At 74.9% G+C, this 57,671-nt stretch carries 49 protein-coding genes (2 of these 49 only partly in view); 37 read left to right on the plus strand and 12 right to left on the minus strand.

The features are described from left to right. Positions 1-302, plus strand: the final stretch of a protein-coding gene (locus ACFYE3_RS02395) for an NUDIX hydrolase (protein WP_387605185.1). The gene continues 445 nt to the left of window position 1, outside the view; only the last 302 of its 747 coding nucleotides appear in the window; its start codon lies off the left edge, out of view; it ends in the stop codon at positions 300-302. A gap of 110 nt (positions 303-412) precedes the next feature. After that, the gene (locus tag ACFYE3_RS02400) at positions 413-4,123 is read left to right on the plus strand and encodes an nSTAND1 domain-containing NTPase (RefSeq protein WP_387605184.1); all 3,711 of its coding nucleotides are present in this window, start codon (positions 413-415) and stop codon (positions 4,121-4,123) included. 65 nt (positions 4,124-4,188) lie between these two features. Here the strand turns inward: ACFYE3_RS02400 and ACFYE3_RS02405 are convergent, their stop codons facing one another. Next, positions 4,189-5,937, minus strand: a complete 1,749-nt coding sequence (locus ACFYE3_RS02405) for a bifunctional 3'-5' exonuclease/DNA polymerase (RefSeq protein ID WP_387605183.1) — start codon at positions 5,935-5,937, stop codon at positions 4,189-4,191. Between the two features lie 143 nt (positions 5,938-6,080). On the opposite strand from ACFYE3_RS02405, the gene ssd reads away from it, so the two are divergent. The 7 genes from ssd (at position 6,081) to ACFYE3_RS02440 (ending at position 11,326) form a co-directional block, all read left to right on the plus strand. Further along, complete coding sequence (gene ssd, locus ACFYE3_RS02410; protein ID WP_387605182.1) at positions 6,081-7,166, plus strand: septum site-determining protein Ssd; 1,086 nt, start codon at positions 6,081-6,083, stop codon at positions 7,164-7,166. Next, positions 7,163-8,368: a TadA family conjugal transfer-associated ATPase gene (locus ACFYE3_RS02415; RefSeq protein ID WP_387605181.1), complete on the plus strand. Its 1,206-nt coding sequence runs from the start codon at positions 7,163-7,165 to the stop codon at positions 8,366-8,368. Before ssd ends, ACFYE3_RS02415 begins: the two co-directional genes overlap by 4 nt. Continuing rightward, positions 8,365-9,129: a type II secretion system F family protein gene (locus ACFYE3_RS02420; protein ID WP_387605180.1), complete on the plus strand. Its 765-nt coding sequence runs from the start codon at positions 8,365-8,367 to the stop codon at positions 9,127-9,129. Before ACFYE3_RS02415 ends, ACFYE3_RS02420 begins: the two co-directional genes overlap by 4 nt. After that, the gene (locus ACFYE3_RS02425; protein ID WP_387605179.1) at positions 9,126-9,692 is read left to right on the plus strand and encodes a type II secretion system F family protein; all 567 of its coding nucleotides are present in this window, start codon (positions 9,126-9,128) and stop codon (positions 9,690-9,692) included. The genes ACFYE3_RS02420 and ACFYE3_RS02425 overlap by 4 nt, the downstream gene beginning before the upstream one ends. A 239-nt stretch (positions 9,693-9,931) precedes the next feature. Further along, positions 9,932-10,231, plus strand: a complete 300-nt coding sequence (locus ACFYE3_RS02430; protein WP_387605178.1) for a DUF4244 domain-containing protein — start codon at positions 9,932-9,934, stop codon at positions 10,229-10,231. A gap of 359 nt (positions 10,232-10,590) precedes the next feature. After that, positions 10,591-10,908, plus strand: coding sequence for a TadE family type IV pilus minor pilin (locus ACFYE3_RS02435; protein ID WP_387605176.1), 318 nt, complete (start codon positions 10,591-10,593; stop codon positions 10,906-10,908). Between the two features lie 73 nt (positions 10,909-10,981). Next, positions 10,982-11,326, plus strand: coding sequence for an Rv3654c family TadE-like protein (locus ACFYE3_RS02440; protein WP_387605175.1), 345 nt, complete (start codon positions 10,982-10,984; stop codon positions 11,324-11,326). 4 nt (positions 11,327-11,330) lie between these two features. Here ACFYE3_RS02440 and ACFYE3_RS02445 read toward each other — a convergent pair whose 3' ends face one another. Next, on the minus strand, positions 11,331-13,673 hold the full coding sequence (locus ACFYE3_RS02445) for a DEAD/DEAH box helicase (protein WP_387605174.1): 2,343 nt from the start codon (positions 13,671-13,673) through the stop codon (positions 11,331-11,333). A gap of 142 nt (positions 13,674-13,815) precedes the next feature. Further along, complete coding sequence (locus ACFYE3_RS02450) at positions 13,816-15,615, minus strand: glycoside hydrolase family 13 protein (RefSeq protein WP_387605173.1); 1,800 nt, start codon at positions 15,613-15,615, stop codon at positions 13,816-13,818. 265 nt (positions 15,616-15,880) lie between these two features. Between ACFYE3_RS02450 and ACFYE3_RS02455 the strand changes: the two genes are divergently transcribed. The 12 genes from ACFYE3_RS02455 (at position 15,881) to proC (ending at position 30,424) form a co-directional block, all read left to right on the plus strand. Further along, positions 15,881-16,666: a DeoR/GlpR family DNA-binding transcription regulator gene (locus ACFYE3_RS02455; protein ID WP_387605172.1), complete on the plus strand. Its 786-nt coding sequence runs from the start codon at positions 15,881-15,883 to the stop codon at positions 16,664-16,666. Further along, positions 16,663-17,799, plus strand: coding sequence for a galactose-1-phosphate uridylyltransferase (gene galT, locus ACFYE3_RS02460; protein WP_387605171.1), 1,137 nt, complete (start codon positions 16,663-16,665; stop codon positions 17,797-17,799). The genes ACFYE3_RS02455 and galT overlap by 4 nt, the downstream gene beginning before the upstream one ends. Beyond that, on the plus strand, positions 17,796-19,037 hold the full coding sequence (galK, locus tag ACFYE3_RS02465) for a galactokinase (protein WP_387605169.1): 1,242 nt from the start codon (positions 17,796-17,798) through the stop codon (positions 19,035-19,037). The genes galT and galK overlap by 4 nt, the downstream gene beginning before the upstream one ends. A gap of 283 nt (positions 19,038-19,320) precedes the next feature. Further along, positions 19,321-20,724 carry an MFS transporter gene (locus ACFYE3_RS02470; RefSeq protein ID WP_387605168.1) on the plus strand — a complete coding sequence of 468 codons (1,404 nt, stop codon included), beginning with the start codon at positions 19,321-19,323 and terminating at the stop codon, positions 20,722-20,724. A gap of 140 nt (positions 20,725-20,864) precedes the next feature. After that, positions 20,865-21,317, plus strand: coding sequence for a pyridoxamine 5'-phosphate oxidase family protein (locus ACFYE3_RS02475; RefSeq protein WP_387605167.1), 453 nt, complete (start codon positions 20,865-20,867; stop codon positions 21,315-21,317). A 77-nt stretch (positions 21,318-21,394) separates the two neighbouring features. Continuing rightward, positions 21,395-22,363 (plus strand): oxygen-dependent tRNA uridine(34) hydroxylase TrhO, encoded by a 969-nt coding sequence (gene trhO, locus ACFYE3_RS02480; RefSeq protein WP_387605166.1) that lies wholly within the window; start codon positions 21,395-21,397, stop codon positions 22,361-22,363. Then, positions 22,360-24,018 (plus strand): DUF7059 domain-containing protein, encoded by a 1,659-nt coding sequence (locus ACFYE3_RS02485; protein WP_387605165.1) that lies wholly within the window; start codon positions 22,360-22,362, stop codon positions 24,016-24,018. The genes trhO and ACFYE3_RS02485 overlap by 4 nt, the downstream gene beginning before the upstream one ends. A gap of 60 nt (positions 24,019-24,078) precedes the next feature. Further along, entirely contained in the window at positions 24,079-24,516 is a 438-nt protein-coding gene (locus ACFYE3_RS02490; protein ID WP_387605164.1) for a pyridoxamine 5'-phosphate oxidase family protein, read from the plus strand. 209 nt (positions 24,517-24,725) lie between these two features. After that, positions 24,726-27,545 (plus strand): type I DNA topoisomerase, encoded by a 2,820-nt coding sequence (gene topA / locus ACFYE3_RS02495; protein ID WP_387605163.1) that lies wholly within the window; start codon positions 24,726-24,728, stop codon positions 27,543-27,545. Between the two features lie 50 nt (positions 27,546-27,595). Further along, on the plus strand, positions 27,596-28,573 hold the full coding sequence (locus tag ACFYE3_RS02500) for a Ppx/GppA phosphatase family protein (protein ID WP_387605162.1): 978 nt from the start codon (positions 27,596-27,598) through the stop codon (positions 28,571-28,573). Then, positions 28,570-29,436: a sugar phosphate isomerase/epimerase family protein gene (locus ACFYE3_RS02505; protein WP_387605160.1), complete on the plus strand. Its 867-nt coding sequence runs from the start codon at positions 28,570-28,572 to the stop codon at positions 29,434-29,436. Before ACFYE3_RS02500 ends, ACFYE3_RS02505 begins: the two co-directional genes overlap by 4 nt. A 151-nt stretch (positions 29,437-29,587) precedes the next feature. Next, complete coding sequence (gene proC, locus ACFYE3_RS02510; protein ID WP_387605159.1) at positions 29,588-30,424, plus strand: pyrroline-5-carboxylate reductase; 837 nt, start codon at positions 29,588-29,590, stop codon at positions 30,422-30,424. A gap of 23 nt (positions 30,425-30,447) precedes the next feature. On the opposite strand, the gene ACFYE3_RS02515 is transcribed toward proC, so the two are convergent. Further along, positions 30,448-31,116, minus strand: a complete 669-nt coding sequence (locus ACFYE3_RS02515) for a potassium channel family protein (RefSeq protein WP_387605158.1) — start codon at positions 31,114-31,116, stop codon at positions 30,448-30,450. Beyond that, entirely contained in the window at positions 31,109-32,521 is a 1,413-nt protein-coding gene (locus tag ACFYE3_RS02520) for a TrkH family potassium uptake protein (protein WP_387605157.1), read from the minus strand. Before ACFYE3_RS02520 ends, ACFYE3_RS02515 begins: the two co-directional genes overlap by 8 nt. Before the next feature lie 171 nt (positions 32,522-32,692). On the opposite strand from ACFYE3_RS02520, the gene ACFYE3_RS02525 reads away from it, so the two are divergent. The 11 genes from ACFYE3_RS02525 to ccsB all read left to right on the plus strand — a co-directional run bounded on the left by ACFYE3_RS02525 (position 32,693) and on the right by ccsB (position 42,698). Then, on the plus strand, positions 32,693-33,904 hold the full coding sequence (locus tag ACFYE3_RS02525) for an acetoin utilization protein AcuC (RefSeq protein WP_387605155.1): 1,212 nt from the start codon (positions 32,693-32,695) through the stop codon (positions 33,902-33,904). A 113-nt stretch (positions 33,905-34,017) separates the two neighbouring features. Further along, positions 34,018-34,599: an ArsR/SmtB family transcription factor gene (locus ACFYE3_RS02530; RefSeq protein ID WP_387605154.1), complete on the plus strand. Its 582-nt coding sequence runs from the start codon at positions 34,018-34,020 to the stop codon at positions 34,597-34,599. A 35-nt stretch (positions 34,600-34,634) separates the two neighbouring features. Continuing rightward, entirely contained in the window at positions 34,635-35,975 is a 1,341-nt protein-coding gene (gene gdhA, locus ACFYE3_RS02535; protein ID WP_368830516.1) for an NADP-specific glutamate dehydrogenase, read from the plus strand. 114 nt (positions 35,976-36,089) lie between these two features. Next, positions 36,090-36,935 (plus strand): FadR/GntR family transcriptional regulator, encoded by an 846-nt coding sequence (locus tag ACFYE3_RS02540; RefSeq protein WP_387605153.1) that lies wholly within the window; start codon positions 36,090-36,092, stop codon positions 36,933-36,935. Positions 36,936-37,100: 165 nt separating this feature from the next. Then, positions 37,101-37,199: a 30S ribosomal protein bS22 gene (locus ACFYE3_RS02545; RefSeq protein WP_005504750.1), complete on the plus strand. Its 99-nt coding sequence runs from the start codon at positions 37,101-37,103 to the stop codon at positions 37,197-37,199. A gap of 105 nt (positions 37,200-37,304) precedes the next feature. Beyond that, entirely contained in the window at positions 37,305-37,568 is a 264-nt protein-coding gene (locus tag ACFYE3_RS02550; RefSeq protein ID WP_387605151.1) for a glutaredoxin family protein, read from the plus strand. Positions 37,569-37,617: 49 nt separating this feature from the next. Continuing rightward, the gene (locus ACFYE3_RS02555) at positions 37,618-38,289 is read left to right on the plus strand and encodes a histidine phosphatase family protein (RefSeq protein ID WP_368830513.1); all 672 of its coding nucleotides are present in this window, start codon (positions 37,618-37,620) and stop codon (positions 38,287-38,289) included. A gap of 54 nt (positions 38,290-38,343) precedes the next feature. Continuing rightward, complete coding sequence (locus ACFYE3_RS02560) at positions 38,344-38,964, plus strand: TlpA family protein disulfide reductase (RefSeq protein WP_387605150.1); 621 nt, start codon at positions 38,344-38,346, stop codon at positions 38,962-38,964. Next, positions 38,961-39,722, plus strand: a complete 762-nt coding sequence (locus ACFYE3_RS02565; protein WP_387605148.1) for a cytochrome c biogenesis CcdA family protein — start codon at positions 38,961-38,963, stop codon at positions 39,720-39,722. Before ACFYE3_RS02560 ends, ACFYE3_RS02565 begins: the two co-directional genes overlap by 4 nt. A 44-nt stretch (positions 39,723-39,766) precedes the next feature. Then, positions 39,767-41,605, plus strand: a complete 1,839-nt coding sequence (gene resB / locus ACFYE3_RS02570; protein WP_387605147.1) for a cytochrome c biogenesis protein ResB — start codon at positions 39,767-39,769, stop codon at positions 41,603-41,605. 13 nt (positions 41,606-41,618) lie between these two features. Further along, positions 41,619-42,698 carry a c-type cytochrome biogenesis protein CcsB gene (gene ccsB, locus ACFYE3_RS02575; protein WP_387605146.1) on the plus strand — a complete coding sequence of 360 codons (1,080 nt, stop codon included), beginning with the start codon at positions 41,619-41,621 and terminating at the stop codon, positions 42,696-42,698. 232 nt (positions 42,699-42,930) lie between these two features. Here ccsB and ACFYE3_RS02580 read toward each other — a convergent pair whose 3' ends face one another. Then, positions 42,931-43,404: a PLDc N-terminal domain-containing protein gene (locus ACFYE3_RS02580; protein WP_387605145.1), complete on the minus strand. Its 474-nt coding sequence runs from the start codon at positions 43,402-43,404 to the stop codon at positions 42,931-42,933. A gap of 81 nt (positions 43,405-43,485) precedes the next feature. Between ACFYE3_RS02580 and ACFYE3_RS02585 the strand changes: the two genes are divergently transcribed. Beyond that, positions 43,486-43,773 (plus strand): DUF4229 domain-containing protein, encoded by a 288-nt coding sequence (locus ACFYE3_RS02585; protein ID WP_387605144.1) that lies wholly within the window; start codon positions 43,486-43,488, stop codon positions 43,771-43,773. 30 nt (positions 43,774-43,803) lie between these two features. On the opposite strand, the gene ACFYE3_RS02590 is transcribed toward ACFYE3_RS02585, so the two are convergent. From ACFYE3_RS02590 to dhaK, 6 genes are all read right to left on the minus strand, one after another. Then, a complete protein-coding gene (locus ACFYE3_RS02590) occupies positions 43,804-44,685 on the minus strand; it encodes a 1,4-dihydroxy-2-naphthoate polyprenyltransferase (RefSeq protein WP_387605143.1) in 882 nt (293 codons plus the stop codon). Between the two features lie 117 nt (positions 44,686-44,802). Continuing rightward, positions 44,803-45,963: an AMP-binding protein gene (locus ACFYE3_RS02595; RefSeq protein ID WP_387605142.1), complete on the minus strand. Its 1,161-nt coding sequence runs from the start codon at positions 45,961-45,963 to the stop codon at positions 44,803-44,805. A gap of 72 nt (positions 45,964-46,035) precedes the next feature. Further along, the gene (locus ACFYE3_RS02600; protein ID WP_368830504.1) at positions 46,036-47,013 is read right to left on the minus strand and encodes a 1,4-dihydroxy-2-naphthoyl-CoA synthase; all 978 of its coding nucleotides are present in this window, start codon (positions 47,011-47,013) and stop codon (positions 46,036-46,038) included. Further along, a complete protein-coding gene (ptsP, locus tag ACFYE3_RS02605; RefSeq protein WP_387605141.1) occupies positions 47,010-49,619 on the minus strand; it encodes a phosphoenolpyruvate--protein phosphotransferase in 2,610 nt (869 codons plus the stop codon). Before ptsP ends, ACFYE3_RS02600 begins: the two co-directional genes overlap by 4 nt. Continuing rightward, positions 49,616-50,248 (minus strand): dihydroxyacetone kinase subunit DhaL, encoded by a 633-nt coding sequence (gene dhaL / locus ACFYE3_RS02610; RefSeq protein ID WP_387605139.1) that lies wholly within the window; start codon positions 50,246-50,248, stop codon positions 49,616-49,618. The genes ptsP and dhaL overlap by 4 nt, the downstream gene beginning before the upstream one ends. Continuing rightward, positions 50,248-51,249 carry a dihydroxyacetone kinase subunit DhaK gene (gene dhaK, locus ACFYE3_RS02615; RefSeq protein WP_387605138.1) on the minus strand — a complete coding sequence of 334 codons (1,002 nt, stop codon included), beginning with the start codon at positions 51,247-51,249 and terminating at the stop codon, positions 50,248-50,250. Before dhaK ends, dhaL begins: the two co-directional genes overlap by 1 nt. 194 nt (positions 51,250-51,443) lie before the next feature. On the opposite strand from dhaK, the gene ACFYE3_RS02620 reads away from it, so the two are divergent. From ACFYE3_RS02620 to ACFYE3_RS02635, 4 genes are all read left to right on the plus strand, one after another. After that, on the plus strand, positions 51,444-52,250 hold the full coding sequence (locus ACFYE3_RS02620) for an alpha/beta fold hydrolase (protein ID WP_387605137.1): 807 nt from the start codon (positions 51,444-51,446) through the stop codon (positions 52,248-52,250). Positions 52,251-52,356: 106 nt separating this feature from the next. Further along, on the plus strand, positions 52,357-54,942 hold the full coding sequence (hrpB, locus tag ACFYE3_RS02625) for an ATP-dependent helicase HrpB (RefSeq protein WP_387605135.1): 2,586 nt from the start codon (positions 52,357-52,359) through the stop codon (positions 54,940-54,942). A gap of 386 nt (positions 54,943-55,328) precedes the next feature. Further along, positions 55,329-56,291 (plus strand): HpcH/HpaI aldolase/citrate lyase family protein, encoded by a 963-nt coding sequence (locus tag ACFYE3_RS02630; protein WP_387605133.1) that lies wholly within the window; start codon positions 55,329-55,331, stop codon positions 56,289-56,291. A gap of 174 nt (positions 56,292-56,465) precedes the next feature. Continuing rightward, positions 56,466-57,671 carry the 5' portion of a penicillin-binding transpeptidase domain-containing protein gene (locus ACFYE3_RS02635; RefSeq protein WP_387605132.1) on the plus strand. The gene runs 783 nt beyond the window's last position, so only the first 1,206 of its 1,989 coding nucleotides appear in the window; its start codon is at positions 56,466-56,468; its stop codon lies beyond the right edge, outside the window.

Below are 57,671 nucleotides of genomic sequence, written 5' to 3' on the forward strand. Positions count from 1 at the left end.
TCACCCCGGTGCTGGGCTGGTGGCGGGACGTCTCGCCGGTGGACGTCGTGGACCACGCCGAGTCCTCCCTCGTCTTCCGCGTCCCCGTGCTCGACCTCATCGACCCGGCCAACCGGCACTCCGCGACCGTCACGCGCGGCCGGCAGACCTACCGCTCGCCCGCCTTCACGGTCCCCGTGGCCGGCACCGCGTCCACCGTGACCGTCTGGGGGTTCACCGGCGTGCTCCTGGACCGGGTGCTCACCGCGCTCGGCTGGGCCGTGCCCTGGGACACCGGCCGGCTCCTGCCCGCACCGCTTTAGCACGTCCCGCGGACCGGGTGCCCCTCCGGCCGCAACATTGCCGGTGCGCCGGAAAGCCGACCTACGATGCCAGGGTCCCCCGTGTCCACGACTCCCCAGGAGGCACCCCGGTGGCCTCGTCCCGACCCGGCCCCGAGCGGCCCCGGCTCGCCGAGCAGCTCAGCGCCGCCCGCCGCCGCCGCGGCCTGTCGGTCCGGGCGCTCGCGGCCTCGTGCCGGCTTCCCGCCAGCACCATCCAGGGCTGGCTCAGCGGGGCCCACCTGCCCGGCCCGGCCCTGCGCCCGGAGTTCACGGCCCTGCTGGACGCCCTCGGGCTGACCGACGAGCGCCCGGCGGAACTGTGGTGGGAGGACGTCACCCGCTCCCGCACCCCCGTCCGGCCCCACTCCACCCCGTACGTGGGCCTGCGCTCCTACCGTCCCGAGGACGAGACCCACTTCTTCGGCCGCAGCGCGGAGGTCGCCGTGCTCGGCGAGCGGGTGGCGCGGCTCGCGAGCGCCGTCGGGCCCCGCATCCTGGCCGTGGTGGGGGCCTCCGGCGCGGGCAAGTCCTCGCTGCTGGGCGCGGGGCTCCTCGGCCGGCTGCGGGCCGAGGGCGGACCCCTGCACGGGTGGAGCGCCGTGGCCACGACCCCGGGCCTCGACCCGGTGGGCCGGCTCGAGGAAGCGGTCGCGACGGCTCCGGACCTGCTCGTCGTGGACCAGCTGGAGGAGCTCTGGACGGGCGCCCGGGACGGGGAGGAGCCCGGGCGGTTCCTGGACCGGCTCGCCGCGGCGGGCCGGGACCGGGTGGTCGTGGTCGGCCTGCGGGCGGACTTCTTCGGCACCGCGAGCCGGCACGCCGAGCTGCGCACCGCCCTGGAGCACCCGGTGCTGCTCGGCGCGCTGACCCGCGAGCAGCTGGAGCAGATCGTCGTGGGCCCCGCGGAGGCCGTCGGCGCCCTCGTCTCCCCGGACCTGGTCGAGGTGGTCCTGCGGGACGTCGCCCCCCGCGGCACGGAGGCCGGCGTGGGCCTGCTGCCGATGCTCTCCCAGGCGATGCTCGGCACCTGGGAGCACGCCCGCGCCCGGGAGCTGACAGTGGCCGACTACCACGCGGCGGGCGGCATCACGGAGGCCGTGGAGCGCCGGGCCGAGGAGGTGCACGCCCGGCTGGGCCCGCGCGAGCGGGAGGTGGCCCGCGCGGTGTTCCTGCGGCTCGTGCGCGTGGTCGGCACCGGGACCTCCGCCACGGTGGTGCGCACCCCGGTGCTCCGGGAGGAGCTGCCGGAGGGCGGGGCGGCCGTGGTCGAGGAGTTCGCCCGCGCCCGGTTGCTGACCATCGACCGGGACGAGATCCAGCTCGGCCACGAGTCCCTGCTGGACCACTGGTCCCGGCTCAGCCGCTGGATCGAGGACAGCCGCCGCGACCTCTACGTCCGTCAGCAGCTGCAGCGCGCCACGCAGATGTGGCTCGCCAACGACCGCGACCCCCTCGCGCTGATCCCGCTGGGCCAGCTCGCCTCCTTCCAAGACTGGACCGGGGACCCCCGCCAGCAGGCGCTGCTGAGTCCGGCCGAGCGCGAGTACCTGGCGGAGAGCGAGCACCACTACGAGGACGCCCTGGAGCGGCAGAAGCGCAGCGCCCGGGAGATCGAGCGGCGCGGCCACGTGGCCCTCGTCCTGCTCGCCCTGGCCGTCTGCGCCGCTGTGGTGGCCGGTGCGCTGGGCGTCCGGGCGGAGCGCTTCCAGGTCGTCGCGGAGACCGCCCGCGACGAGGCGCTCTCCCGCCAGACCGCGCTCGAGGCCTCGCGGATCCGGGGCGAGTCGCCCAACCTTGCCTCGCAGCTGAGCCTCGCCGCCTACCGGATGGCCCCCACCCGGGAGGGCACCTCCGCGCTCATCGACGCGACGGCGGTGAGCTCTCCCGAGCGGTGGCTGGGCCGCGGCGGCGCGTCCCGCCTCGCGGCGCTGGACGACGGCTCGGTGGTGGCGCGCGCCGCCGGGGACGGGCGGTTGTCCGTGTGGCGGGACTTCGAGAGCCTGGTCGAGGACCGGGAGGACATCGTGGTCGTCGACGGCGACGAGCGGGGCCTGGCCGACGTCGACCTCGTCCAGCGGGACGGCAGGGTCCTCGCGGCCACCGCGGGGACGGGCCACGTCAGCCTGTGGGACGTCACGGACCGGCCCGCGCGGCGCCTCGCCGGTCTCGAGGTGGACGCCGGGACCCCCTTCAACGCGGTGGTGTTCTCGCCCGACGGGCGGCAGCTGCTGGCCGGCGGGAGGGGCGAGGTGCTGCGCTGGTCGCTCGGGGACCCGGAGTCCCCGGAGGCGCTGCCGCGGCTGCCCCTGGGCGAGGACGCCGACGTCCTCGCCGTCGCCGCGGCCGCCGACGGCACCGTCTACGCCGGCGGGAGCTCCGCGGGCATCAGCCGGTACGCCACCGACGGCCGGCGCACCGAGCGCCTCGAGGCGGTCGCCACCAGCCGGATCGTCCGGTCCCTCGCCCTCGACGACGACGGCGCCCGCCTGGCCGTGGGCCTCAGCGCGCGCGAGCTGAGGCTCTACGACGTGGAGGGGGACCGGCTGGCGGAGGCCGGGACCGTCCGCGACTTCGGCAGCTGGGTCAGCGACGTCAGCTTCTCCCCGGACGGCCGGGAGGTCGTGGCCGCGAGCTACGACCAGAACGCCTACGTGCACCGGCTGCCCGACCTCGCACGCGTCGACGTGTTCCCCACCGCCGCCCGGGTGACGGGGGCGCTGCAGGTGGGCGAGCGGCTGATCACCGCCTCCCAGGACGGCACCACCCGCTCGTGGGACCTGGAGGGCCCGGTCATCCACCGGCGCGGAGGACCGGTGTACCAGCTCTCCGCCGACCGCTCGGCCACCGTCCTCAGCGCCGTGGGCACCGGCAACGGCGTCGTCTCGCTCTTCGACCTCACCGGGGACGTGCCCGTCCCGCTGCCGTCCCCGGAGCCTCCGCCCGGGAAGACCCTCTGGTACGCGGGCGCCGTGGCGCCCGACGCCTCGTTCGTGGCCGGCGGCACCGAGGACGGGGACCTCCTGCTCTGGCCCCTCCAGGACGGGCGCCCGCAGGAACCGGCGCGGGCCGCGGCCCTCGACGTCGGGATCACGGGCACCGACGTCACGGCGGACGCCTCCACCATCGCGGCGTGGTCCGAGGTCGGCACCGAGATCGCCCTCCTGCGCCGTGACGCCGGGGGAGGGGTCCGGCGCGTGGCCACCGTCCCGGTGGCCGGGACGGAGGCGGCGCGGTTCAACGCCTCGGGCACGGTGCTCGCCGCGGCGGACGACGACGAGCACGTGCAGCTGTGGGACGTCTCCGACCCCGCGGCGCCGCGGCGGACCGCGGAGCTCACCCTCGACTCGGTCGCCACCTCGGCCGTGTTCTCCCCGGTGGCCGACGTCCTGGCGGTGGGCACCGAGGGCGGCCGGGTGCGCCTCTGGGACGTCGCGGACCCGTCCGACCCCCACCCGCTGGGGGAGACCTCCGACGCCCTCTCCTCCGTCAAGGGACTGCAGTTCTCCCCGGACGGCACCCTGCTGGCGGGCGCCTCCGGCGACAAGTTCGTGTGGATGTGGAAGGTCGGCGCCGCGGACCTGGAGGTCTACGCGGCCCTGTCCGCCTCAGGGGACCGGATGAACGACGTCCGCTTCGTCGGCGACCGGCTGATCGCCACCGGCGACGACGGCGTGGTGCGCAGCTGGCTGGTGCGGGCCGACGACGCGGTCGCCGCCGTCTGCTCGTCCCGCGGCGACCGGATCACCGAGGACGAATGGCGCCGGCACGTGACGGGAGCCCCGTACCAGGACCTGTGCTGAGCCCCCGTCCCCGGCCCGTCCCCGACCCGTTCCAGTGCACGTGATGCGGACCGCCGCGGAGGTCATCACTTGGCGTCCGCGTAGGACTCCACCACGGCCACGCTGACGGGGAACTCCACCGGGATCCGCCCGAACACCAGCCGCGCCGCCCGCTCGGCGCAGTCGCGGACCAGCTCGGCCGCCCGCTCGGCGTCCTCCCGCGCGCAGTGCAGCACGACCTCGTCGTGCAGGAAGAACACGAGCTCCGCGTCGACGCCCTCCCGCGCCAGGGCCGAGCGGATGGCCCCCATCCAGCACACGGCCCACTCGGCGGCCGTGCCCTGGACCACGAAGTTGCGGGTGAACCGGCCCTGCGCCCGCGCCATCGCCCCGGCGCGCCGCTCGGCCTCCTCGGTGGCGGTGTCCCGCTGGGCCGCGTCCCACGCCGGGCCCGGCAGGGGTGACCAGCGGCCCAGGTGCGTGCACACCTGCCCGCCCGTCTCGCCGACCCGGGCGGCCCGCTCCACGTAGTCCACGGCGCGGGGGAACATCCGGGCGAGGTGGGGCATGAGCCGGCCCGACTGGCCCGTGGTCGCCCCGTACATCGCGCCCAGCATGGCCACCTTCGCCTGCGGGCGCTCGGTCAGCTCCGAGCCCCGCTCCTCGCCGAGGTCCGCGATGGCCTGGTAGAGGTCCCGGCCGCGCGACGCGGCGGCCAGGGCGTCGTCGTGGGCCAGCGCCGCCAGGACGCGCGGCTCGAGCTGGGCCGCGTCGGCCACCACGAGCACCCGCCCCGCGTCCGCCCGCACGGCGTCCCGCACCACGTGCGGGATCTGCAGGGCGCCCCCGCCGCGGGCCGACCAGCGGCCGGTGACCACCCCGCCCACCACGTACTCCGGACGGAAGCGGCCGTCCCGCACCCACGTGGCCAGCCAGTGCCAGCCGTTGGCGCTGAGCAGCCGCGCCTGCTTCTTGTGCTGCAGGACGGGCTCGATCAGCGCCTGGCGCCGGGCGGCCAGGCCGGGCACGGCCCGCGCCCACTCGACGAGCTCCCACTGCCGGGTGCTCGTCACGTCGATCCCCGCCGCCCGCATCGCCTTGAGCAGCTCCTGCGGGGAGTCCGGGTTCAGCCCGGGGGCTTGCAGCGTCTCCCGCAGCCGGGCCACGGTCTCCTCCATCCGCGGGGGCCGCTCCCCGGGCGCCGGCTCGGGCCCCAGCGCGTCCTCCAGCAGGGCCCGGTGGACGTCCTCCCGCCAGGGCACCCCGGCGTGCTGCATCTCCGCGGCGATCAGCGCGCCCTGGGACTCGGCGGCCAGCAGCAGGGTCAGCCGGCGGGCGTCCACCGCGACCGCCACCGCGGCGAGCTGCGCCCGCAGCTCGCCGGCCAGCGCGGACACGTCGGGACCCGTGGCGCGGGGGAGGTCGAACAGGCTCGACTGGTCCTCGGCAGGGGACGGCGGAGGGAGCAGCCCGGGCGCCTCGTCGGCGGGCAGCGGCGCCAGCACGGGCTCGTAGGGCAGCGGGCCCGCGGCGCCGGACCCGTGGGCGGTGGCGGCCGTGGCGAGGATCGCCTGGCACAGCCGCAGGTCGTGGCACCGCTCCACCCGGGCGCCGGCGGCCAGCAGCTGCGGGTAGACCGCGCCCGTGCGCTCCCAGGTCCAGCGCGGTGGCGTGGACCCGGCCCGGCGGGCGGCCTCCTCGCGGCCGGCGACGAACGCGGCCAGCTCCCCGGCGGGCACGTCGATCCCGGGCCCGTCCGGTTCCCCGGAACCCGTCAGGTCCTGGACCCGGTGCCCGCCCCGGCCGTCCTGCGCTGGTCCCACCACGATGTGCATCCGGCCATTGTCCTGCACGGGTCCGTCACGCTACGCCGGTGCCCGGACTGCACACGCCCCCCGGCCCGCCGGAACCCGGTTGCCCGTCCACACCGGCACCGCCGCCGGCACGGACCGGTCCCGGCCGCCCCGACAGTGGGGCCATGAGCACCGCCGCCCACCTCCCCGCCCCGGCCCCTCCGACGTCCGACACCGCGGCCCACCGGCGCACCGTACGCCTCGTCAGCGACGACGCCGGGCTGCGCGCCACGGTCGAGCGCGTCTGCGCCGCAGCCGGCGCCGACCTGCTGGCCGACCCGCCCGGCGCGGCGGCGCCGGGCACGGTCGCGGACATCGACCTCGTCGACGTGCGCCACGCCGTGCGGGGACGGGTCCGGCCGGGCACGGTGCTCGTGGGCCGGCCCGAGGACCCCGGGATCTGGGACCGGGCGGCCGACCTCGGCGGCTGCGCCGTGGCCGTGCTGCCCGACGCCGCCGGGTGGCTCGCCGACCTGCTCACCGCCCGGCCCGGCGGTCCCGCCGGTCCCGGCAGCACAGGACGGGTGGTGGGCGTCCTCGGCGCCGTGGGCGGAGCCGGCACCTCCACGCTGGCGTGCTGGCTCGCCGACCGTGCCGCGCACGAGGACCGGCCTGCCGTCCTCGTGGACGCGGACCGAGCCGGCTGCGGCATCGACGTCCTGCTCGGCCTCGAGGACCAGGACGGTCTGCGCTGGCCCGACCTGCTCCGGATCGCCGGCACGGTGCACGCCGAGCAGCTGTGGCCGGCCATGGCCCGGACGGGACAGCTGCGCTGGCTCTCCTGGGACCGCTCCCCGCCGGACGGAGCCCCCGCACCGTACGCCGCCGTGCTCGAGGCGCTGCGCCGGGCCGCGGCCCTCGTCGTCGTCGATCTGGGCCGGGCGGGGCCGGGCACGGCGGACACCGCGGCCCTGTGCGACGAGGTCCTCGTGCTCACGCCCCGGACGGTGCGCGGCGTGCTGGCCGCCCGGTGGGCCGCGGGTCTCCTGGTGGGAGCCACGGCCCGTCTGGTGCCCGCCGGGCTCAACGTGGCCGACGTCGACGACGCGCTCGCCGCCGCCACGACCGGTCTGCCCGTCGCCGGCTCCCTGCGCTTCCACGGCGCCGTGCCGGAGGCCTCGGAGACGGGGCGCCTGCTCGAGGCGGGCCGCTCCCGGCGGCTCGCCCGGGACGTGGCGGGCCTGCTCGGGGCCGTGGGGGCGACCCCGTGAGCGCCGCGCGCCCCGGTCCGCCGGCCGCACTGCCGGCCGCACTGCTGGACGACGTGCGGGACCGGTTGCTGACCGCCCCCGGGCCGGTCACGGACGCCGACATCGCCGAGGCCGTGCACGCGAGCGGCCGGGTGCTCGGGGCCGCCGGCACCCTCCGGGCGGTGGAGGCCGTGCGCGCCGAGCTGACCGGGCTCGGTCCCCTCGAACCGCTGCTGCCGCACCGGGGGCTCACCGACGTCTACGTCAACGGGCCCGACCAGGTCTGGCTCGAGACCGAGGCCGGAGTGCGCCGCGTCCCGTCCCCCTTCGGCTCCGACGCCGAGGTGCGCACGCTGGCCGTGCGCCTCGTCACCGCCGCGGGACGGCGCCTCGACGCCGCCCACCCGTGCGTGGACGTCCAGACGGCCGCCGGCTACCGGGTGCACGCCGTCCTCCCGCCCATCTCCACGGGAGGGACCCTGCTCTCAGTCCGCTTCCGCAGCACGAGGACCCTGTCCCTGCAGGACCTCGTGACCGCGGGGACCGTCCACCCCGACGCCGCCGAGCTGCTCGTGGGCGCCGTGCGCTCGGGCGCCAGCTTCCTGGTCAGCGGGGCCACCGGCGCGGGGAAGACGACGGTCCTCAACGCCCTGCTCTCCTGCTCCCCGCAGCACGAGCGGATCGTGCTCATCGAGGACGCCGCCGAGCTGCGGCCCGATCACCCCCACGTGGTCGGTCTCCAGGCGCGCCACGCCAACACCGAGGGCACGGGCAGCATCGACCTGGCGGAGCTCGTCCGGCAGGCCCTGCGGATGCGCCCCGACCGGCTCGTGGTGGGCGAGTGCCGCGGCGCCGAGGTGCGGGAGCTGTTCACGGCCCTGAACACCGGTCACGCCGGGGCGGGCACCGTGCACGCCAACTCCGCCGAGGCGGTCCCCGCCCGGCTCTCGGCCCTCGGCGCCCTGGCCGGGATGAGCCGGGAGGCCGTGACGCTGCAGGCCGCGAGCGCCCTGGACCTGGTCGTGCACGTGGCCCGCTCGGGCGGCCGCCGCGAGGTCCGTGCCGTGTCCCTGCTCGAGGACCGCGGCGGCGCCCTCGTCACGGTGCCCGCGGCGGTGCGGGCCCGGGACGGCGTGCGTCGCGGTCCCGGCTGGGACCGGCTGTGCGCCCTGCTCGACCGCTCTCCCGCCCCCGGTGACGACCTCGCGGAGAGCCGGCCGTGAGCACGGTCCCGGTCACCTTCCTGACGGTCTGCCTGTGCCTCGCCGGGAGCACCGCGGCGCTGCTCGCGGGCCCCGCCCACCGCGTCCGGTCGGTCGCGCGGACAGGCACCGGCGCCGCTCCCGCGGTCCCGTGGTGGGCCCGGTTCACCCGGGACGCCGAGGCGGAGGCCGCCGAGTGGACCGCACTGCTGCGCCGGCTCGCGGCGCTGCTGCAGGCGGGCCGGTCCCCGGCGGCCGCCTTCGAGGGAGCGGGCCTCGCCGGACACCGTGGCTCCCGCACGGGCACCGGCCGGCACATCGAGCTGCTGTGCACCTCCGTGGCGTCCGCCGCCCGGCTGGGACTCTGTGTCTCGACCGCCCTGGCGGGAGCGCCGGCCCCGGAGCTCGGCCACCGTCCGCTGGAGCGGCGGGCCGTCGCCACCACGGCCGAGCTCGCCCTGTGCTGGGCGGTGTCCGAGCGCACCGGCGCGCCCCTCGCCGCGCTGCTCGGCGGTCTCGCCGACGCCCTCGAGGCGGAGCTGGACGCCGAGGCGGCACGCGGCACCGCCCTGGCCGGTCCCCGCTCCACCGTCCGGATCCTGACCTGGCTCCCGGTGCTCGGGATCGGCCTGGGCATGCTCATGGGCGTCGACCCGCTGCGCACGCTGCTCACCACGCCGTGGGGACTCGCCGCCCTCGTGTCCGGCGCGGTGCTCACGGTCCTCGGACGGGTGTGGACGCGCACGCTGATCGGCCGCGCCGAGGCGGTGGGAGCGCGATGACCGCCCTCGCCGCGCCCGCCGCCGGGCTGGTCCTGCTGGCCGCCGTGGCGCTGGCCGCGCTCCCGTCCCGGGCCCGGTTGCCGGGGACGCCCCGCCCAGCCGCGGCCCGCCGCCGCCCACCCGGGCCGCACGTCTCCGCCGGCGTCCTCGTGGAGCTCACCGCCGCCATGCTGGACGCCGGTCTGCCGCTCGGGGAGGCCGTGGCCGTGCTGGGCGGGAGCAGGAAGGACGCCACCGGCGCCGTCCTCGAGGGGGTGGGCTCCCGGCTGCGACTGGGACTGCCGTGGCACACGGCGTGGGCCTCGGCGGGCGAGCTGCCCACGCACCTTGCCGACTACCGCGAGGCGCTCACGTTCACGGCGACGTCAGGGGCACCGTCGGCCCGGAGCCTGCGCTCGCAGGCCGCCCAGGTCCGGCGGGCGGCCTACCGGCGGGCCGAGCGCGCGGCGGAGTCGCTGTCCGTCCAGCTCGTCCTGCCACTGGGCCTGTGCTCGCTGCCCGCCTTCGTCTGCTGGGGCGTCCTGCCGGTCGTGATGGGACTCGTCCCCGAGGTGTTCGGATGACCCGCCGCGCCCGGAGCCGCGGGCCCCCGGCCGCCGGGTCGCGCCCGCTCCGCACCGGATCCCCGCCCGCGCGCCCTGCGCCCTCGAGGACCGGCCGGGCGCCGCCGCGCTTCGCCGCCCCACCGCCTCGGCCGGCCAGTGCTGCCGGCTCAATGCTGCTCACCAGTGCTGCTCACCAGTGCTGCGCGTCCGGCACCTGTTCCGCCCGCATCTGTTCGTCCTGCACCGAAAGGATCGTCATGTCCCAGCACCAGATCACTGCATCCCGCCCCGTCCGGAAGCGCCGCGGTCGCCCGGGGCTCGCCCCGGGCGCCGTCGCCGGGGGCCGCCCGGCCGCGCCGCCTGCCCGAGGGACCACCGGGGCTCCGGCCCGCCCGCTCGTCCGGGCCGGGGACGCGGACCTCGGCGCGACCACCGTGGAGTACGCCATGGTCGTGCTCGCCGCCGCGGCCTTCGGCGGCGTCATGGCAGCGGTGCTCTCCTCCGGTCAGGTGCGCGAGCTCCTGACCGCGATCATCGAGAAGGCGCTCGGCGTCTGAGCGTCCACTCCCCGCGGGTCCCGCGGTGCCCCTGGCGGCGCCGCGGGACCCGCGGCGGGTCGTCCCCGTCCCACCGACCCCAGCGGCCACGCACCATGCCCCGTGAGGAGACCGCCATGCCCGCCGACCGCCCCCGCTCTCGCTCAGCTCCCCGTTCCTGTTCCCGTTGTGGTTCCTGTTCCCGTTGTGGTTCCTGGCCCCGTTCCCGTTGTGGTTCCTGTTCCCGTTGTGGTTCCTGGCCCCGTTCCCGTTCCCGTTGTCTTTCCGGTTCCTGTCCCGCTGCTCCGCTCCGCTCACGGTCGAGCCTCGGACGGCGGCCTGCGCCGCCGGACCAGGGCGCCGTCACCGCCGAGACGGCCGTGCTGCTGCCCGCCCTCGTGCTGCTCCTGGCCGTGCTGCTCGCGGCCGCCGCGGCCGGGATGACCCTCATCCGGTACGAGGAGGCGGCGCGGGCCTCGGCCCGGGCCGCCGCCCGCGGCGAGAGCGCCGCCGTGGTCCGCTCCACGGCGCTGCACGTGGCCGGGGAGGACGCCGTCGTCCGTCTGGGTGGGGACGCCGGCACGGCCACGGTCACCGTCACCGGCCCCGCTCCCGGCATCCTCGGGACCTGGGGCAGCTGGGAGCTGCGCGCCGACGCCTCGGCCGAGATCGAGGGGGCCGGTGCGGCCGGTGGCTGAGCCCGTGGCGCGAGGCGGCCCGGGCCGGGGCGACGGCTGCCGACACGGCGACGGTGACCGGGGGAGCGGCACCGTGCACGCGCTGACGCTCACCCTGGTGCTGGGCGTGCTGCTGCTGACCGTGCTGCTGCTCGCCCAGGCGGGGATCGCGACCCACCGTGCCGGCAAGGCCGCCGATCTCGCGGCGCTCGCCGCCGCAGACACCGCCCGGGGCCTCGTGGCCGGCGACCCGTGCGGCACCGCCGAGCGCGTGGCCCGGGGCAACGGGGCGCGGCTCGAACGGTGCGAGCTCGTGGAACCGGAGCGCGTCGTCGTCGACGTGCGCACCACCGTGGCCCTCGACGGGCCCCTCGCCCGCTTCGGGCCCGCCCGCGGCGTGTCCCGGGCCGGGCCGCCGGAGGCCGCCGGTGTTCCCTGAGGCATCAGGGGCGGGGGGCCTCGTGCAGCACGGCGTCGATCAGCCGCACCGCGCCGCCCTTGTCCAGCGGGTTGTTGCGGTTGCCGCACTTGGGCGACTGCACGCAGGACGGGCACCCGTGCTCGCACTCGCACGAGGAGATGGCCTCACGGGTGGCGCCCAGCCACGCGACCGCCGTGGCGTAGCCGCGCTCCGCGAACCCCGCGCCGCCGGGGTGGCCGTCGTAGACGAAGACCGTGGGCAGCTCCGTGTCGGCGTGCAGCGCGGTCGAGAGCCCGCCCACGTCCCAGCGGTCGCACGAGGCCACGAGCGGCAGCAGTCCGATCGCGGCGTGCTCGGCCGCGTGCAGCGCCCCGGGGACGTCGGGCTCCTCGATCCCCGCGCCGGTCAGCACGGGGCCCGGGACGGTGAACCAGACGGACTTCGTGAACAGGTCCCGGGCCCCGAGGTCGAGGGGCTCCTCGCCCAGCACCTCGTTGGAGATCACGGCCTTGCGCTGGAACGAGACCACCTTCGTGGTGACCTGCACCTGGCCGAAGTGGACGGTCACCGGTCCCCACCGCTCCGAGCGCTCCTCGGCGACCACGCTCACCTGCGTGATGTCCCGCGCGGTGGTGTAGAAGTCGGGGTGCGCCCGCGTCACGGCGGCGACCGACCCCGCCTCGTCGAGCTCGTCCACGATGTAGGTCCGGCCCTGGTGCACGTACACGGCCCCGGGGTGGGCCTGGTAGTGGGACTGGGGGGAGTCCATCGTGCCCAGCACCGCGCCGGTGTCCGTCTCGATGATCCGGATCGGTCCGCCGCCGTCCGAGCGCAGCGACACCATCCCCGCCGCGGACTGGGGGTGCGTCCAGAACCAGCCGGCCGGCCGGCGGCGCAGGTGCCCGCTCGCCACGAGCGAGCCGAGCACCTCCGCGGCCGTGGGCCCGAAGCTGTCGATCTCCTCCGCGCGCAGCGGCTGCTCCGCCGCGGCCGCGCACAGGTGCGGGGCCAGCACGTAGGGGTTCGAGGGGTCGAAGACCGTGGCCTCGACGTCCACGTCGAAGATCGCCTCCGGGTGGTTCACGAGGTACGTGTCGAGGGGGTCGTCGCCGGCCACGAAGGCCGCCAGGGCCTCCTGCCCGGCCCGGCCGGCCCGGCCGATCTGCTGGAAGAAGGACGCCCGGGTGCCGGGCCATCCCGCCACGACCACGGCGTCCAGCCCGGCCACGTCGATGCCGAGCTCGAGCGCGGACGTGCTGGCGATCCCCAGCAGCCGCCCGTCCCGCAGCGCCTCCTCGAGCTCCCGGCGCTCCTCGGGGAGGAACCCGGAGCGGTAGGCCGCCACCCGGTGGGCCAGCGAGGGGTCGACCTCCTCCAGCTGGCGGTGGGCGATCTGGGCGATCGTCTCCGCGCCGCGGCGGGACTTGATGAACGCGATGGTGCGGACCTGGCGGAGCACCAGGTCCGTGAGCATGTCGGCGGTCTCGGCCAGGGCCGTGCGGCGCACGGGGGCGTCGTTCTCGCCGCCACCGTCCGTCTGCTCCGGCTCCCAGAGCACCACCGTGACCGGCCCGTGCGGGGAGAAGTCCGTGGTCACCGGCGTCACCTCCGCCTCGGGGACGCCGACGAGGCGGGCGAAGGAGGAGTGCGGCTCGAAGGAGGTCGCGGACGCCCCGATGAAGACGGGATCCGCACCGTAGAGACGGCAGATCCGGCGCAGCCGCCGCATGAGGTTGGCCACGTGCGAGCCGAAGACGCCCCGGTAGGAGTGGGCCTCGTCCACCACGACGTACTTCAGGCGGCGGAAGAAGCGGGACCACCGTGCGTGGTTGGGCAGCACCCCGTAGTGCAGCATGTCCGGGTTGCACAGCACCACGTCGGCGTGGTCCCGGACCCACCGGCGCTCCGCGGGGTCGGTGTCTCCGTCGTAGGTGGCGGCGCGCAGGGTCGGCAGGCCGAGCGCGTCCAGGCCCTTGAGCTGGTCGGCGGCGAGGGCCTTGGTGGGGGAGAGATAGAGGGCCGTGGCCTCGTCCGGGTGATGGATCATGCCCGGGTTCGCCAGCGCCGCGAGCCGGCCACGGTGCACGGCGTCGGCCACGGGCGCCTGGTAGGCCAGGGACTTCCCCGACGCGGTCCCCGTGGCGACTACCACGTGCCGGGGGGCCAGCACCGCCTGGACCTGGTGCAGGTACGGCGCGTGCACGCCGAGCCGCTCGTAGGCCGCGACCACGTCCGGGTGCAGGTGCTCGGGCCACGGCGCCGTCACGGCGTCCCGGTCGGGGATCTCCCGGACGTGCCGCACCTGCTCCGGCGCGTCGCCGCGGCCGAGCAGGGGGATCAGGGAGTCGTGGTCGGAGGACGGCACCGGTTCATTGTGCCACCGCGGCCCCGGCGCCCCCACCCGCGGAGGGAGCGCCGGGACGGCGGGGCACGCCGGCCGCGGACGGGGCCGGACCGGTGTGCCGGCCCGGCACACCGACCCTGCTCCTCAGTCCGGTCCTGCCGTGTCAGCTCTGTCCCGCGGCGCCCCGGACCCGCCGGTGCACGCGCGCCTCCCAGGGGGCCAGGACGGTGACGTCCGCAGGGCCGCCGGACAGGTTGCCGAGCAGCACCTCCGTGCCGGCCCAGGCGGCGGCGTCCCGCAGGTCGACACCCACCTCCTCACCCGAGACGTTGCACACCACCAGCAGCTCCACCTCGCCGAGCCGCCGGGTGAAGGCGTAGACCTGTTCGTGGTGGGGGACCAGCATGGTGAAGTCGCCCAGGGCGACGACGGGCTCGGTGTGCCGCAGCGCGATGAGGCGGCGGTAGTGGTGGAACACCGAGTGCTCGTCGGCCCGGGCGGCCTCGGCGTTGACCACCTCGTGGTTCGGGTTGACCGCGATCCACGCGGTGCCGGTGGTGAACCCGGCGTTCTCTCCGCCGGTCCACTGGACCGGGGTGCGGGCGTTGTCCCGCCCGGTCCAGCGCAGCCCCTCGAGCACGGTGGCGGGCTCGGCGCCGGCGGCCACGGCGTGGCGGTAGTGGTTGACCGACTCGATGTCGCGGAAGTCCTCGATCGTCTCGAACGGGGCGTTGGTCATGCCCAGCTCCTCGCCCTGGTACACGTACGGGGTGCCGCGGTGCAGGTGCAGCAGAGTGGCCAGGCACGTGGCCGAGGCCACCCGGTGGGCGGGGGAGTCGTCTCCGAAGCGCGAGACCGCCCGGGGCTGGTCGTGGTTGTTCCAGTACAGGGAGTTCCAGCCGACCTCCTCCAGGCCCTCCTGCCAGCGGCCCAGCGAGGCCTTCAGATCGGTCAGCCGCAGCGGCTTCGGGTCGAACTTCCCCCCGGGGCCGTGGTCGAGGCCCACGTGCTCGAACTGGAAGACCATGTCCACCTCGGCCCGGGCCGGATCGGTGAACAGCACCGCCTCCTCCACGGTCACCCCCGGCATCTCGCCCACCGTGATGAGCTCGGCGTCCCGGCCGGCGAAGACCTCGCGGTGCATCTCCTGGAGGAACTCGTGGATCCGGGGACCGCAGAGGTAGGACGCCGACCCGTCGCCCCAGGGCGTCCCGTCCACCGGCGGCCCGTCGTGCAGGTGGCCGTCTCCGGCGACGTCCTTGCTGATCATGTTGATGACGTCCATGCGGAAGCCGTCCACCCCGCGGTCCAGCCACCAGCGCATCATCGCGTACACCGCCTGGCGCACCTCGGGGTTCTCCCAGTTGAGGTCCGGCTGCTTGCGGGAGAACAGGTGCAGGTAGTACTCGCCCGAGGCCTCGTCGAGCTCCCAGGTCGAGCCGGAGAAGAAGCTCTGCCAGTTCGTGGGCTCCGCGCCCGGGGCGCCGGGCTCCATGCCCTTGCGCGGGGCCCGCCACCAGTACCAGTCCCGTTTCGGGGAGTCCGGGGAGGAGCGGGACTCCACGAACCAGGGGTGCTCGTCGGAGGTGTGGTTGACCACGAGGTCCATCACCAGCTTCATGCCGCGTCCGTGCACCGCGGCGAGCAGCTCGTCGAACTGCTCGAGGGTGCCGAAGGCCGGGTCGATGTCCTGGTAGTCGCTGATGTCGTAGCCGTTGTCGTCCTGCGGGGACCGGTAGACGGGGGAGAGCCAGAGCACGTCCACGCCCAGGTCCTGCAGGTGGTCCAGGTGGGCGATGATGCCGCCGAGGTCGCCGATCCCGTCGCCGTCGGAGTCGGCGAAGGACCGGGGATAGATCTGGTAGACGACCGCGTCGGTCCACCACGCGGGGGCGTCCCCGGTGCCGCTGCCGGTGCCGGAGCGCTGGGCGGTGGTGTGCTGCTGCTGGTGCTCGGTGCTCATTCGACTGCTCCTCGGGTGACTCCGCGGACGACCGGCCCACGGCAGGCGACGGCACGCCGGGATGGCAGTGTCGTCGCCCAGGTGCGGCCCGTCTCGATACCCGACCAGTCTGCGTGACGGGCGCACTGTGGTGACATCGCTGACGTGGATATAATCAACACCATTACACATAAATTGTGTTCAATTGAACATCATGCGGGTGGTGCGGGTCCACATGCCCCGAGCCACCGGCCCGCACGGGCCGCTCGACCACTCAGGAGAACCGATGACCGAGATGCTCCCGGACCGCCGGCGGCGGGAGATCCTCGACCGCGTGCGCGCGGCCGGTGCCGTGCGGGTCGCCGACCTGGTCGCCGAGCTGGGCGTGTCCGACATGACGGTGCGCCGGGACCTGGACCGGCTGGCCCGGGACGGGGAGCTGCAGAAGGTGCACGGCGGGGCGAGGCTGCCGGTGGGGTCCTCCGCCGCCGAGCCCGGCTTTCCGCACAAGTCGGAGTTGCAGCTTCCGGAGAAGGCGGCGATCGCCGCGGCGGCCGAGGCCATGGTGGAGCCGGGGATGTCCGTCTCCCTGAACTCCGGGACCACCACCTTCGCGCTGGCCCGCGCCCTGCGCCGCGTCTCCGGCATCACGGTGGTGACGAACTCCCCCCGCATCGCCGACGTGCTCCAGGACGCGCCGGCCGCGGGCCAGACCGTGGTCCTCACCGGCGGCGTCCGCACCCCGTCCGACGCCCTGGTGGGCCCGCTGGCCACGGCCGCCCTGCGCACCCTGCACGTGGACGTGTGCTTCCTGGGCGTCCACGGGATCAGCGAACGGCACGGACTGACCACCCCGAACATGATGGAGGCCGAGATCAACCGCCTCTTCCTGGAACGCTGCGACCGCAGCGTGGTGCTGGCCGACTCCACCAAGTGGGGCCTGTCCGGCCTGTATCGCATCGCCGGTCTCGACGAGGTCGACTCCGTCGTGAGCGACGACGGCCTGGGCGCGGCGGACCGCGAGACCTTGAGCCGACACATCCCCGATCTGCGACTGGAGCCCGTCCGATGACATCGCCGCTGCCCACCGACCGTGCCGGGGCCATCGCGCACCGGACCCACCACCTCGCCGACGGACGGGAGGCCGTGTTCTTCGGCGACCGCGGCACCCCGCCCGTGGAGCACGTCGTGGACCGCCGGCCCCTGGACGCCCGCTCCGGTGGTGGGGAGGTGCGCTTCGACCGGCTGACGGGGGAGTGGGTGGCGGTGGCCGCCCACCGGCAGGCGCGCACCTACCTGCCCCCGGCCGACCAGTGCCCGCTGTGCCCGAGCGTGGGCGGACGGGAGTCGGAGATCCCCACGGAGGACTTCGACGTCGTCGTCTTCGAGAACCGCTTCCCCTCGCTGGGCCCGGCGCTGGCCGAGCTGCCGGACCCGCAGCAGGTGGGGGAGCGCTCCCTGTGGGGCGCCCCGTCACCGGCGGTGGGCCGGTGCGAGGTGGTGGTGTTCACCCCGGAGCACCAGGGCTCCTTCGCGTCCCTGCCCGCCGAGCGGGCACGCACCGTGGTGGAGGCCTGGGCCCAGCGCACCGAGGTGCTGTCGCGGATGGCAGGGATCCGGCACGTCTTCCCGTTCGAGAACCGGGGGGAGCAGATCGGCGTGACGCTGCACCACCCGCACGGGCAGATCTACGCCTATCCCTACCCCGCTCCGCACGCGGCGCGGCTCGCGGCTCGCTCGAGGGCGCACCTCGAGGGCACGGGACGGGCGCTGATGGGTGAGGTCCTGGCCGACGAGACCGCCTCCGGGGACCGCATGGTGATCACGGGCGAGCACTTCTCGGCCTACGTCCCCTACGCCGCGCGCTGGCCGCTCGAGGTCCACCTGGTCCCGCACCGTCAGGTCCCGGACCTGGCCGCCCTCACCGGAGTGGAGCGGGACGAGCTGGCCGTGGTGTACCAGGACCTGGTCCAGCGCGTGGACCGGCTCTACGCCACGCCGACGCCCTACATCGCCGCCTGGCACCAGACCCCCGTGAGTGCGGCGGACCGCGAGGCCGGCCGGCTGCACCTGCAGCTGACCAGCCCGCGGCGCGCGGAGGACAAGCTGAAGTTCCTGGCCGGCTCCGAGGCCGCCATGGGGGCGTTCATCAACGACGTCACCGCCGAGCAGACCGCCGCACGCCTGAGGGAGGCCGCCCGATGACCCACCAGCAGAGCGCTCAGCAGGCAGGGCACGACGACGACACCCGGGCCGAGGAGCTCTCCCGCCGGTTCGCCGAGGTCTACGGACACGCCCCGGACGGGGTGTGGCGGGCCCCGGGGCGGGTGAACCTCATCGGGGAGCACACCGACTACAACGACGGCTTCGTGCTGCCCTTCGCCATCGACCGTGCGGCGATGGTCGCGGTCCGGCTGCGCCGGGCGGACGCGGCGGGACACGACGGGGACGCGGCAGCTGCCGGGCACGACGTCGTCGACCTGGCCTCCACCTGGGCCCCGGACGACTCGGGCCCCGCGCGGGCCCGGTTCCGGATCTCCGACCTGGTGCCGGGAGCGGTGTCCGGGTGGGGAGCCTATCCGGCGGGCGTGGTGCACGTGCTGGCCGGCCTCGACGGGGTGGAGGTGCCGGGGTTCGAGCTGCTGCTGGACTCGACCGTCCCCGTGGGGGCGGGCCTGTCCTCCTCCCACGCCGTGGAGGTCGCCACGATCGTGGCGCTCGACGACCTGCTCGACCTGGACCTGGACCGGCCGGCCATGGCGAGGCTGACCCAGCAGGCGGAGAACGACTTCGTCGGCGCACCCACCGGCATCATGGACCAGTCGGCCTCGCTGATGGGCCGGAGCGGGGCGGCGCTGTTCCTGGACTGCCGGACCCTGGAGTCCGAACTCGTGCCCCTCCCGGTGGCCCAGCACGGGCTGACGGTGCTGGTGGTCGACACGGGTGTCGCCCACTCCCACGCCGACGGCGGCTACGGCGCCCGGCGCGCCTCCTGTGAGCGCGGGGCCGTCGCCCTCGGGGCGGCCTCTCTGCGCGACGTCCCGGAGCAGGCCGACCTCACGGCACTGGACGACGAGACCGCCCGCCGGGTCCGGCACGTCCTCGGCGAGAACCGCCGGGTCCTGGAGACCGTCGAACGGCTGCGGGCCGGGGACGTCCGGGGCATCGGTGAGCTGCTGGTCGCCTCCCACGTCTCGCTGCGGGACGACTACGAGGTCTCGTGCCCCGAGCTCGACCTCGCCGTCGGCGCGGCCCTGGCCGCCGGGGCGGTCGGGGCGCGGATGACCGGCGGCGGCTTCGGCGGCTCCGCGATCGCGCTCGTGCCCGCGGGGCAGGCGGAACAGGTCCGGACCGCCGTCGCGGAGGCCTTCGCGAGCGCGGGACACCGGGCGCCTGAGGTCTTCGTCGTGGTCCCGGGAGAGGGCGCCGGCCGGGTGCGCTGAGGCGCTCGGCTCCGGCAGGAGGAGACCGCCGGCGCTGCGGAGGTGCTCCCCGTGCCCGGCCCGCAAGGGTCCGGTTCCGACGTCATCACCGTCCGCGCTCTTGACGCGCCCTGTGATCTGGATCATCCTGGTGTTCAAGATACAAAAACGATTGCCATGATGTGGCAATGACGGTGTCGGTCAGTGGCTTCTCGATCCTGTCCACCGGCCGCCGCCGCTCTCTCCCGCTCCGCCCACGTCCCGTGCTCCCCGCCGTCCGGGGGCACTCAGCGAAGGACCTCCCATGAACTCCTCTCCTCCACCGGCCGGTACGGTCGCGACCCACCACGGCAAGACCCCGAAGAAGGCGGCCCTGGCCAGCTGGATCGGCTCCGCGCTGGAGTACTACGACTTCGCCGTCTACGGCACGGCCGCCGCTCTGGTGCTCAACCACCTGTTCTTCCCGGCGGACACGTCCCCCGGGGTGGCGATCCTGCTGTCGATGGGCACCGTGGGCGTCGCCTATGTCGTCCGGCCCCTGGGGGCCCTGATCATGGGTCCCCTCGGTGATCGCTTCGGACGCAAGTTCGTGCTGATGCTGACCCTGTTCATGATGGGTGCCGGCACGTTCGCCGTCGGCTGCCTGCCGACCTACGACCAGGCCGGTCTGCTGGCCCCCGCCCTGCTCGTGACCTGCCGTGTCATCCAGGGACTGTCGGCCTCCGGCGAGCAGGCCAGCGCGATCTCGGTCTCCCTGGAGCACTCCGAGGAGGAGCGGCGGGCTTTCACCACGAGCTGGACGCTGCAGGGCACCCAGTTCGGCACCCTGCTCGCCACCGCCGTCTTCATCCCCTTCACGCTCGTGCTCACCGAGGAGCAGCTGTTCAGCTGGGGCTGGCGGGTCCCGTTCTGGCTCTCCGCCGTCGTGGTGGTCGTGGCCTATCTCATCCGCCGCCACCTGGAGGAGCCGCCCGCCTTCGAGCAGGCCAGGGCCGTGCTGCCCGGCGAGAAGCCGGCCACCCCGCTGGCCCTGATGGTCAAGTACCACAAGACCGCGGTGCTGCGCGTGGCCGCGGCCGCGATGATCAACACCGTCAACGTGGTCTTCCTGGTGTGGTCGCTGTCCTTCGCCACCTCCGTGGTGGGCCTCGACCGTTCGACCATGCTGTGGGTCTCCGTCCTGGCCAACGCCGTGGCCCTGCTCATGATCCCCGTGGCGGCCACGGTCGCCGACCGGGTCGGGCGCAAGCCGGTGTTCATCACCGGGGCGGTCGGCGCGGCGGCCATGATGTACCCCTATCTGGCTGCCGTGCACGCCGGGAACTGGGCGCTGATCTTCCTGTTGGGCGCGATCATGTCCGGCTTCTTCTACTCCATGGCCAACGGCATCTGGCCCTCCTTCTACGCGGAGATGTTCCCCACCCGGGTGCGCGTGACGGGGCTGGCCCTGGGCACCCAGATCGGCTTCGCGGTCTCCGGCGGCTTCGCCCCGGTCCTGGCCAGCTCCCTGGCCGGGGCCGAGGGGGACAACTGGCTGGGTGTGGCCGGGTTCGTCACCGGTGCCTGCCTGATCGCCGTGCTCGCCGCCCTGACGGCCCAGGAGACCAAGGACAGGACCCTGGGCCAGATCGACGACCTGCACACCACCCGCACCGAGGCGGTCGAGCTCGACAGGCTGCAGGGGGCGGACACGACCGCCGATCGCTGAGCGCTCAGGGGGCGCGGACGAGCGCAGACGAGGGCGGACGCCCCGGTCACCGCGACCGGGGCGTCCGCCCGTCCCCGACCCCTCCGGTCACGAACATGACACGGGTCACGTCCGCGAAGGCCGCGTGCCAGAATGACCGCATGAGCAACCCCATGAACATCTCCGGGCACAACCCCGACAAGGAGGCCCGGGCGCACCGGCCCCCGGTCACGGAGCTGTCCCCGGAGCAGGGCTGGGAGCACCTCTACAGCGCGCGCTTCGGCCGGATCGCCACCATGGACGGCGACGAGATCGAGATCACCCCCATCAACCTCGTGGCCGACGACGAGAAGATCTGCTTCCGCACGGCCAAGGGCACCAAGCTGCTGCACCTGGTGCTCAACGAGCACGTCGCCGTGCAGGTCGACCAAGCGCAGGGCGGGGAGGCGTGGTCCGTGATCGTGCGCGGCGCGGCCCGCCAGCTGACCGACCCGGAGGAGACCGCCCGGGTGGACGAGCTGCCGCTGCGGCCGTGGGTCGAGACCACCAAGCTCGAGTACGTCGAGGTGGTCCCCACGAAGGTCACCGGCCGCGTGTTCCACCTGGGCCACTGACCCGGCGCCCCGCACCGGGGCCCGGCCCGGCGGCCGGCGCGGCGCCGGAGGCCCCGCCGCACTTGTAGCCTGGACCCGTGGCACAGCACCGGATCGTCCTGCACTACGTCTTCACCCCGCTCCCCGACCCCACGGCCGTGATGCTCTGGCAGCGCGCCCTGTGCGAGGGCCTGGGGCTGCGCGGGCGGATCATCGTCTCCCCGCACGGGCTCAACGCCACCGTGGGCGGTGAGGTCGGGGCGCTCAAGCAGTACACCCGGACCACCCGCTCCCATCCCGGGTTCCGGGACACCGTGTTCAAGTGGTCGGACGGCTCGGCCGAGGACTTCCCACGGCTGTCGGTCAAGGTCCGGGACGAGCTCGTGTCCTTCGGCGCGCCCGGGGAGCTCGAGGTCGACGAGCACGGCGTCGTCGGCGGCGGCACCCGACTGGCCCCCGCCGCGGTGGACGAGCTCGTGGCCCGCCGCGGCGAGGACGTCGTGTTCTTCGACGGCCGCAACGCCCACGAGGCCCGGATCGGGCGCTTCCGCGGGGCCGTGGTCCCGGACGTGGCGCGCACCCGCGACTTCGTGGCCGAGCTGGACTCCGGGAAGTACGACCACCTCAAGACCCGGCCCGTGGTCACCTACTGCACCGGCGGGATCCGCTGCGAGGTGCTCTCCGCGCTGATGCGCAACCGCGGCTTCGAGGAGGTCTACCAGCTCGACGGCGGCATCGCCGAGTACGGCCGCGAGCGCGGGGACCGGGGGCTGTGGGAGGGCTCCCTGTACGTCTTCGACCGGCGCATGCACGTTCGGTTCACCCCGGCCGCGCTCACGATCGGGCGCTGCGACCGGTGCGCCGGCCCCGCGAACCGCTTCGTCAACTGCGCGGACGCCTCCTGCCGCGCCCTCGTCCTCGCGTGCCCGGCCTGCCACGAGGAGCGCCCGCAGCTCACCTGCCCCGCCGGGTGCGGGGCCGCCCCGCGCCCGGCGGTCGACGACGGCGCCCCGGTCGCCTCCCGGCCCGCCCCGGCACCCGTGCCCGTGCCGACGAGCGCCGCATGAGCCCCGCCGCCCCCGGTCCCTCCGGGGGACCGGCCTTCTCCCGGGTCCCGGGGACCCCCGTCTCCGACGACCCGCGGGCGCCGGCCGAGCTGCACGACGCCCTTCGCCGCACGGGCTTCACCCACGACCGCGTGGCGGAGCTGCTGGGAGAGGCGGCCATGGACGCGCTCGCGCGGGACCAGGCGGTGCCCGCCCTGCGGGTGCTCGAGCCGGCCCTCCGCACGCCCGGGCACCCGGACCGGGGTCTCGCCGGGGTCGTCGCCCTCTTCCTGCTCGGCCGCACCGTCCCCGTGCAGACCCTCGAGCCCGCCGCGGTGCGCCCGGAGCAGCTCGTGGGCCTGGGCCTCGCCGTGGAGACGGCGGGCGGGCTGCGCTCCACCGTGGACCTGCGCCCCCACGCCTCCGACGACGGGACGGAGCTGTACGTGGCGAGCGACCTGGGCGAGTCCCAGCGCCCCGGCGTGCTGCGCCGCGACCACGTGCTGGGCATCGGGCAGGCCTCCCTGACGCTGGCCCAGACGACCGACCGCCGCCGGGCGGAGCGGGCGCTGGACCTGGGGACCGGGTGCGGCATCCAGACGTTCCACCTGCTCGCGCACGCGGGGCACGTGACCGCCACCGACGTCTCGGACCGGGCGCTGGGCTTCACCCGGTTCAACCTGCTGCTCAACGCCCAGGCCCTGGGCGTCGACCCCGACCGGCTCGAGGACCGCGTGAGCCTGCGGGCGGGCTCCCTGCTGGAGCCGGTGCGCGGTGAGCAGTTCGACCTCGTGGTGTCCAACCCGCCGTTCGTCATCACCCCGCGCCCCACCGGCGAGACCCCGCAGGACCGCTACACCTACCGGGACGGCGGCCTGCCGGGGGACCGGATCGTGGCCGACCTCGTGCGGGAGCTGCCCGGGGTCATGGCCCCCGGGGCCACCGCCCACCTGCTCGGCAACTGGGAGGTGCCGGCCCCGCCGCCAGGGGACGCGCGGCCGGCCGCCGAGCGCTGGGCGATGCGGCCCGAGCAGTGGGTCCCCGAAGACGTCGACGCGTGGTTCGTCCAGCGCGAGCTGACCGGCCCCGAGGAGTACGCCGAGACGTGGCTGCGGGACGCGGCGGAGTCCCGCGACCTCGACCACTACGAACGCGCGTACCGCGCCTATCTCGACGACTTCGCCGCCCGCGGCGTCGAGGCCGTGGGCTTCGGGATGATCCGCCTCCGCCGCCCGGCCCGCACCCGGCCCGGGGGTGTGCTCCGCCGCTTCGAGCACGTCCCCCACCCGGTCCAGCAGCCTCTCGCCCCCGCCCTCGCGGCCACGTGGGAACGGGCCGACTGGCTCGCGGCGCACCCGCAGGACTGGACGGAGGCCCGGCTCGTGGCCGCCGAGGACGTCACCGAGGAGCGCCACCAGCGCCCCGGCGCGGAGCACCCCGGGGTGATCCTGCTCCGGCAGGGGGCCGGGCTGCGCCGGACCGTGGTGCTCTCGAGCGAGGCCGCGGGCTTCGCCGGGGCCTGCGACGGCGAGCTGAGCGCCCGGCAGATCCTCGGGGCGCTCGCCGCCCTGCTGGACTGGGCGGGCGACGAGCGGCAGCGACTGACCGAGGAGGTCCGCCACCTCGTGCTCGACGGCTTCCTCGTGCCCCAGGAGCCGGTGCAGCCCCCCGCCTGAGCAGCGTTGTGGGCGGATGAGCAGGCGACGCCGCGGCGGTGGGGGTGGAAGGATGGAGGCATGAGCATCGGAGAGAACCTGAACCCCATCAAGACCCTCGACAAGGACACCGTCTGGCAGCTCCTCGAGCAGCACCCCTTCGGCCGGCTGGCCGTCGAGGCCGCCGGTCTCGTGGACATCTTCCCGGTGAACTACGTGGTGCACCACCGCAAGCTGTACTTCCGCACGGCCCAGGGATCCAAGCTCTCGAGCCTCATCGTCAACGACCAGGTGGCGTTCGAGATCGACGAGGTCTCGGAAGACCACGTCGTGCGCTCCGTGGTGGTACACGGCAAGGCCCGCCGGCTCGAGACGCGCGCCGAGATCGACGCCGCGGAGGAGCTGCCGCTCAAGCCCTGGGCGCCCACGCTGAAGTACAACTTCGTGGTCATCGACGTGGAGCACGCCACGGGCCGCGAGTTCACGATCGGCGACGAGCCCGAGCGCTACCCCTCCTGAGCCCGGTCCGGGCCGCGCAGCCGCGCCCGCGCCGGGCGGCCCGGGCGACCCGCCGGGGGACGCCGACGTCCCCCGGGTCCCCGGCGCGCGGGGGTTGACGGCGGTGACGCGTTATGGTGGAGCGCAACGGCGGGCCGACACCCGCCCGTTCGACCCGACGTCCAGCAGCGCCGCGGCCCGCGGCACCGCGGACCGCAGCAAGGAGTACCGTGCCAACGAAGGCCACCCCGAGCCCGGGAACGGGCAAGAGCCTCCTCATCGTGGAGTCCCCCTCCAAGGTCAAGACCATCGCCGGGTACCTCGGCGACGCCTACGAGGTCGAGTCCTCGATGGGGCACATCCGCGACCTCCCGCAGCCCTCGGAGCTGCCGGCGGAGCTCAAGAAGGGGCCCTACGGCAAGTTCGCGGTGGACGTGGAGCACGGCTTCGAGCCGTACTACGTGGTCAACCCGGACAAGAAGAAGAAGGTCACCGAGCTCCGGCGCAAGCTCAAGGACGCGGACGCCCTCTACCTCGCCACCGACGGCGACCGCGAGGGGGAGGCCATCGCGTGGCACCTCCTGGAGGTGCTCAAGCCCAAGATCCCCGTCTACCGGCTGACCTTCTCCGAGATCACCCGGGAGGCCATCGAGCGGGCCTTCGGCGAGCTGCGCGAGCTCGACCAGGACCTGGTCGACGCGCAGGAGACCCGGCGCATCCTGGACCGGCTCTACGGCTACGAGATCTCCCCGGTGCTGTGGCGCAAGATCGCCTCGGGCCTGTCCGCCGGACGCGTGCAGTCCGTGGCCACCCGCCTCGTCGTGGAGCGGGAGCGGCAGCGCATGGCGTTCGTGCCCGCCGACTACTGGGACCTCAGCGGGACCTTCGCCCGCACCGACGGTGAGGACGCCGGTGCCGCCTTCAGCGCCCGGCTCTCCTCCGTGGACGGCAAGCGGGTGGCCGGGGGGCGCGACTTCGGCGACGACGGCGTGCTCAAGGGTGCCGCAGGCAAGCTCGCGCACCTGGACGAGCAGGCCGCCCGCGAGCTGGCCGCCGGCCTCGAGGACGCGGCGTTCACGGTCCGGTCGCTGGAGACCAAGCCGTACACCCGCCGCCCGGCCGCCCCGTTCACCACGTCCACGCTGCAGCAGGAAGCGGCGCGCAAGCTGCGCTTCACCTCCCGCACCACCATGCAGGTGGCGCAGAAGCTGTACGAGAACGGCTACATCACCTACATGCGCACGGACTCCGTCGCGCTGTCCGACCAGGCGGTCACGGCCGCCCGGCGCCAGGCCACGGAGCTCTACGGCGCCGACTTCGTGCCCGGCTCCCCGCGGCTCTACAGCTCCAAGTCGAAGAACGCGCAGGAGGCGCACGAGGCCGTGCGCCCGGCCGGGGACTCCTTCCGCACCCCGAACCAGGTCCGCGGCGAGCTCTCCGCGGACGCGTACCGGCTCTACGAGCTGATCTGGAAGCGCACCGTGGCCTCGCAGATGGCCGACGCCAAGGGGTCGACGGCGACCGTGCGGCTCGGGGCGACGTCGTCCGCCGGGCGGGACGCCGAGTTCTCCGCGTCCGGCACCGTCATCACGTTCCGCGGTTTCCTGGCCGCCTACGAGGAGGGCCGGGACGAGGAGCCCGCCGACGGCAAGGACGGCGACAAGCGGCTCCCGCGGATGGCGGAGGGCGACCGGCTGGACGCCACCGACGTCGAGGCCGACGGGCACCGCACCTCGCCGCCCCCGCGCTACACCGAGGCGTCCCTCGTCAAGGTGCTCGACGAGCTCGGCATCGGCCGGCCCTCGACCTACGCGGCGACCATCTCCACGATCATGGACCGCGGCTACGTCCGGGTCCGGGGCTCGGCACTGATCCCCTCGTGGACGGCGTTCTCCGTGGTGCGCCTGCTCGAGGAGCACTTCTCCGACTACGTGGACTACGACTTCACGGCCGAGATGGAGGAGGGCCTGGACCGCATCGCCCGCGGCGAGGAGGACAGCACCGACTGGCTGCAGGACTTCTACTTCGGCTCGCAGGGCCACGAGAACGGGCTCAAGCCCATCGTGGACGACCTCGGCGAGATCGACGCCCGCGCCGTGAACTCCATCCCCGTGACCGAGGACATCACCCTGCGGGTCGGCAAGTTCGGCCCCTACCTGGAGGTGGTCGGCGCCGTGGACCCGGAGACCGGGGAGATCACGGACCCTATCCGGGCGAACGTGCCCGAGGACCTCGCCCCCGACGAGCTCACGCCCGACAAGGCCCGCGAGCTCATCGAGACGGGCAAGGCGGACGGCCGGGAGCTCGGCCGCGACCCGGGGACCGGGCGCGCCATCGTGGCCAAGGACGGCCGCTACGGGCCCTACGTCACCGAGGTGATCCCCGAGCCCACCGCCGAGGAGCTCGCGGCCCAGCCCGTCGAGTACTACAAGAACGGCAAGCCCAAGCCCCCGAAGAAGCCGGTCAAGGAGAAGCCCCGCACGGGGTCCCTGCTCTCCTCGATGACCCTGCAGGACGTGACCCTCGAGGACGCGCTCAAGATCCTGTCCCTGCCGCGCACGCTGGGCACGGACGCCGAGGGCAACGAGATCACGGTGCAGAACGGCCGTTTCGGGCCCTACCTCAAGAAGGGGAGCGACTCGCGCTCGCTGCAGTCCGAGGAGCAGCTGTTCACGGTCACCCTCGACGAGGCCCTGAAGATCTACGCCCAGCCCAAGCAGCGCGGCCGCGGCACCGCCAAGCCGCCGCTCGCGGACCTCGGCGCCGACCAGATCACGGAACGGCCCATGGTGATCAAGGACGGGCGCTTCGGCCCGTACATCACCGACGGGGAGACCAACGTGACGGTCCCGCGCGGCGAGACCGTGGAGCAGATCACGCCGGCGCGCGCCAGCCAGCTGCTCGCGGAGAAGCGCGCCCAGGGCCCCGCCCCGAAGAAGACGGCCCGGTCGACGGCCAAGGCGACGACGGCCAAGAGCAGCACGACGAAGAAGAGCACGGCCAAGAAGCCCGCGGCGGCCAAGCCCGCCCGCGCCGGGTCCAAGGGCTGATCCGCTCCGCACGCGCGGGACGGACACGGAACTCGAAGGAGCACCACGGCATGCGTCTCGGAGTCCTCGACGTGGGGTCGAACACCGTTCACCTCCTCCTGCTGGACGTCTACCCGGGCTCCCGGCCCGAGCCGTACGCGTCCCACAAGCTCGCCCTGCGGCTGGTGCAGTACCTCGACGCGGACGGCAACATCTCCGACGCCGGCCGGGACGCCCTCACCGCGTTCGTGCTCGAGGCCCGGGACTTCGCCGTGGACAACCGGGCCGAGGACTTCCTGGCGTTCGCGACCTCCGCGATCCGCGAGGCCGGCAACGGGGCGGACGTGCTGGACCACGTGCAGTCCCGCTCCGGCGTCACCCTCACGGAGCTGGCCGGGGACCAGGAGGCGGCCGTGACGTTCTTCGCGGTGCGCCGCTGGTTCGGCTGGGGCGCGGGGACCGTCCTCGACCTCGACATCGGCGGCGGGTCCTTCGAGATGGCCCTGGGCGACAACGCGCTGCCCACCGCGGCGACCTCGGTGCCGCTCGGCGCGGGGCGGCTCACGCGCACCTTCATCGCCGGGGACGTCGCCACTCCGAAGGAGATGAAGGCGCTGCGCAAGCACGTGCGCCAGGAGCTCAAGCCCGCCGTCGAGAAGGTCCGCGCGGCGGGGGAGCCCACCTGCGTGACGGGCACCTCCAAGACCTTCCGCTCCCTCGCGCGGATCTGCGGGGCCGCACCGTACGCGATGGGCCCGTACGTGCCCCGCACCCTCCACCTCGAGGACCTCCGGCTGTGGACCCGCCGGATGGAGGCCATGTCCCCGGACGAGCGCGCCGAGCTGCCGGGAGTCTCCCCCACCAGGGCCCGGCAGATCCTGGCCGGGGCCGTGGTGGCCGAGTCGGCCATGGACGCCTACGGCGTCGACTCGATCCGGATCTGCCCGTGGGCGCTGCGCGAGGGGCTGATCCTGCGCCGCCTGGACCAGCTGAGCAGCCACTCCGACGTCCGCACCGTGGACCCCCGGCACCTCGTGGGTGCGGCATGAGCGGGCAGCCGGGCGCCGCCGCGGAGCCGTACCGTCCTCACGTGGCGCTGTCCACGAGCTCCCTGTACCCGCTCGGGGTCCCGGAGACCTTCGAGGCGGCCGTGGAGCTCGGCTACGACAGCGTGGAGGTGCTCGTCACGCACGAGCGGATGAGCCAGCTCACCCACCAGCTGCAGGACCTCGTGCAGCGCCACCAGCTCCCCATCTCGACCATCCACGCCCCCACCCTGCTGCTGACCCAGCAGGTCTGGGGCAAGTCGTGGACCAAGATCCAGATGGCGGCCGCACTCACCGAGCAGGTGGGCGCGGACGTCGTCGTGGTCCACCCCCCCTTCCGGTGGCAGCGCCGGTACGCCGCGAACTTCGTGGAGGGCGTGCGGGTGGTCTCCCGGGCCACGGGCGTGAAGATCTCCGTGGAGAACATGTACCCCTGGCGGGTCCGCGGCCGCGACACCGTGGTCTACGCCCCGCACTACAGCCCGCTCGGTCTGGACTACGACTGGGTGACGTGGGACTTCTCCCACGCCGCGACCGCCCGGATGGACTCCCTGGCCGCGATCCAGGAGCTGGGCCCCCGGCTGGGCCACGTGCATCTCACCGACGGGTCGGGGGAGACCACGGCGGACGAGCACCTGCTGCCTGGCCACGGCGTGCAGCCGGTGGCCGAGTCCCTCGAGTTCCTCGCCTCCACCCGGTGGGAGGGCATCATCGGGGTCGAGGTCTCGACCCGGCGCTCGAAGAACGCCGAGGAGCGCACGCAGTGGCTCGCGGAGTCCCTCGAGTTCGCCCGCCGGCACACGAGCCTGTCCGACGGCGCCCAGGGCACCGACGGCACGGAGAGCGCTGAGGGCACCGAGGGCTGACGGCCGCGGGCACCCGGCCTCCCGGGCCGCGCCCACCCGCTCCGTCCGACCGATCCACTCGCACCGATGCCCCCGCCGACCCCGTTCCATCGATCCGTTCCACCGATCCGTTCCACCGATCCGTTCCACCGACGAGAGGACCTCACCGACCATGACCCCTGTGCTCGCCTTCCTGGGCTGCGGCTCCATGAACGGATCCATCCTGCGGGGGGTGCTGGCCTCCGGCGTGCCCGTCGACCAGGTCCGGGCCACCGTCCGCTCCGAGGAGAGCGCGCGCCGGCTCGAGGACGGGACGGGCGTGCGGCCCTACGTCACCGGGGACGATCCCGAGGCCAACCGGCGGGCCGCCCGCGAGGCGGACGTCGTGCTGCTCGGCGTGAAGCCCGTCGGCATCCTCGACCTCGCCCGCGAGATCGCCCCCGCCCTGCGCCCCGGCACGGTCGTGGCGTCGGTGGCGGCGGGGATCTCCGTCGGCGCCCTCGAGCGCGCCCTCCCCGCCGGCCAGCCGGTGGTGCGCACGATGCCGAACACGCCCTCCAGCGTGGGGCGCGGGGTCGTCTCGGTCACCCCGGGAACCGCCACCACCCCCGAGCAGACGGAGACCGTGCGCCGGGTGCTCGAGGCCGTGGGCACCGTGGTCGAGGTCCCCGAGGAGCAGGTGGACGCCGTGACCGGCGTCTCGGGCTCCGGACCTGCCTACGTGTTCCTGCTGGCCGAGGCCATGCAGCAGGCGGGGGAGCGGATGGGGCTGCCGGCGGACGTCGCGAGGGTCCTCGCGAAGGAGACCGTCTCCGGCGCCGGGGAGCTGCTGCGCCCGGCGCAGGCCGACCCCGCGGCCCTGCGCAAGGCCGTCACCAGTCCCAAGGGCACCACGGACCGTGCCATCACGACCTTCCAGGACAACGGCTTCGAGGACCTCGTCGCGTCCGCCGCCCGCGCCTCGGCGGACCGCTCGGCGGAGCTCACGCGCGAGTTCAGCGGCGACTGAGCCGCGGCCCGGAGGCCTCTGGGTCAGGGGCGGGCCGCGAAGCGCTCGAGCAGGTCCACGTGCCCCGAGACGATCAGCAGGTCGCGGGACGTGACCTTGGTGTCGGGGCGGGCGTACGTGAAGTCCTCGCCCGGGGACTTCACGCCCACCACGGTCACGCCGTACTTCGAGCGGACGTGGGAGTCCCCCAGCGTGAACCCCTGCACCTCCCGCGGCGGATACATCTTGACGATCGCGAAGTCGTCGTCGAACTCGATGTAGTCCAGCAGCCGGCCCGAGACCAGGTGCGCGGTGCGCCGCCCCGCGTCCGCCTCGGGGAAGATCACGTGGTGCGCCCCGATGCGGGAGAGGATCTTGCCGTGCGAGGGCGTGATGGCCTTCGCCCAGATCCGGCTCACGCCCAGGTCCACGAGGTTCGCCGTGATGAGCACGCTCGACTCGATGGACGTGCCGACACCGACCACGGCCGAGTCGAACTCGGCCGCCCCCAGCTGGCGGAGGGCGTCGATGTCCGTGGCCTCGGCCTCGACCACGTGGGTGAGCTGCCCGGAGAGCTTCTGGACCAGCCCGGCGTCCCGCTCCACGCCCAGGACCTCCCGGCCCTGACGGGCCAGCTGGAGCGCGGTGGCGGTGCCGAAGCGGCCGAGGCCGATCACCAGGACGGGGACGCTGTGGGACGAACGGTCAGCCAATGATCGGCCTTTCCTCGGGGTACTTGTACAGGCGCCGGCGCGAGCGCAGCGCCAGCGCGGCGGCCACGGTGGTCGTGCCGATGCGCCCGATGAGCATGATCAGGACCAGGACGTACTTGCCGGCGGGGGGCAGCTCGCCGGAGAGCCCCACGCTGAGACCGCACGTCGCGTACGCGGAGATCACCTCGAACATGACCCGGTCCAGTGGCTCCTCGGACATCTCGACGAGGATCCCGCAGCCCACCAGGACGACGGTCGCGCCCATCATGATCACGGAGATCGCGATGCGCAGGGCGTCCTCGGGAATGGTCCGGTAGAACGCGATCACGGAGCGATCGCCGCGGGCCTCGGCCAGGATCGCCAGGAAGACGACGGCGAGGGTCGTGACCTTGATGCCGCCGGCCACGGACGCCGGGCCGCCGCCCGCGAACATCAGCGCGTCGGTCATCAGCAGGGTCACCGGTTCCAGGCTGTTCATGTCCACGAGGTTGAACCCCCCGGAGCGGACCATGACGGAGTGGAAGAAGCCCTCGAAGATCTTCTCGTGCACGGGCAGGTCCCGCAGGGTGTCCGGGTTGGACCACTCGAAGGCCAGGAACAGGGCCCACCCCACGAACAGCAGGATCGTGGTGGTCACGATCACCAGCTTCGTGTTGAGGTTCCACCGCGAGAAGCGCAGCCCGGTCTGCCGCAGCACGAGGACCACGGGGAAGCCGAGGGCGCCCAGGAAGACCCCCAGGGCGATCGGCAGCAGGATCAGCACGGCGTCCGTGTACGGGACGAGACCGTCCGAGTGGGGGGTGAACCCGCCGTTGTTGAACGCCGAGACCGCGTAGAACACCCCGTGCCAGAGAGCGGTGAGGAAGGGCTCCCCGTTCACCAGGAAGCCGATCGTCAGCACCGTGGCCAGGATCGCCTCGATCGTGACGGACATCAGCACGATGATCTGCAGGAGCGAGCCCACCTCGCCCAGACGCCCGATGTTCAGCGCCTCCTGGGTGATCAGCCGGGACTTCAGGCCCAGCTTGCGGCCGATGGCCAGGGCCAGGATCGAGGTCATGGTGAGCGTGCCCAGACCACCGATCTGCATCGCGACCAGGATCACGAACTGGCCGAAGAACGACCAGTTGGCCGCCGTCGACACGGTGGTGAGGCCCGTCACGGTGACCGCGGAGGTGGCCGTGAACACGGCGTCCTCGAGCGTCGTCACGACACCGGGAGCCGATGCGACGGGCAGCCACAGCAGGAACGAGAACACGGACACGACCGCGGCGAAGGAGATGACGGCGAGACGGGCGGGGGAGCCCGCCGCGATCCGGTCCACGAGGTCGCGCAGCGAGGTGAGCAGCCAGAAGCGGCCGCGCTCCTCCGGACGGGCCCAGGGCCCGCGCTGCAGGTGGCTCACGGGCTCTCCTCCTGGTGTCCGGACCGCCGGGCCGGGCGGGGGCGGCCGCGGCGGTCGCCGCGGCCGCTGACAGTATCGCACTGCCGGTGGCACGCAGGCGCGACGACACATAGCCGGGGACGGGCGGTCCCCGGAGCACCGTCCGGCGCCCCGGGGTGATCTAATGTCGGTGTGACTCCCGCTACATCCGGGCCCGGTGCCCCGTACCCCACGCGACTGTTCTGGGACCCCGCCCTGCTCGAGTACAACTTCGGGGACCACCACCCCATGCACCCGTCCCGGCTCGAGGCCACCTACCGCCTGGTCCAGGAGTTCGGCCTGGACCGCCGGGACAACGTCACGGTGGAGGTGCCCGAGGTGGCCCCGGACGAGGTGCTCAACCTCGTCCACCCGCAGCACTACGTGGACGCGGTGCGGGCCGTCAGCGCCGACCCCTCCGTGGAGGTCCCCGAGTGCGGGCTCGGCACCGAGGACACCCCGGCCTATCCGGGGGTGCACGAGGCGAGCGCCCGGCTCGTGGGCGGCACCTACCAGGGCGCCGTGGCCGTCCTCGCCGGGGACGCGGTGCACGCGGTGAACTTCGGGGGCGGGATGCACCACGCCCACGCGGAGAAGGCCAGCGGCTTCTGCATCTACAACGACTGCGCCGTGGCGGTCCAGCACCTGCTGGACCAGGGGGTCCGGCGGGTGGCGTACGTGGACGTCGACGGCCACCACGGCGACGGCACCCAGTCGATCTTCTACGACGACCCCCGCGTCCTCACCATCTCGCTGCACGAGACGGGCCTGACCCTGTTCCCGGGCACGGGCTTCGCCAACGAGACCGGCCGGGGGGAGGCCGAGGGGCACGCCGTGAACGTCGCGATGCCCACGGCCTCCGACGACTCCATGTGGCTGCGCGCGTTCGACGCCGTGGTCCCGCCCCTGCTGCGCCAGTTCCGGCCCGAGGTGATCGTGAGCCAGCACGGCTGCGACTCCCACTTCGCCGACGAGCTCACCCACCTGCGCGTCAGCGTCGACGCGCAGCGACAGACCGCCGTCGCCCTGGCCGGGCTGGCCCACGAGCTGTGCGAGGGCCGGTGGATCGCCACGGGCGGGGGCGGGTACAACTGCTACGACGTGGTGCCCCGCTCCTGGACGCACCTGGTCGGCGTCGCCGCGGGCCACCCGATCGACGTGCGCACCGCGGTGCCGCAGCCGTGGCGCGACCACGTCCGCGAGCGCTACGGCGCGGACGCGCCGCGGGTCATGGGCGACGAGGTGGACCTGTGGTGGCGCTCCTGGGAGGTGGGCTTCGACCCGAACGACGAGACGGACCGCACCATCATGGCCACCCGCAAGGAGGTCTTTCCCCCGTGGGGGCTGGACCCGTGGTTCGACTGAGCCCCCTGCCCGCGGGCTCCGACGGCCGTGCCGGCGGTCGCGACGGCGGCCACGCCGGCGGCGCGGACGTGCCGGTGCCGGGAGCCGCGCGGCATCCCGTTTACAGTGATCGAATGGGCAACAACGACGTGTTCGCGGTGATCGCCGACAAGACCCGGCGGGGGATACTCGCCGCGCTCAAGGACGGCGAACGACCCGTGGGGGACCTCGTGGCCGAGCTGGGGGTGTCCCAGCCGACCGTCTCGAAGCATCTGAAGATCCTGCGCGAGGCCGGTATGGTGTCCATGGAGGCACAGGGGCAACGACGTCTCTACGCCGTGCAGCCGGAGCCGCTGGCCGAGGTCACCGCATGGGTCCACGAGGTCGTGGGCGGCGCGGCCCACGAGGCGACCGTCCCGAGGTACCCCCCGGAGGACGCCGCCGGGGCCGACACGGACGGAACCGACAGCGCCGGGACGGACACGGCCGGGAGGGGCCGGGAAGCGACGCCCGGGACGGACGTCGTGGACGCCGCAGCGGCGCTCGTGCCGGAGCCGACCGTCGTCCCCGGCGCGGAGCCGGCCGTCGACCCCGGCCCGGAGCTGCCCGTCGGCGGCACCCCCGCACGCCCGAGCAGGGGCGCGGGGGCTCGTGCGGTGGACATCCTGTCCAGTCTCTCCGGCCTGCGCCGCCGCACCAGGAATCCGCGGCGGTGACCGGCCGGGCCCAACCGATCCGAACGAGGAGCACCATGCACGAGGACCTGTACCCGATCCGCCAGGCCGTACTCGCCCGCAATCCCGGAGAGGTGGAGTTCCACCAGGCCGTGGACGAGGTCTTCGACTCCCTGGGCCCCGTGGTCGCGCGCCACCCCGAGCTGCTCGAGGCCGCCGTGCTCGAGCGGATCTGCGAGCCGGAGCGGCAGATCATCTTCCGTGTCCCCTGGACCGACGACCAGGGCCGCGTGCACATCAACCGCGGCTTCCGCGTGGAGTTCAACTCCGCGCTCGGGCCCTACAAGGGCGGCCTGCGCTTCCACCCCTCCGTGTACCTGGGCATCGTGAAGTTCCTCGGCTTCGAGCAGATCTTCAAGAACGCCCTCACGGGCATGCCCATCGGCGGCGGCAAGGGCGGCTCGGACTTCGACCCGAGCGGGCGCTCCGACGGCGAGATCATGCGCTTCTGCCAGTCCTTCATGACCGAGCTCTACCGCCACATCGGCGAGTACACCGACGTCCCCGCCGGTGACATCGGCGTGGGCGGACGCGAGATCGGCTACCTGTTCGGCCAGTACAAGCGGATCACCAACCGCTACGAGTCCAGCGTGCTCACCGGCAAGGGCCTCAGCTGGGGCGGTTCCCTGGTGCGCACCGAGGCCACGGGCTTCGGCACCGTGATGTTCGCCGAGGAGATGCTGCAGACCCGCGGGCAGTCCTTCGACGGGCAGACCGTGCTGGTCTCCGGCTCGGGCAACGTGGCGACCTTCGCGATCGGCCGGGCGCAGCAGCTCGGGGCCACCGTGGTCACCGCCTCGGACTCCAGCGGCTACGTGGTGGACCCGGACGGCATCGAGCTGGACCTGCTCCGCGAGGTCAAGGAGGTCGAGCGCGGCCGGATCTCCGAGTACGCCGAGCGCCGTGGCGGGCGCGCCCGGTTCATCGCCAAGGGCTCGGTGTGGGACGTCCCGGGCACCGTGGCCCTGCCGTGCGCCACCCAGAACGAGCTGGACGGCTCCCACGCCAAGAAGCTGCTCGGCCACGGCGTGATCGCCGTGGCGGAGGGCGCCAACATGCCCACCACGGGCGAGGCCACCCGCCTGTTCCAGGAGGCGGACGTGCTCTTCGGCCCGGGCAAGGCCGCCAACGCCGGGGGCGTGGCCACCTCCGCGCTGGAGATGCAGCAGAACGCCTCCCGCGACTCGTGGACCTTCGAGTACACGGAGGAGCGGCTCGGTCAGATCATGAAGTCGATCCACGACACCTGCGCCGAGACCGCCGAGGACTACGGCATGCCCGGCAACTACGTGGCCGGCGCGAACATCGCCGGGTTCATGAAGGTGGCCGGCGCCATGATGGCGCAGGGCCTCATCTGATCCCTGCCGGGCCCGGGGGAACCGGGCCCGGCAGGGACTCCCCGTCCGCACTTCCGACACGTCCGGACCCGCGATCGTCCCACGGAGGGCCGCGGTGGTCCTACCCTGGAGACTATGGCAACGCATCGGCAGGTCCTGCAGTGGCTGGAGAACGAGCTGTTCGACGGCCACCTCGTGCTGGGCCAACAACTGCCCTCGGACCGCGACCTCGCGGCCATCCACCGCGTGTCCCGCAACAACATGCGGGAGGCGCTCAAGACCCTCGAGGCCCAGGGCATCGTGCGGCTGTTCGACGGGCCGCGCAAGTCGATCCTGCCCATGCTGGTGCGGGAGCCCGCGGCCTCCGCGGGTCCCGCGCTGCAGCTGCACATGGCCACCTCGGACTACCCCCTGCGGGACATCGTGCAGACCCGGGTGCTGCTCGAGACGTGGGCCCTGGAGCGCTCGGACCCGGAGCACCCGGCCATGGCCGAGCTGCGGGCGCTGCTCGAGCAGATGGCCCGGGACGACCTGTCCCTCAAGGAGTTCCACCACCTCGAGGTGAGCTTCCACATCGCCCTGTGCAAGACCGCCGGCAACTCGGTGGTCTCGGCCCTGATGTCCTCCCTGCGGGACTCGATCTACGAGTACACGATGGCCCTCGTGGGCCACGTGCCCCTGTGGAGCACCACGTCGGAGCGGCTGCGCGCGGAGCACCACGCCATCTACTCCGCCGTGGCGGCCGGTGACCGGCGGCTCGCGTCCCGACTGGTGGCGGAGCACATCGAGTACCAGTACCGCGAGGCCGGTGTCGACCCCGACCAGGAGCAGCGCACCCCCGGCCCTGCGCCGGACGCGCCCGCCGAGCTCAACCCGCCCGGCGGCGCGGCGGAGCCGCCGGACACCGGCCCGGACGCGTTCGGGGACGCGTTCGGGGAGGAGCCCGGGGACGGGTCCGCGCCGGTGTCCCGCAGCGCCTGAGGCGCCCGCGGCCGGACCGAATGCAGCAATCTCCCCGTGAGACGGTAGGGTGTCAGTGAACGTTTGCCCGGCCGTCACCGTCCGCAGGCCGGCACCCCCGGTTCCCGCCTGTCGCGCGGAGCTCCCGGGGACACACCACCGAGACATGAAGATGCGAGGGATCCTATGGGTTCAGTGATCAAGAAGCGCCGCAAGCGGATGTCCAAGAAGAAGCACCGCAAGCTGCTCCGCAAGACCCGGCACCAGCGCCGCAACAAGAAGTGACCCTGCGCTGAGCGCGCCACCGGGGCCGCCGTCCGATCCAGGACGGCGGCCCCGGTGCGTTCCCGGGCCCGTCCGCGTCGCGCGACGGGCCCGTAGCATGGCCCCATGAGCTCTCCTCCGCCTCCCGCCGTCACCCTTCTCACCCGGCCGGGGTGCCACCTCTGCGTGGCCGCCCGGGAGTCCGTGGACCGGGTCGCCTCCGCGCTGGGCCTGGAGTGGGAGGACGTCGACGTCGACGCCGACCCCGAGCTGGCCCGCCGGCACGCCGAGGAGATCCCCGTGGTGCTGGTGGACGGCGTCCCGCGCGACTTCTGGCAGATCGACGAGCGCCGCCTCGCCCGGCTGCTGCGGGAGCGCCTGGCCGGCTGAGCCGCCCCCGTTTTGGGGCCGGTGCGCCCGGTCTGGGACCATGGGTGCCATGCCCTCCTCGACGGTCCATCTGCTGCGCCACGGCCAGGTCCTCAACCCGGACCGCATCGTCTACGGGAGGCTGCCCGGCTACGGCCTCACCGAGCTGGGCGCGCGGATGGCGGAGACCGCCGCCGCGGAGCTCGCCCGCCGCGTGAACGCCGGCTCGCGCATCGTCCACCTCGTCTCCTCCCCGCTGCAGCGGGCCCGGGAGACGGCCGCGCCCGTGGCCCGCGAGCTGCACCTGCCCGTGCACCCGGACGAGCGGATCATCGAGGCGCCCAACCACTTCGAGGGCCTGCACGTGGACGTCCCCGAGCTGCTGAAGCCCCGGCACTGGCCGCACCTGCGCAACCCCCTGCGGCCCTCCTGGGGCGAGCCCTACCGTCACCAGGTCGCGCGCATGGCGGAGGCCGTGCTGGACGCCGGGCGCACCGCCGCGGAGCGCGGAGGGGACGGGGCCGAGGCCGTGCTGGTGTCCCACCAGCTGCCGATCTGGCTCGCCCGGCGCTCCGCCGAGGGGCGCCCCCTGCCGCACGACCCCCGGCGGCGCCAGTGCAACCTCGCCTCCATCACCTCGCTCGTCTTCGACGACCTCGGCTCCGGCCGTCCGCCCCGGGTCGTCTACAGCGAGCCCGCCGGCGACCTCTACCCAGGGGTCAACCAGCTTCCCGGTTCATAATGGCCGGGCGCCGCCGCCCTCCCCGTCCCGTCCAGAGCACCAGGTGATCCGTCCGTGACCTCCCGCCCCTCGCCCGCCTCCCGTCCGTCCCGCCGCCGTGTGCTCTCGCTCGCGGGCCTCGGCGTCCTCGGGCTCGCCCTCGCCGGGTGCACGGAGGAGGACTCCCTCGCCCAGCAGGCGAACTCGGGGGACCAGAAGGGCTACATCGCCGGGGACGGCACGGTCTCGGAGTACCCGGCCGCCGAGCGCGGGGAACCGGTGCAGTTCGCCGGCACGCTGTTCGACGGCACGCCCCTCTCCGCCGAGGACCTGCGCGGGCGGCCCGCGGTGCTCAACTTCTGGTACGCGGGCTGCGCCCCGTGCCGCGTCGAGGCCCCTGACCTCCGCGAGCTCGCCGAGCGGTTCGAGGGGCAGACCGCCTTCTACGGCGTGAACCTGCGCGACGAGCGGGCCACCGCCGAGGCGTTCGAGCGCACCTTCGAGATCCCGTACCCCTCCGTCGAGGACAAGGGCGGGGGCGTGCTCATGGCGCTGAGCGCCTACGTGCCGCCGCAGGCCGTGCCGACGACGCTCGTGCTCGACGCCCAGGGGCGGGTGGCCGCCCGCATCCTCGGCATCGCGGACCGCTCCGTGCTCGAGACCCTCCTCGAGGACACGGTGGCCGAAGCGGCATGACGGCTGGCAACCCCTTCGCCGAGATCGTCCTCGACGGCTCCCTCCTCGTCGCGCTGCCCGTGGCGCTGCTCGCCGGCCTCGTCTCCTTCGCCTCCCCGTGCGTGCTGCCCCTCGTGCCCGGCTACCTCGGCTACGTCACCGGCCTGACGGGCGCGGACCTGCAGGAGCAGCGGCGCGGCCGCGTGCTCGCGGGGATCACGCTGTTCGTCCTCGGCTTCTCCGCCGTGTTCCTGATGATGTCCGTGCTGCTGGCCCAGCTGGGCGCCTACGCCTGGTTCCTGGGGCAGAACTGGATCACCGTGGTCCTCGGCGGCCTCGTGGTGCTCATGGGCGTCGTGTTCCTCGGCGGGGTGTCCTTCTTCCAGCGGGACCGCAAGATCGAACGCCGCCCACCGCCCGGGCTCTGGGGCGCCCCGCTGCTCGGCGTGACGTTCGGCCTCGGCTGGGCGCCCTGCATCGGCCCCACCTTCGCGGCCGTGCAGGCGCTCGTCTACGTGGACGGCGCCTCGACCGGCAAGGCGGCCGTCCTCACGGTCGCCTACTGCCTGGGCCTGGGCGTGCCGTTCCTGGTGCTCGCCCTCGCCCTGCGCCGAGGCATGGGCGCCATGGGCTTCTTCCGCCGGCACCGCCTCGGCATCCAGCGCGCCGGCGGCGGTCTGCTCGTCCTCGTCGGCCTGCTCATGATGAGCGGCGCGTGGACCGCGTTCGTCTCCTGGGTGCAGGCCGAGCTCGTCACCGACTGGGTGATGCCGATCTGAGCACCTCCGACCCGCGAGCCCGCACCGGCAGCAGAAAGGCCGCCATGAGCACCGCAGCGCCCCCGTCGTCGTCGGGCCCCTCGTCCCCGGACCCGTCCGGACAGCGACCCCCGGACGTCGAGCTCCCCGCCCTCGGGCCCCTCGGCCTCGCCCGGTGGGCCTGGACGCAGCTGACCAAGATGAACACCGCCCTGTTCCTGCTGCTGCTCCTGGCGGTCGCCGCGGTGCCGGGATCGATCTTCCCGCAGCGGATCCAGGACCCGGCGGCGGTCCAGGACTACATCGACAACAACCCCGCCCTGGGGGAGTGGCTGGACCGGGTGCAGCTGTTCGACGTCTTCTCCTCGGCATGGTTCTCCGCGATCTACATCCTGCTGTTCGTCTCCCTCGTGGGGTGCGTCCTGCCGCGCGCGGCCAAGCACTGGCGGGCGTGGAGGGCCGAGCCCCCCCGCACCCCGCGCCGGCTCGAACGGCTGCCCGAGCACCGCTCCCTCACCCTGGGCGGGCGCGACGGCGCCGGGGCGCCGGCCCCGGACGACGTCGTCGCCGACGCCGCCCGGCTGCTCCGGAAGCGCGGCTACCGGGTGGCGGTGCGGGACGCCGGCACGGCCGCCCCGTCGGTGGCCGCCGAGCGCGGCATGTGGAAGGAGGTCGGCAACATCGTCTTCCACCTGGCCCTGCTGGGCGTGCTGGTGTCCGTGGCCGTCGGCTCCCTCTTCGGCTACAAGGGCCAGCGGGTGGTCGTGGAGGGCGAGTCCTTCGTCAACACCCTCATCGGCTACGACTCCTTCACCCCCGGCCCCAACTACGACGCCGACTGGCTCGACCCCTTCTCGGTGCGGCTCGACAGCTTCGAGGCCGTGTTCAACCGGGACACCACGGACCCGCGCAGCTACGGGGCGCCCCTGGACTTCACCGCGGAGGTCACGGTGCAGGACGAGCCCGGCGCCGAGCCGCGGCAGGAGGTCCTGAAGGTGAACCAGCCGCTGAACGTGCACGGCGTGAAGAGCTACCTCGTGGGCAACGGCTACGCCCCGGTGGTCCGGGTGACCGACGGCAACGGGGACGTCGCCTTCGAGGGGCCGGTCGTGACCGTGCCCTCCGACGGCGTCTACACGTCCTCGCTCGTGCTCAAGGTCCCGGACGCCCGTCCCGACCAGCTCGGTCTCGTGGGGCTGCTGCTGCCCACCGCCGTGGGCGGGGAGGGCGAGATGCCCCGCTCGGTGGATCCCGGCCTCGCCAACCCCCGGCTGATCCTCTCCGCGTACCACGGGGACCTCGGCCTGGACAGCGGTGAACCGCAGAACGTGTACGTGCTCGACGTCGAGCCCCTCACCGAGCTCAACGCCATGACCAACGAGAACGGCGCCATCACGCTCGACGCCGCGAACCCCGTGCACGAGCTGCCCGACGGGAAGGGCACCGTGGAGTTCCTGGACGTCAAGCGCTACGTGGGCCTGGACGTCCACTACGACCCCGGCAAGACGGGCGCGTTCGTCTCCTTCGTCGCGGCCTTCACGGGCCTGCTCATGTCCCTGTTCATCGCCCGGCGCCGCGTCTGGGTGCGCGCGGCGGAGGGCGTCGACGCCGACGGCCGGCCGTGCACGGTGCTGGAGCACGGGCTGCTGGCCCGCGGCGAGGACCCCCGGCTCGCCGCGGAGGCCGATCGGCTGGACCGGCTCTGGACCGAGCAGTGGCAGGACGCCGGCGTCCGGGACACGGACACCACGACGGCGACCACGGCATCGACCACGGCATCGACCACGCCGACGGAATCGACGAGGACGACGGAATCGACCACGACGACGGCGGCGGCCGGGAGCACCGTGCGCGCCGGCGGCCGGTCGGACGCCGGGCCGGACGCCCGGCCGGACAACGAGTGAGAGGATGGGCGGCATGACCGTCAACGAGACACTGGGCGCCTGGAGCGATCTGTTCATGCTGCTGGCGGCCATGACCTACCTGGTCGCCTTCGTGGCCTTCGCCTGGGACCTGGCGTCCCACTCCAAGACCCTGCGTGGGGCCGAGGGCGCCGGCGAGCGCGAGCTCGTGGGCGCCGGCGCGGGAGCCTCCGCGGCGGCCTCGGGGGACGCCGCGGAGCCCGCCGACTCCCGGGCGGGCCACGGCGCGGGCCACCGCGGGCGCGGCTACCGCACGAGCGCGCGCTCCGCCCTCGCCGGGCACGTGGCGGACGAGGAGATGCGCTACACCGGTGAGCGCCGTCCCGCCGCCCGCGTGGCCGTGGCCGTCATGGTCCTGGGCTTCGCCGTGCACACCGCCGCCGTGCTCAGCCGGGCCTTCGCGGCCGGACGGGTGCCGTGGGGCAACATGTACGAGTTCTGCACCACGGGCGCCCTGGTCGTCGCGGGCGTGTTCCTGCTGGCCCTGCTGGCCCGGGACCTGCGCTTCGTGGGCTCCCTGGTGGCCGGGCTCGTGGTGATCATGCTCTGCGCGGCCACCATCGGCTTCCCCACCCCGGTGGGGCCGCTGCAGCCCGCTCTGCAGTCCTGGTGGCTGGTGATCCACGTGTCCATCGCCGTGGCCGCCTCCGGAGTCTTCACCATCACGTTCGCGATGGCCGTCCTGCAGCTGCTGCAGGCCCGGCGGGAGCGGGCGATCCTGTCCGGCGACCGGCCCGGCATGGGCTTCCTGGCGATGGTCCCGTCCTCCCAGGCGCTCGAGAACCTGTCCTTCCGGCTCAACGCGGTGGGGTTCGCCTTCTGGACCTTCACCCTCGCCGCCGGCGCGATCTGGGCGGAGCAGGCCTGGGGCCGCTACTGGGGCTGGGACACCAAGGAGGTCTGGACCTTCGTCATCTGGGTGGTCTACGCCGCCTACATGCACGCCCGCGCCACCCGGGGCTGGACCGGCAACCGGTCGGCGTGGCTGTCGATCGTCGGCTACCTCTGCGTGCTCTTCAACTTCACCGTGGTCAACACGGTCTTCCCCGGCCTGCACTCCTACGCCGGGGTCTGACCCTCCGGCCGCCCGCGCCGGGCGACGACGAACGCCCCGCACTCCTCGGTGCGGGGCGTTCGTCGTGGTCGGGTCGCCGGTGGGTCGGTTCCGCGGTGCGGGTCGGCGGTGCGGGTCGGCGGTGCGGGTCGGCGGTGCGGGTCGGCGGTGCGGGTCGGCCGTGCGATCGCGTCGTGTGGTCGAGCGGTGCGGCCGGGCCGTGCGACGGAGCCGCACACCTGAGCCCTGCGGCTCAGGCGTGCGGCGGCCGGTTCCCGGGGGAGCCGTCGGTGGGTCCGTCGGTGCGGCCGGCGGACGACCCGCCGGAGGGCCCGTCGTCGGGGCGGTCGCGCGGACCGTCGTGCGGCCCGGTGCCGCCGGCCGCCCCCGGTCCGCCGTTGCGCCGCAGCTCCTCCTCCCACCGCCGGAGCTTCTCGGCCTTCTCCTGCTGCCGGCGGCGCTCCTCGAGGTTGCGCAGGAACTGGGGGTCGTCGTCGGGCCCCCTGCCGCGCACGGGGCGGGACGACTCGGCGGTGCCCTTGGGGCGCCCGAAGAACAACCACAGGAGGGCGCCGACGAGCGGCAGGAGGAGGATCACCGCGATCCAGCCGCCCTTGCGGAGACCGCGCATGTCGGTGCTGTCGGTCCGGGCGCACTCGATGAGGGAGTAGACGATCACGCCCACCGCCAAAGCGGCCGCGCCGATGATGAGGATGGCTCTGCCCATGCCGACAATCGTAGGGGAGTTGCCTGGATGCCAGCTCAGCGCCCCGGGAGATCTGTCAGGCGGTCCCGCTAGACTGGGCGCGTGAATTTCCTGAAGTACTCCCTGCTCCGGTTCGCGCTGCTCGTGCTGGCCTTCCTGCTCAGCATGTGGCTGGGCGTGGGGCTGGTCCTGTCCGGGGTCGCCGCCGTGGCGATCTCCTTCGCGGTCTCCTACCTGTTCTTCCCGCGCCTGCACGCCGCCGCGGGGGAGGAGTTCCACCGGTGGTTCGCGCGGGCGCCGAAGCCGCGCAACCGGGTGGCGCTCGAGGACCAGGAGGTCGAGGACGCCTACGTGGACCGGAGGCTGCGCGAGGACGGCCGCGAGGTCTGAGCCCCTGGCTGCTGATTCCGCAGCGGGGGCTCACCACCACTGCCGCAGCAGCACCGCCAGCAGGAAGAGCACGGCCCAGCCCACGTTGAGCACCCCGCACTGCCGGAGCACGGGGATGAGCCGGCGGCGGTCCCGCACCCGCAGCACTGTGGCCACGGGCGCCCACGCCAGCGGCAGGAGCAGCAGCACGAGGAGCATCCACGGGTTGTAGGGCACGAGGAACAGCACCAGTGCGAACGCCACGGCGATCTCGGCGGTGAACACCACCCGGGCCAGCGGGTCGCCCAGCCGCACGGCCAGGGTCCGCTTGCCGACCTCCCGGTCGCCGGGCAGGTCCCGGAGGTTGTTGGCCATCAGCAGGGCGGTGGCGATCAGGCCGGTGGACAGCGCCGCGACGAACGCCTCGAGGTTCAGGGTGCCGGCCTGGGTGAGCGTGGTGCCGAGCACGGCCACGAGCCCGAAGTAGACGAACACGAACACATCCCCGAGCCCGCGGTACCCGTACGGACTGCGCCCGCCGGTGTAGCCCCACGCGGCGAGCACGGCCGAGAGGCCGACGGGGATGAACCACCACTGGCGGCTCAGCACCACCAGGACCGCGCCGGCCAGTGCGGCGAGACCGAAGCACAGCAGCGCCGCCGCCAACACCCGCCCCGGCGCGGCCGCCCCGGAGCCCGTCAGGCGCAGGGGCCCCACGCGGTCGTCGTCCGTGCCCCGGATGCCGTCGGAGTAGTCGTTGGCGTAGTTCACGCCGATCTGCAGGAAAAGGGCCACCAGCAGCGCGAGCAGCGCGCGGACGAGGTCGAAGGAGTACAGGGCCTGGGCCGCGGCGGAGCCGGCCACCACGGGGGCGAGGGCCATCGGCAGCGTCCGGAGCCGGGCTCCCTCGATCCACTGGGCTGGCGTGGCCACGGGCTACCTCCGTCGAGAACGACCCGCGCGGGGTGCGGGTGCGGGATGCGGGCAACGGTGGGGGTCCGTGGCCGCGAACCATTGTGTCACGGCCCGGCCCCGGGTCGGGCGGGAGCCTCAGCCGAGCAGGCGTCCCACGGCGGCGCGGTCCGGTTTCCCGGTGGGCAGCAGGGGCAGCTCGTCCGGCCAGGCCCAGCGCCGGGGCACCACGGCGGCGCCGTGCCGGGCGCGCACCTGCTCCTCGAGCTCGGCGCGCAGCTGGCGGCGGTCCGTGCCGGGGGCGGCGACGACCGCGGCCCCGACCGCCTGCCCCCACTCGGCGTCGGGCACGCCGAGCACCAGGGCCTGGCGCACCGCGGGGTGCTCCGTCAGGGCGGCGGTCACGAGCCCCGCGGCGACCTTGACCCCGCCGGTGTTCACGACGTCGTCGACCCGCCCGTGCACCGTGAGCACGCCGCCGGCGGAGAGCTCACCGAGGTCGTCCGTGCGGTACCAGCGCGTCCCGGCGGTCTCCCGGAAGTGCCGTGCGGTCTGCTCCGGGTCCCCCGCGTAGCCGGCGGCGACGACGTCCCCGCCGAGCCAGATCCGGCCCGGCCCGGACCCGCCGCGGCCACCGGGGCGCGGGGCGTCGTCGTCGGCCCCCGCCACGTGCACGGTGACGCCGTCCAGGGGCACGCCGTCGTAGACGCAGCCCCCGCAGGTCTCGGACATCCCGTAGGTGGGGACCACCCGGACGTCCGCCGCCCGGGCGGCCGCCAGCAGGCGCGGCGGAGCGGCCGAGCCGCCGAGCAGGATCGCGGAGAAGCTCTTCAGCGCGGAGACCGCGTCCCCGTTGCGCACCCCGGACGCCGGCTCCAGGATCCGCTGCAGCTGGGTGGGCACGAGCGAGGTGTAGCGCACGGGGTCCTCCAGCTCCTCGGCCGCCGCCGCGAAGGCCTCCGGGGTGAAGCGGGCCGCCGGGTCGAGGACCACGGGGTCCGTCCCGGCGTAGAGGGAGCGGACGAGCACCTGAACCCCCGCCACGTAGTGGACGGGCAGCGCGAGCAGCCACTGGCCCACCCCGCCGGTGCGCACCGCGGTGGCCATCGAGGACGCCGCGAGCGCGTCCCGGGTGAGGACCGTGCGCTTGGCCCGGCCGGTGGACCCGGACGTGCGCACGACGACGGCGGGGCCCTCCCGGCCCAGCGCGCGGGTCAGCGGGGACAGCAGCCGCAGGGGGTCGCCGGCCACGGGCCCGTCGAGGACCACGGCGTCGGCGGGGACGATCAGCTCGGCCATCACGGCCCTCCTCCTCGCGCCGCCGGACGGGTCGTGACCCGCAGAACAGGTCGTGGCCCGGCGGCAGGCGGCCTAGAAGTAGTAGGGGAAGCCGGACCAGTCCGGGTCGCGCTTGCCCAGGAACGCGTCCCGGCCCTCGACGGCCTCGTCGGTCATGTACGCCATGCGGGTCGCCTCGCCCGCGAAGACCTGCTGGCCGACCATCCCGTCGTCGGGCAGGTTGAACGCGAACTTCAGCATCCGGATCGCCTGCGGGGACTGGGCGGCCACGTCCCGTGCGGCGTCGATCGCCGCGTTCTCCAGCTCCGCGTGCGGGACGACCTCGTTGACCGCGCCCATCTCGAGCATCCGCTGCGCGTCGTACTCCCGGGCGAGGAAGAAGATCTCCCGCGCCGCCTTCTGCCCCACCTGCCGGGCGAGCAGCGCGGAGCCGTAGCCGGCGTCGAAGGAGCCCACGGTGGCGTCCGTCTGTTTGAACCGCCCGTGCTCCCGGGACGCGATCGTGAGGTCGCAGACCACGTGCAGGGAGTGCCCGCCGCCCGCGGCCCAGCCCGGGACGGCGGCGATGACCACCTTGGGCATGGTGCGGATCAGGCGCTGCACCTCGAGGATGTGCAGCCGCCCGGCGCGGGCCGGGTCGATGCTCTCGGCGGTCTCGCCCCCGGCGTAGCGGTAGCCGTCGCGGCCGCGGATGCGCTGGTCCCCGCCGGAGCAGAACGCCCAGCCGCCGTCCTTGGGGGAGGGCCCGTTGCCGGTGAGGACCACGGCGCCCACGTCGGAGCTCATCCGGGCGTGGTCGAGCGCGCGGTAGAGCTCGTCCACGGTGCCGGGGCGGAAGGCGTTGCGGACCTCCGGGCGGTGGAAGGCGATCCGCACCCACGGCAGGTCGCGCAGCACGGCGCCGTCGCCGTCCCGCTCCACGCCGCGGTGGTAGGTGAGGTCACGGAGGTCCTCGAAGCCCTCGACCGTGCGCCACTGCGCCGGGTCGAAGAGCTCGGAGACCCGCTCGGGGAGGTGGCTGCTGGCGGGGGTCGGGGTCGCGTCGGTCACGGGTCCGAGTCTACGGGGACTTCTCCGTCGGCCTCGAGCCGGGCTCCCGGACCGTCTGCAGCGGTGCCGTGGAGGGCGGGAGGGATCGGGTCCCGGCCGCGGCCGCGCACGGGTGACCGCTGCCGGCGTCCCGCCCGGTCCGCGCCCGCGGCGTCCGCCAGCAGCGCACGCACCTCGTCGGCGGACCCGCACGCCAGGGCCCGCCGCGCCAGGTCCTGCGCACCGGCCAGCGTCACGTCCCGCAGCCGCGCCTTGACGAGGGCCACCTGGGTGGGCACCACGCTGAGCTCCTCGACGCCCAGCCCGGCGAGCACCACCGCCGCGGCCGGGTCACCGGCGAGGTTGCCGCACACCGCGACGTGCGTGCCCTCGGGCACCTCGGCGCACACCCGGGCCACCAGGTCGAGCACGGCGGGTTGCCGGGCGTCCGCCAGCGCGGAGACCGCGGTGTTGCCCCGTTCGGCGGCCATCGTGTACTGCGCGAGGTCGTTGGTGCCGATGCTCACGAAGTCGAGCCCCTGCGCCACGCGGCGGACGGCCAGGGCCGCGGCCGGGACCTCGATCATGACGCCGACCCTCATCCCCGCCGGACGGCCGCCGATCGCCGCGGAGGCCTCGTCGAGCCGCTCCAGCGCCCACGCCACCTCCTCGGCGGTGCTGACCATGGGGAACATGACGTGCACCGGGTGGTCCCGGGCCACCAGACAGATCGCGGTCAGCTGGTCGCGGAGCACCTCCGGTGCCCGCCGCACGAGCCGGAGCCCGCGCTCGCCGAGGAACGGGTTCGCCTCGTGGGGCGCGGGCAGGAAGGGCAGCGGCTTGTCGCCGCCGACGTCCCAGGTGCGGACGGTCACCGGCCGCCCGGCGAACGCCTCGGCGATCCCGGCGAACGCGGCCGCCTGCGCCTCGACCGACGGGGCGTCGTCCAGGTGGCCGAACAGGACCTCGGTGCGCAGCAGGCCGCACCCCTGTGCGCCGAGCGCGACGGCCCGGCCGGCGTCGGCCGCCGTCGTGACGTTGGCGAGCACCGGCACCGGGTGGCCGTCCGCGGTCGCGCCCGGTTCGCGGGCGGTGGCCAGGACGCGCTCGGCCTCGACGGCCCGGGCGGCCGACAGCTCGCGGAGGGAGCGCCGGGTGCTCTCGTCGGGGTCGACGACGAACCGCCGGGCCCGCGCGTCGAAGCCGACGACGGTGCCGGGTGCCACGGCGGCGGCGGCCGGCCCGGCGTCGTGGTACACCGGGATGCCGCGTGAGCGGGCGACGAGGACGCCGTGCCCGGTGTCCCCACCCGCCAGCGCGACGACGCCCGCGACCCGATGCGGGTCCAGCGTCGCCGCCGTCGCGGCGTCGAGCTCCCGCACGACGAGGACCACGGGCGGGCCCCCGGCCGGGACGGCGTCCTCGGGCGCGCCGGTTCCGGCCAGTGCGGCGAGCACCCGCTGCCGCACGCTGCGGACGTCCTCGGCGCGCGCCCGCAGGTAGGGGTCGTCCATCGCCTCGAGCTCTCCGCCCAGCGCGGAGAGACGGTCCTCCCAGGCCGTGGGCGCGGGCGCGCCGGCGGCGATGCCGGCGGAGACGGCGTCGGTCAGCCCGGGGTCGACGAGCAGGGCCTCGTGGGCCTCGAGGACGGCGCCCTCCGGGCCGGGGCCTCCCGCGGCGGAACGGCGCAGCGCGGCCAGCTCGCCGAGCGCGCGGGCGACGGCCGCGTCCGAGCGCCGCTGCTCCTCGGCAGGCTCGCCCGGCCGGTAGCCGGAGAGGTCGATCGCGCCGCCCCGCACGACCGCCGGGCCGAGGGCGACATCGACGCCCGATCCGGCGGCGGGCGGCATGGGCACGACCGTCGGACCGGCCGACCCGGGGGCCGCGGGGGGCGCCTGCCCGGAGGGCCGGTCGCCCCAGGAGTCCGCGGCCAGCGCCCGCACCGCCTCGGTCAACGACTCGGCGCCGGGTCCGGACGCCTCGAAGCGCAGCCGGTCGCCCTGCCGGACGGCGAGCGTCACGAGCCCGGACAGGCTGCGGGCGTCGACCGGACCGCGGCCCGTGCGCAGGTTCGTGACCACGGCGGCCGCGTCGGCGGCCCGCACGAGCCCGACCAGCCGGGCGGCCGGGCGCGCGTGCAGGCCGTGCGGGGTGTCCACGGGCAGCTCGGCGACGACCTCGGGTGCCGCGGGCGGCGCCGTCGTGCCGGTCGCCGACGGGTCCGCCGCCTCCCCCAGGTGCGCCAGCTTGGCGGCCAGCCCGCGGCCGGCCTCCTCGAGCACCGCGTCCAGCGGCGCGCCGGTCGCGGCCGTCACCACGGCCGCGACCAGTCCCTCGACGAGCGGAGCGGGCGACAGGCGCACCCGCTCGGCGACGTCGGGCGGCACGAACTCCCGCGCCATCTCCGCGCTGAGCACGGCGCTGCCGAGGTCGAGGAGCACCAGCACGCCGTCCGGTGAGTCGACGGCGGTGATGGCGTCGGCGACCGCGGCGGCGTCCGTGCCGAACCCGTCGCCGGCGCCCGCCGCCACGGCGATCGGCGGGCGCTCCGCGACCATCTCGCAGGCCAGCTCGACGGCCGCCTCGGCCAGCGCGCGGCTGTGCGAGACGACGACGATGCCGATCACGGCAGGCTGTCGGCGGCGGACCGCAGCAGCAGCGCCGTGCTGGTGGCGCCCGGGTCCTGGTGGCCGGCGCTGCGCTGGCCCAGGTAGCTGGCCCGGCCCTTGCGGGCCACGAGCGGGATCGTCGCGGCGCAGCCCTCCTCCGCTGCGTCGGCCGCCGCGGACAGCGCGTCGGCGATGCCGGCGCCCCCGGCCACCGCCGCGTCGTACGCGTCGAGTGCCGGCACCAGGGCGTCCACCATCGTCTTGTCGCCCTGCTGGGCCTTGCCCCGGGCGACCACGCCCTCCAGCCCGGCCCGCAGCGCCCCGCCCAGCGTGGCGGCGTCGACGGCCTGCCCACCGGCCAGCCCGCCGCCGACCCGCAGGAAGAACGTGCCGTACAGGGGGCCGCTGGCTCCGCCGACGGTGCTGACCAGGGTCATGCCGGCCTTCTTCAGCAGCGCGCCGGCGTCCCCGGCGTCGCCCGCGTCCAGCGCGCCGACGACCGCCCGCACGCCACGGTCCATGTTGCTGCCGTGGTCGGCGTCGCCGATGGCGGAGTCGAGCTCCGTGAGCTCGGCGGCGTGGTCGTGGACGACCTCCGCGAACCTCCGCAGCCAGCGGTCGAGACCCTCGGCGGTGACCTCCGGCATCACGTGCCCCAGCGCAGGCCCGGGGTGTTGACGGGCGCGTCCCACAGGCGGACGATCTCGTCGTCCGCGCGCAGCAGGGTCACGGAGCAGCCGGCCATGTCCAGCGAGGTGATGTAGTTGCCGACCAGGCTGCGGGCGACCGGGACGCCGGCCTTCTGCAGCAGCTGCTGCACCTCGGAGTACATGATGTACAGCTCGATCAGCGGCGTGCCGCCCATGCCGTTGAGCAACGCGATCACCGGGGCGCCGTCGGCCGCGGGCAGGTCGGCGAGGACCGGCTCGACGAGCATGGCCGCGACCTCCCGCGCGGGAGCGATCGGCCGCCGTTCGCGCCCGGGCTCGCCGTGGATGCCGATGCCGACCTCGATCTCGTTCTCGTCGAGCTCGAACGTCGGCCTGCCCGCGGCCGGGACCGTGCACGAGGTGAGTGCCATGCCCATGCTGCGCCCCTGCTCGTCGACCCGCCGCGCGATGTCGGCGACCTCGGAGAGCGGACGGCCCTCCTCGGCGGCCGCGCCGGCGATCTTCTCCAGCAGCACGGTGACCCCCACTCCGCGACGTCCGGCGGTGTACAGGCTGTCCTGCACGGCGACGTCGTCGTCGGTGACGACCGAGACCACCTCGACACCGTTCTCGGCGGCGAGTTCGGCGGCCATCTCGAAGTTCATGACGTCGCCGGTGTAGTTCTTCACGACGTGCAGGACGCCGGCGCCGCCGTCGACGCCGAGGGTCGCGGCGAGCATCTGGTCCGGCACCGGGGAGGTGAACACCTCGCCGGCGCAGGCCGCGTCCAGCATGCCCGGGCCCACGAACCCACCGTGCATCGGCTCGTGCCCGGAGCCGCCGCCGGACACGAGGCCCACCTTGCCGCGCCGGGGCGCGTCGGCGCGGAAGACGACGCGGTGGGAGTGGTCGACGCGCAGGCGGTCCCCGTGCGCCGCCTGCATGCCGAGCAGGGCCTCCCGGACGACGTCGGCCGGGTCGTTGATGAGCTTCTTCATGTGCCCTATCCGACCACTCCGCCGGTGGTCGTGACAACAGTTCCGGACGACTGTGGGCCATTGAGTCCTCGGCGCGCGACGAGAGCGCCGCCCCACGGCCGGCCCCGCGCCCCGGCCCCCGAAACCGCTCCCCGGACGCCGCGCTGACCTCCCGCAGTGCCGGCCTCCGGCGGCCGAGACCCTAAGCTCGGAGGATGGCTGACTTCCGGACGAGCACCCTGCACACCGCCCCTGTCGGGGACGACGGCGACCGCGTGGTCTTCCTGCACGGCCTGTTCGGCCGGGGCAAGAACTTCACCCGGATCGCCAAGGATCTCCAGCCCGACTACCGGAGCCTGCTGGTGGACCTGCCCAACCACGGCCGGTCCGAGTGGACGGACCGGGTGGACTACGAGCAGATGGCGGACTCCGTGGCCGAGACCCTGCGGGACGACTTCGCCTCGGAGGGACCGGTCGCCGTCGTCGGGCACTCCCTCGGCGGCAAGGTGGCCATGGTGCTGGCGCTGCGACACCCGGAGCTCGTCTCCCGGCTCGTCGTGGTGGACATCGCCCCCGCCCGGGCCGGGGGCGGGGAAGGCGAGTTCGCGCACCTGCTGGACAGCCTCGCGGCCGTGGACCTGACGACCGTCGAGCGCCGCTCGGACGTGGACGAGGCCCTCAAGGAACCCATCCCGTGGGACACCACCCGCAGCTTCCTGCTGCAGAACCTGCGCAGGGGCAGGGAGGGCCTCTCCTGGGAGCCGAACCTCGAGCTGCTGCGGGCGAGCCTGGACACCATCGGCGGCTTCCCCGACACCGGGGACGCCGTCTACGAGGGGCCGGTGCTCTGGGTCGCCGGCGGGCGCTCGGACTACGTCCGCGACGAGCACGCGCCGGTCATGCGCGGCCTGTTCCCCCGCACGCACCGGGTGACGATCCGCGAGGCCGGCCACTGGGTCCACTCGCAGGAGCCGGAGAAGTTCGTCGAGGTGCTGCGCGGGTTCCTGGCGCACACCGGGTGACCGCCTTCCCCGCGCGGGCCACGGCCGTTCCGGGGGTGGCCGTCGGGCGCGGCGGCCGCCGGACCACCACGGCCGGGCCCCTGGCGGCGGTGCGAGACTGGAGACCATGAGCTCCGTCCCCTTCGACCTCGCCCGGATCGGCGCCGGCCTGCCGGTCGCCGGGGTGCTCGGCGAGCTCCGCGCGGCCCTGACCGGCGGCGTCGCCGTGGTGCAGGCCCCGCCCGGCACCGGCAAGACCACCCTGGTGCCCCCGCTCGTCGCCGACCTGCTGCACGAGCGCGCCGCGGGACCCGGGCCCGGCCGGGTGGTCGTCACCCAGCCCCGCCGGGTCGCCGCGCGCTCGGCCGCCCGCCGGCTGGCGCACCTGGCGGGGACCCGCGTGGGCGAGCTCGTGGGCCACACGGTGCGCGGCGACCGGCGCACCGGGGCCCGTACGCTCGTCGAGTTCGTCACCCCCGGCGTGCTCCTGCGCCGGCTGCTGCAGGACCCCGGCCTGCCCGGGGTGGGCGCCGTGGTCCTCGACGAGGTCCACGAGCGCGGTCTCGAATCCGACCTGCTCGTCGGCATGCTGGCCGAGGTCCGGCAGCTGCGCGAGGACCTGGTGCTCGTCGCGATGTCCGCGACCCTCGACGCCCCGCGCTTCGCCGGCCTGCTGGGCGAGGGCGCCCCGGCCCCGGTGGTCGACTGCCCGGCGGCCCTGCACCCGCTCACGGTCCGGTGGGCCCCGGCCCCCGGCCGGCGCACCGACGACCGGGGGGTCACCCGCCCGTTCCTCGACCACGTCGCCCGGACCGCGGCCGACGCGCACGCGCAGGCCCTGGCCCGGGACGGCGCCACGGACGCGCTCGTGTTCGTCCCCGGGGCGTGGGAGGTCGCCCAGGTCGCCCGGCGGCTGCGGGAGACCTGCCGGGGGACCGAGGTGCTCGAGCTGCACGGCCGGGTCGGGGCCGCCGAGCAGGACCGGGCGACCTCGGGACGCCGGCCGGGGGACCCGCCGCGCGTGGTCGTCTCCACGTCCCTGGCCGAGTCCTCCCTGACGGTGCCGGGCGTGCGCCTCGTGGTCGACTCCGGGCTCTCCCGGGAGCCCCGGCGCGACGCCGGCCGCGGCATGACGGGCCTGGTCACGGTCGCGGCCTCCCGGGCCTCGGCCGAGCAGCGGGCGGGCCGCGCCGCCCGGCTCGGGCCCGGGGAGGTGGTGCGCTGCTACGACGAGCGCACCTGGGCCGCGATGCCCCGCCACCTCACCCCCGAGCTCGCGGCCGCCGACCTCACGGGCGCCGCCCTGCTGCTCGCCTGCTGGGGCGCCCCCGGTGGACGGGGCCTGCCCCTGCCGGACCCGCTGCCCGCACCGGCCCTGGCCGACGCCGTCGCCGTGCTGCACGGGCTCGGCGCGATCGACGACGACGGCCGGGCCACCGCCACCGGCCGGCTGCTGGCGGCGGTGCCCGTGGACCCGCGTCTGGCCCGCGGCCTGCTCGACGGCGCCCGCACCGTGGGCGCCCGGCCGGCGGCCGAGGTCGTCGCGATGGTCTCCGACGACCACCGCCCGCCCGGCGGGGACCTGTCCCGCCTGCTCGCCGAGCTGCGCTCCGGGCGGGCCCCGGACGCCCGCCGCTGGGCCGACGAGGCCCGCCGCCTCGAGCGGATCGCCACGGACCCGCCGGCCGCCGGAGCGCTCGGGCAGCCCGTGCCGCCGACGGCCGGGGACGTCCCCGCCGAGCTCGTGACCGGTGCCGTCGTGGCCCTGGCCCTGCCGGAGCGGGTCGCCCGGAAGGTGGGGGACACGTACCTGCTCGCCTCCGGGACCCGCGCGGGCCTGGCTCCCGGGAGCGGCCTCGCGGGCCACGAGTGGCTCGCCGTCGCCGACGTCACCCGGGCGGCCGGCCAGGCCGCCGCCGGGACCGGTGCGCTCGTGCGCGCCGCGGCGGCGCTCGACCGCCCCCTCGCCGAGCGCTGCGCCGAGCACCTGCTCACCGACGAGGTCCGCACCCGGTTCGAGAACGGGCGGGCGAGCGCCCGCCGGGTCCGCGCGCTCGGGGCGATCGAGCTGTCCTCGACCCCCGTGCGGCCCGCCCCGGAGGCGGCCCGCGCGGCGGTGCGCGCCGCCCTGGCCGAGCAGGGCCTCGGCCTGCTCGGCTGGTCGGACGGCGCCGACCGGCTCCGGCGCCGGCTCGCGCTGCTCCACCACCGGCTCGGGGACCCGTGGCCGGACGTGGCCGACGCCGCCCTGCTCGACCGTCTCGACGAGTGGCTCTCGCCCGAGCTCGGCGCCCTCGCCGGCGGTGGCCGGGTCGATCTCGCCGCGCCCCTGCGGCGGCTGCTCCCGTGGCCGGAGGCCGCCCGCCTCGACGAGCTCGCCCCCGAGCGACTGGTCGTGGCCAGCGGCTCCCGGGCCCGGATCGACTACCCGGCCCCCGACGACCCCGCCGGCCGGCCCGTGGTCAGCGTCAAGCTGCAGGAGTGCTTCGGGTGGGCGGCGTCCCCGACGGTCGCGGCCGGCCGGGTCCCGGTCCTCTTCCACCTGCTCTCCCCGGCGGGGCGGCCGCTGGCCGTGACCGACGACCTCGCCTCGTTCTGGTCCGGCCCCTACGCCCAGGTGCGCGCCGAGATGCGCGGCCGCTACCCGAGGCACCCCTGGCCGGAGGACCCCTGGACCGCGCCGGCGACCGCCCGCACCGCGCGCCGCTCCTGAGCGCGGTCCCCGAGCCCGGCCTCCGGGTCCGTCCCTGAGCACATACCCCGGGCCTCGTGACGGGACCCCGTGACGGGGCTCCGTCAACGGGTCCCGTCACCGGGCCCCGTGCCCGCGCGGGGTGGGTGGCGTCCTCCTGTGATCTGGGTTACGGTGGAGTCACCGCACCTGCCGAGCGCGTTGATCCAGCGCGCACGGACCGGCTCGCCCACCTCGCGATCCCCGGCCCGAGGCACGCACCGGCCGGACCCCGCGACGCGATCGTTCCCGCGGGCCCGGGACCGGTCACGGTTCCGCCGGGCAGCACCTGCCCTCCCAGCACGGGTGCCCCGGCACATCTGTCACACCGCAGCTCGCTGCACCTCACGGAGAACGGGTACGCCCTCATGACTGCCACCTCGATCGAGACCTCGACGACGCCCCCGACCACCTCGTCCCTGCCGCTGGTTCCCCAGGCCGCCGCTCCCGCGGTCGGCCCGGAGCTCGCCCGCTCCTGGCTGCTCGTCAACGGCGCCCAGGCCGAGCGGTTCGCGGCGGCCCGGGCGAGCGCGGCGGACGTCGTCGTCCTGGACATCGAGGACTCCGTGGCGCCCAAGGACAAGGAACGGGCCCGCCGCAACGTCATCAGCTGGCTGGACGCCCAGGACGAGCACGGCGAGCAGCACCACGCGTGGGTGCGGGTCAACGGCTTCGGCACCCAGTGGTGGGAGGAGGACCTCCGGGCCCTCGCCGGCGTCCGCGGCCTCGACGGCGTCATGCTGGCCATGGTCGAGTCCCCGGAGCACGTCACCCGCACCGCGGAGCTGCTCAAGGACACGAGGATCGTCGCGCTCGTCGAGACGGCCCGCGGCGTGCAGCACCTGCAGGCCATCGCCGGCGCCCGCTCCACGTACCGCCTCGGCTTCGGCCTGGGCGACTTCCGGCGCGACACGGGCTTCGGCGAGAACCCCATGACGCTGGCCTACACGCGCTCGCAGTTCACCATCGCCTCCCGGGCGGCCAACCTCCCCGGCCCCATCGACGGGCCCGCCGTCGGGGCGCTCGGCCCGAAGCTCGCCGAGGCCACGTCCGTGACCCTCGAGTTCGGCATGACGGGCAAGCTGTGCCTGATGCCGGAGCAGACCGCCACGGTCAACGAGGGCCTGAGCCCCTCCCTGTCCGAGCTGTCCTGGGCCACCGAGTTCCTCCAGGAGTTCGACGCCGACGGCGGGGAGATCCGCAACGGCTCCGACCTGCCGCGCCTCGCCCGCGCCAAGAAGATCCTGGGCCTGGCCGGCGCCTTCGGCCTGAGCGTCCCCGAGGGCTACGACGTCCACTTCGAGGCGCCGACCGACACGTACCACTGCTGATCCGGTGGTGAGGGGCCGGCACCCGGCCCCGCCCCCGCGCGGGAGCGCACCCCCTCCCGGCGCGTCCGACGGACCGGTGGGTGCCGTGCAGACACGGCGCCCACCGGTTCTTCCGTGTCCGGATCCCTCCGCCCGGCCTGGGCGGAGCGGGGCTGCCGGACTAGATTCGACACCGTGCAGACTTCCCGCCCCGCCCCGCAGCCCTCCGCGTCCCGGCCACTCCGCCGGTGGCCGAGGACGGCCGTCCCGATCGCCCTCTCCACCGCCCTCCTCGCCACCGGCTGCTCGGTGCTCGCGCCCGACGACGGGCGCGAGACCGCCGAGCGGGTCGCCGCCGCCCTGACCGCCGGAACCGTCGAGGAACTGGGCTTCGGCGACGTCGAGGGCCACTCCGCCCAGGAGCAGTACGAGCGGATCACCGGGCGGCTCGGGGAGGCCGCCCCGGCCGTCGAGGTCTCCGCGGTCGAGGACGCCGGGGAGGAGGGACGGCGCGAGGCCACCCTGTCCTGGTCCTGGGACCTCCCGGGCGTGGAGCAGGACTGGGCGTACGACTCGAGCCTTCCCCTGGTCCGCTCGGGAAGCGGGGAGTGGGTCCCCGAGTGGTCGGCGGGCGTGGTGCAGCCGGGCCTGGAGGAGGGCGAGGCCCTCCGCGCCCGGACCGTGGCCGCGGACCGCGGCGACATCCTCGGCGCGGACGGCGAGGCCCTGGTGACGGAGCGCCCGATCCGCAGGGTCGGGATCGACCGGTCGCAGCTCGACGGGGCGGACCCCGGCGCGGCGGCCCGCCGGCTCGCCGCGGCCGTGGACATCGACGCCGACGGCTACGCCGAGTCCGTCGAGCAGGCCGGGCCCGAGGCGTTCGTCGAGGCCGTCCCGCTGCGGGTGGAGGACTTCCGGGAGCTGGACGCGCAGGAGATGGAGGCGGTCCCGGGCCTGCTCGTGGTCGAGGACGAGCTGCCGCTGGCACCCTCCCGCGGTTTCGCCGCCGACCTGCTGGGCGGGGTGTCCGAGGCGACCGCCGAGGACCTGCAGGCCTCCGGCGGCGACCTGACGGCCGGTGCGCTGGTCGGCCGCGGGGGTGTCCAGGAGCGCTTCGACGACCGGCTGCGCGGCGCCCCCGGCGTGGTCGTCGAGGAGGTCGTGCCGGGCGACGACGGCGTGCGGCCGTCCGCCGGCGCGCCGCTGTTCGAGGTCCCGGCGGAGGCCGGCGAACCGGTCACGGTGAGCCTGGACCGCGGACTCCAGGCCACCGCCGAGGAGCTGCTGGCCGGGATCGAGTCCCCGTCCGCCGTCGTGGCGATCCGCCCCTCCACGGGCGAGCTCGTCGCCTCGGCCAGCGGGCCGGGCTCCGAGGGCTACTCGACCGCCCTGCTGGGGCAG

The organism is Kocuria arenosa, assembly GCF_042879215.1.
Classification (GTDB): domain Bacteria; phylum Actinomycetota; class Actinomycetes; order Actinomycetales; family Micrococcaceae; genus Kocuria; species Kocuria arenosa.

Bases quoted from the DNA above. Each gene is read 5' to 3' on its own strand.
- ACFYE3_RS02505 (WP_387605160.1), top strand. From the start codon at position 28,570: ATGAGCGGGCAGCCGGGCGCCGCCGCGGAGCCGTACCGTCCTCACGTG.
- ACFYE3_RS02530 (WP_387605154.1), top strand. From the start codon at position 34,018: ATGGGCAACAACGACGTGTTCGCGGTGATCGCCGACAAGACCCGGCGG.
- ACFYE3_RS02430 (WP_387605178.1), top strand. From the start codon at position 9,932: ATGTCCCAGCACCAGATCACTGCATCCCGCCCCGTCCGGAAGCGCCGC.
- ACFYE3_RS02555 (WP_368830513.1), top strand. From the start codon at position 37,618: ATGCCCTCCTCGACGGTCCATCTGCTGCGCCACGGCCAGGTCCTCAAC.
- ACFYE3_RS02500 (WP_387605162.1), top strand. From the start codon at position 27,596: ATGCGTCTCGGAGTCCTCGACGTGGGGTCGAACACCGTTCACCTCCTC.
- dhaK (WP_387605138.1), bottom strand. From the start codon at position 51,249: ATGAAGAAGCTCATCAACGACCCGGCCGACGTCGTCCGGGAGGCCCTG.
- ACFYE3_RS02425 (WP_387605179.1), top strand. From the start codon at position 9,126: ATGACCGCCCTCGCCGCGCCCGCCGCCGGGCTGGTCCTGCTGGCCGCC.
- ACFYE3_RS02595 (WP_387605142.1), bottom strand. From the start codon at position 45,963: ATGGCCGAGCTGATCGTCCCCGCCGACGCCGTGGTCCTCGACGGGCCC.
- ACFYE3_RS02565 (WP_387605148.1), top strand. From the start codon at position 38,961: ATGACGGCTGGCAACCCCTTCGCCGAGATCGTCCTCGACGGCTCCCTC.
- ACFYE3_RS02485 (WP_387605165.1), top strand. From the start codon at position 22,360: ATGAGCCCCGCCGCCCCCGGTCCCTCCGGGGGACCGGCCTTCTCCCGG.
- ACFYE3_RS02475 (WP_387605167.1), top strand. From the start codon at position 20,865: ATGAGCAACCCCATGAACATCTCCGGGCACAACCCCGACAAGGAGGCC.
- ACFYE3_RS02450 (WP_387605173.1), bottom strand. From the start codon at position 15,615: ATGAGCACCGAGCACCAGCAGCAGCACACCACCGCCCAGCGCTCCGGC.
- dhaL (WP_387605139.1), bottom strand. From the start codon at position 50,248: ATGCCGGAGGTCACCGCCGAGGGTCTCGACCGCTGGCTGCGGAGGTTC.
- ACFYE3_RS02550 (WP_387605151.1), top strand. From the start codon at position 37,305: ATGAGCTCTCCTCCGCCTCCCGCCGTCACCCTTCTCACCCGGCCGGGG.
- ACFYE3_RS02630 (WP_387605133.1), top strand. From the start codon at position 55,329: ATGACTGCCACCTCGATCGAGACCTCGACGACGCCCCCGACCACCTCG.
- resB (WP_387605147.1), top strand. From the start codon at position 39,767: ATGAGCACCGCAGCGCCCCCGTCGTCGTCGGGCCCCTCGTCCCCGGAC.
- hrpB (WP_387605135.1), top strand. From the start codon at position 52,357: ATGAGCTCCGTCCCCTTCGACCTCGCCCGGATCGGCGCCGGCCTGCCG.
- ACFYE3_RS02580 (WP_387605145.1), bottom strand. From the start codon at position 43,404: ATGGGCAGAGCCATCCTCATCATCGGCGCGGCCGCTTTGGCGGTGGGC.
- galK (WP_387605169.1), top strand. From the start codon at position 17,796: ATGACCCACCAGCAGAGCGCTCAGCAGGCAGGGCACGACGACGACACC.
- gdhA (WP_368830516.1), top strand. From the start codon at position 34,635: ATGCACGAGGACCTGTACCCGATCCGCCAGGCCGTACTCGCCCGCAAT.
- ccsB (WP_387605146.1), top strand. From the start codon at position 41,619: ATGACCGTCAACGAGACACTGGGCGCCTGGAGCGATCTGTTCATGCTG.
- ACFYE3_RS02405 (WP_387605183.1), bottom strand. From the start codon at position 5,937: ATGCACATCGTGGTGGGACCAGCGCAGGACGGCCGGGGCGGGCACCGG.
- ACFYE3_RS02455 (WP_387605172.1), top strand. From the start codon at position 15,881: ATGACCGAGATGCTCCCGGACCGCCGGCGGCGGGAGATCCTCGACCGC.
- ssd (WP_387605182.1), top strand. From the start codon at position 6,081: ATGAGCACCGCCGCCCACCTCCCCGCCCCGGCCCCTCCGACGTCCGAC.
- ACFYE3_RS02490 (WP_387605164.1), top strand. From the start codon at position 24,079: ATGAGCATCGGAGAGAACCTGAACCCCATCAAGACCCTCGACAAGGAC.
- proC (WP_387605159.1), top strand. From the start codon at position 29,588: ATGACCCCTGTGCTCGCCTTCCTGGGCTGCGGCTCCATGAACGGATCC.
- ACFYE3_RS02470 (WP_387605168.1), top strand. From the start codon at position 19,321: ATGAACTCCTCTCCTCCACCGGCCGGTACGGTCGCGACCCACCACGGC.
- ACFYE3_RS02620 (WP_387605137.1), top strand. From the start codon at position 51,444: ATGGCTGACTTCCGGACGAGCACCCTGCACACCGCCCCTGTCGGGGAC.
- ACFYE3_RS02540 (WP_387605153.1), top strand. From the start codon at position 36,090: ATGGCAACGCATCGGCAGGTCCTGCAGTGGCTGGAGAACGAGCTGTTC.
- galT (WP_387605171.1), top strand. From the start codon at position 16,663: ATGACATCGCCGCTGCCCACCGACCGTGCCGGGGCCATCGCGCACCGG.
- ACFYE3_RS02545 (WP_005504750.1), top strand. From the start codon at position 37,101: ATGGGTTCAGTGATCAAGAAGCGCCGCAAGCGGATGTCCAAGAAGAAG.